Origin of the sequence: Flavobacterium jejuense (genome assembly GCF_006491595.2) — a bacterium.
Taxonomy (GTDB): domain Bacteria; phylum Bacteroidota; class Bacteroidia; order Flavobacteriales; family Flavobacteriaceae; genus Flavobacterium; species Flavobacterium jejuense.
In genome coordinates this window covers 57,672-115,342 of record NZ_VEVQ02000001.1, presented here as the reverse complement: position 1 = coordinate 115,342, position 57,671 = coordinate 57,672, and the positions used below count along the sequence as shown (strand labels likewise).

At 31.0% G+C, this 57,671-nt stretch carries 56 protein-coding genes (2 of these 56 cut by a window edge); 20 read left to right on the top strand and 36 right to left on the bottom strand.

The window, feature by feature from the left end; all coding sequences use genetic code 11:
• The 3 genes from FIA58_RS00500 to FIA58_RS00490 form a co-directional block, all read right to left on the bottom strand.
• Positions 1-566, bottom strand: the 5' end (the start) of a protein-coding gene (locus tag FIA58_RS00500) for a TonB-dependent receptor domain-containing protein (protein ID WP_140958917.1). It extends 1,435 nt beyond the left edge of the window; only the first 566 of its 2,001 coding nucleotides appear in the window; its start codon is at positions 564-566; the stop codon falls past the left edge of the window.
• Positions 567-668: 102 nt separating this feature from the next.
• Positions 669-1,514: a hypothetical protein gene (locus FIA58_RS00495; RefSeq protein ID WP_140958915.1), complete on the bottom strand. Its 846-nt coding sequence runs from the start codon at positions 1,512-1,514 to the stop codon at positions 669-671.
• 93 nt (positions 1,515-1,607) lie between these two features.
• Positions 1,608-1,976: a hypothetical protein gene (locus FIA58_RS00490; protein WP_140958913.1), complete on the bottom strand. Its 369-nt coding sequence runs from the start codon at positions 1,974-1,976 to the stop codon at positions 1,608-1,610.
• A gap of 130 nt (positions 1,977-2,106) precedes the next feature.
• Here FIA58_RS00490 and FIA58_RS00485 point away from each other — a divergent pair, with 130 nt between their 5' ends.
• From FIA58_RS00485 to FIA58_RS00455, 7 genes are all read left to right on the top strand, one after another.
• Positions 2,107-2,586, top strand: a complete 480-nt coding sequence (locus tag FIA58_RS00485; RefSeq protein ID WP_140958911.1) for a c-type cytochrome — start codon at positions 2,107-2,109, stop codon at positions 2,584-2,586.
• Between the two features lie 21 nt (positions 2,587-2,607).
• Entirely contained in the window at positions 2,608-4,584 is a 1,977-nt protein-coding gene (gene nosZ, locus FIA58_RS00480) for a Sec-dependent nitrous-oxide reductase (RefSeq protein WP_140958909.1), read from the top strand.
• A gap of 57 nt (positions 4,585-4,641) precedes the next feature.
• Positions 4,642-5,655 carry a nitrous oxide reductase accessory protein NosL gene (locus FIA58_RS00475; protein ID WP_243754617.1) on the top strand — a complete coding sequence of 338 codons (1,014 nt, stop codon included), beginning with the start codon at positions 4,642-4,644 and terminating at the stop codon, positions 5,653-5,655.
• 2 nt (positions 5,656-5,657) lie between these two features.
• Positions 5,658-6,893, top strand: a complete 1,236-nt coding sequence (nosD, locus tag FIA58_RS00470) for a nitrous oxide reductase family maturation protein NosD (RefSeq protein ID WP_140958907.1) — start codon at positions 5,658-5,660, stop codon at positions 6,891-6,893.
• 41 nt (positions 6,894-6,934) lie between these two features.
• A complete protein-coding gene (locus FIA58_RS00465; protein ID WP_317167850.1) occupies positions 6,935-7,633 on the top strand; it encodes an ABC transporter ATP-binding protein in 699 nt (232 codons plus the stop codon).
• Positions 7,630-8,397, top strand: a complete 768-nt coding sequence (locus FIA58_RS00460; protein WP_140958903.1) for an ABC transporter permease subunit — start codon at positions 7,630-7,632, stop codon at positions 8,395-8,397. Before FIA58_RS00465 ends, FIA58_RS00460 begins: the two co-directional genes overlap by 4 nt.
• A gap of 89 nt (positions 8,398-8,486) precedes the next feature.
• Positions 8,487-8,858 carry a group III truncated hemoglobin gene (locus FIA58_RS00455; protein WP_140958901.1) on the top strand — a complete coding sequence of 124 codons (372 nt, stop codon included), beginning with the start codon at positions 8,487-8,489 and terminating at the stop codon, positions 8,856-8,858.
• On the opposite strand, the gene nadB is transcribed toward FIA58_RS00455, so the two are convergent.
• From nadB to FIA58_RS00440, 3 genes are read right to left on the bottom strand one after another with little or no spacing between them, the layout of a single operon-like run.
• Complete coding sequence (gene nadB / locus FIA58_RS00450; protein ID WP_140958899.1) at positions 8,855-10,369, bottom strand: L-aspartate oxidase; 1,515 nt, start codon at positions 10,367-10,369, stop codon at positions 8,855-8,857. The two genes, FIA58_RS00455 and nadB, sit on opposite strands and share 4 nt — an antisense overlap.
• Before the next feature lie 2 nt (positions 10,370-10,371).
• The gene (nadA, locus tag FIA58_RS00445) at positions 10,372-11,304 is read right to left on the bottom strand and encodes a quinolinate synthase NadA (protein ID WP_140958897.1); all 933 of its coding nucleotides are present in this window, start codon (positions 11,302-11,304) and stop codon (positions 10,372-10,374) included.
• Positions 11,305-11,325: 21 nt separating this feature from the next.
• Positions 11,326-12,276, bottom strand: a complete 951-nt coding sequence (locus FIA58_RS00440) for a DUF438 domain-containing protein (protein WP_394352401.1) — start codon at positions 12,274-12,276, stop codon at positions 11,326-11,328.
• Positions 12,277-12,452: 176 nt separating this feature from the next.
• Here FIA58_RS00440 and ric point away from each other — a divergent pair, with 176 nt between their 5' ends.
• From ric to FIA58_RS00420, 4 genes are read left to right on the top strand one after another with little or no spacing between them, the layout of a single operon-like run.
• Positions 12,453-13,181 carry an iron-sulfur cluster repair di-iron protein gene (gene ric / locus FIA58_RS00435; RefSeq protein ID WP_140958893.1) on the top strand — a complete coding sequence of 243 codons (729 nt, stop codon included), beginning with the start codon at positions 12,453-12,455 and terminating at the stop codon, positions 13,179-13,181.
• Between the two features lie 34 nt (positions 13,182-13,215).
• Positions 13,216-15,330 (top strand): ribonucleoside triphosphate reductase, encoded by a 2,115-nt coding sequence (locus tag FIA58_RS00430; protein WP_140958891.1) that lies wholly within the window; start codon positions 13,216-13,218, stop codon positions 15,328-15,330.
• Entirely contained in the window at positions 15,314-15,475 is a 162-nt protein-coding gene (gene nrdD / locus FIA58_RS21600) for an anaerobic ribonucleoside-triphosphate reductase (protein ID WP_140958889.1), read from the top strand. Before FIA58_RS00430 ends, nrdD begins: the two co-directional genes overlap by 17 nt.
• Positions 15,472-16,149, top strand: coding sequence for an anaerobic ribonucleoside-triphosphate reductase activating protein (locus FIA58_RS00420; protein ID WP_140958887.1), 678 nt, complete (start codon positions 15,472-15,474; stop codon positions 16,147-16,149). Before nrdD ends, FIA58_RS00420 begins: the two co-directional genes overlap by 4 nt.
• A 30-nt stretch (positions 16,150-16,179) precedes the next feature.
• On the opposite strand, the gene FIA58_RS00415 is transcribed toward FIA58_RS00420, so the two are convergent.
• The 23 genes from FIA58_RS00415 to FIA58_RS00305 all read right to left on the bottom strand — a co-directional run bounded on the left by FIA58_RS00415 (position 16,180) and on the right by FIA58_RS00305 (position 38,588).
• Positions 16,180-16,425 (bottom strand): DUF6755 family protein, encoded by a 246-nt coding sequence (locus FIA58_RS00415; RefSeq protein ID WP_140958885.1) that lies wholly within the window; start codon positions 16,423-16,425, stop codon positions 16,180-16,182.
• 18 nt (positions 16,426-16,443) lie between these two features.
• Positions 16,444-16,950, bottom strand: a complete 507-nt coding sequence (locus FIA58_RS00410; protein ID WP_140958883.1) for a Rieske (2Fe-2S) protein — start codon at positions 16,948-16,950, stop codon at positions 16,444-16,446.
• Positions 16,951-16,959: 9 nt separating this feature from the next.
• On the bottom strand, positions 16,960-17,529 hold the full coding sequence (locus FIA58_RS00405) for a 4Fe-4S dicluster domain-containing protein (protein WP_140958881.1): 570 nt from the start codon (positions 17,527-17,529) through the stop codon (positions 16,960-16,962).
• Between the two features lie 18 nt (positions 17,530-17,547).
• Positions 17,548-19,764: a molybdopterin oxidoreductase family protein gene (locus FIA58_RS00400; protein ID WP_140958879.1), complete on the bottom strand. Its 2,217-nt coding sequence runs from the start codon at positions 19,762-19,764 to the stop codon at positions 17,548-17,550.
• Between the two features lie 24 nt (positions 19,765-19,788).
• Entirely contained in the window at positions 19,789-20,838 is a 1,050-nt protein-coding gene (locus tag FIA58_RS00395) for an MFS transporter (RefSeq protein WP_140958876.1), read from the bottom strand.
• Positions 20,839-20,928: 90 nt separating this feature from the next.
• Positions 20,929-22,557, bottom strand: coding sequence for an MFS transporter (locus FIA58_RS00390; RefSeq protein WP_140958873.1), 1,629 nt, complete (start codon positions 22,555-22,557; stop codon positions 20,929-20,931).
• 49 nt (positions 22,558-22,606) lie between these two features.
• Positions 22,607-24,079 carry an MFS transporter gene (locus tag FIA58_RS00385; RefSeq protein WP_140958871.1) on the bottom strand — a complete coding sequence of 491 codons (1,473 nt, stop codon included), beginning with the start codon at positions 24,077-24,079 and terminating at the stop codon, positions 22,607-22,609.
• 84 nt (positions 24,080-24,163) lie between these two features.
• Entirely contained in the window at positions 24,164-25,183 is a 1,020-nt protein-coding gene (gene moaA, locus FIA58_RS00380; protein WP_140958869.1) for a GTP 3',8-cyclase MoaA, read from the bottom strand.
• Entirely contained in the window at positions 25,161-26,075 is a 915-nt protein-coding gene (gene moaCB / locus FIA58_RS00375) for a bifunctional molybdenum cofactor biosynthesis protein MoaC/MoaB (RefSeq protein ID WP_140958867.1), read from the bottom strand. The genes moaA and moaCB overlap by 23 nt, the downstream gene beginning before the upstream one ends.
• A 2-nt stretch (positions 26,076-26,077) precedes the next feature.
• Positions 26,078-26,524: a molybdenum cofactor biosynthesis protein MoaE gene (locus FIA58_RS00370; RefSeq protein ID WP_140958865.1), complete on the bottom strand. Its 447-nt coding sequence runs from the start codon at positions 26,522-26,524 to the stop codon at positions 26,078-26,080.
• A 12-nt stretch (positions 26,525-26,536) separates the two neighbouring features.
• Positions 26,537-27,601: a HesA/MoeB/ThiF family protein gene (locus FIA58_RS00365; RefSeq protein ID WP_140958862.1), complete on the bottom strand. Its 1,065-nt coding sequence runs from the start codon at positions 27,599-27,601 to the stop codon at positions 26,537-26,539.
• A gap of 9 nt (positions 27,602-27,610) precedes the next feature.
• Positions 27,611-27,853 carry a MoaD/ThiS family protein gene (locus FIA58_RS00360; RefSeq protein WP_165928821.1) on the bottom strand — a complete coding sequence of 81 codons (243 nt, stop codon included), beginning with the start codon at positions 27,851-27,853 and terminating at the stop codon, positions 27,611-27,613.
• Positions 27,850-28,416, bottom strand: a complete 567-nt coding sequence (gene mobA, locus FIA58_RS00355) for a molybdenum cofactor guanylyltransferase (protein WP_140958858.1) — start codon at positions 28,414-28,416, stop codon at positions 27,850-27,852. Before mobA ends, FIA58_RS00360 begins: the two co-directional genes overlap by 4 nt.
• Positions 28,416-29,162 carry a sulfite exporter TauE/SafE family protein gene (locus tag FIA58_RS00350; protein ID WP_140958856.1) on the bottom strand — a complete coding sequence of 249 codons (747 nt, stop codon included), beginning with the start codon at positions 29,160-29,162 and terminating at the stop codon, positions 28,416-28,418. The genes mobA and FIA58_RS00350 overlap by 1 nt, the downstream gene beginning before the upstream one ends.
• The gene (locus FIA58_RS00345; RefSeq protein WP_243754616.1) at positions 29,156-29,488 is read right to left on the bottom strand and encodes a winged helix-turn-helix domain-containing protein; all 333 of its coding nucleotides are present in this window, start codon (positions 29,486-29,488) and stop codon (positions 29,156-29,158) included. The genes FIA58_RS00350 and FIA58_RS00345 overlap by 7 nt, the downstream gene beginning before the upstream one ends.
• A 51-nt stretch (positions 29,489-29,539) precedes the next feature.
• Positions 29,540-30,709 (bottom strand): molybdopterin molybdotransferase MoeA, encoded by a 1,170-nt coding sequence (locus FIA58_RS00340; RefSeq protein ID WP_165928820.1) that lies wholly within the window; start codon positions 30,707-30,709, stop codon positions 29,540-29,542.
• Positions 30,710-30,829: 120 nt separating this feature from the next.
• A complete protein-coding gene (locus tag FIA58_RS00335; protein WP_208022731.1) occupies positions 30,830-32,113 on the bottom strand; it encodes an alginate export family protein in 1,284 nt (427 codons plus the stop codon).
• 118 nt (positions 32,114-32,231) lie between these two features.
• A complete protein-coding gene (locus FIA58_RS00330) occupies positions 32,232-33,476 on the bottom strand; it encodes a pyridoxal phosphate-dependent decarboxylase family protein (RefSeq protein ID WP_140958850.1) in 1,245 nt (414 codons plus the stop codon).
• Position 33,477: 1 nt separating this feature from the next.
• On the bottom strand, positions 33,478-35,274 hold the full coding sequence (locus tag FIA58_RS00325) for a hypothetical protein (RefSeq protein ID WP_140958848.1): 1,797 nt from the start codon (positions 35,272-35,274) through the stop codon (positions 33,478-33,480).
• A 247-nt stretch (positions 35,275-35,521) separates the two neighbouring features.
• A complete protein-coding gene (locus FIA58_RS00320) occupies positions 35,522-35,959 on the bottom strand; it encodes an OsmC family protein (protein WP_140958846.1) in 438 nt (145 codons plus the stop codon).
• A 180-nt stretch (positions 35,960-36,139) separates the two neighbouring features.
• A complete protein-coding gene (locus tag FIA58_RS00315) occupies positions 36,140-36,697 on the bottom strand; it encodes a fasciclin domain-containing protein (RefSeq protein WP_140958844.1) in 558 nt (185 codons plus the stop codon).
• Positions 36,698-36,780: 83 nt separating this feature from the next.
• On the bottom strand, positions 36,781-37,992 hold the full coding sequence (locus tag FIA58_RS00310) for a hypothetical protein (RefSeq protein ID WP_140958842.1): 1,212 nt from the start codon (positions 37,990-37,992) through the stop codon (positions 36,781-36,783).
• On the bottom strand, positions 37,992-38,588 hold the full coding sequence (locus FIA58_RS00305) for a Crp/Fnr family transcriptional regulator (RefSeq protein WP_140958840.1): 597 nt from the start codon (positions 38,586-38,588) through the stop codon (positions 37,992-37,994). Before FIA58_RS00305 ends, FIA58_RS00310 begins: the two co-directional genes overlap by 1 nt.
• Positions 38,589-40,117: 1,529 nt before the next feature.
• Here FIA58_RS00305 and FIA58_RS00300 point away from each other — a divergent pair.
• A complete protein-coding gene (locus FIA58_RS00300) occupies positions 40,118-40,540 on the top strand; it encodes a DUF6943 family protein (protein WP_140958838.1) in 423 nt (140 codons plus the stop codon).
• Positions 40,541-40,691: 151 nt separating this feature from the next.
• Positions 40,692-42,914 (top strand): hypothetical protein, encoded by a 2,223-nt coding sequence (locus tag FIA58_RS00295; RefSeq protein ID WP_140958836.1) that lies wholly within the window; start codon positions 40,692-40,694, stop codon positions 42,912-42,914.
• Between the two features lie 99 nt (positions 42,915-43,013).
• On the opposite strand, the gene FIA58_RS00290 is transcribed toward FIA58_RS00295, so the two are convergent.
• From FIA58_RS00290 to FIA58_RS00275, 4 genes are read right to left on the bottom strand one after another with little or no spacing between them, the layout of a single operon-like run.
• Positions 43,014-43,190 carry a hypothetical protein gene (locus FIA58_RS00290; RefSeq protein ID WP_165928819.1) on the bottom strand — a complete coding sequence of 59 codons (177 nt, stop codon included), beginning with the start codon at positions 43,188-43,190 and terminating at the stop codon, positions 43,014-43,016.
• Positions 43,177-43,392, bottom strand: coding sequence for a hypothetical protein (locus tag FIA58_RS00285; protein WP_140958834.1), 216 nt, complete (start codon positions 43,390-43,392; stop codon positions 43,177-43,179). The genes FIA58_RS00290 and FIA58_RS00285 overlap by 14 nt, the downstream gene beginning before the upstream one ends.
• Positions 43,393-43,427: 35 nt before the next feature.
• A complete protein-coding gene (locus tag FIA58_RS00280; RefSeq protein ID WP_140958832.1) occupies positions 43,428-43,820 on the bottom strand; it encodes a DUF5675 family protein in 393 nt (130 codons plus the stop codon).
• Positions 43,820-44,578 carry a hypothetical protein gene (locus FIA58_RS00275; protein ID WP_140958830.1) on the bottom strand — a complete coding sequence of 253 codons (759 nt, stop codon included), beginning with the start codon at positions 44,576-44,578 and terminating at the stop codon, positions 43,820-43,822. The genes FIA58_RS00280 and FIA58_RS00275 overlap by 1 nt, the downstream gene beginning before the upstream one ends.
• A 504-nt stretch (positions 44,579-45,082) precedes the next feature.
• Between FIA58_RS00275 and FIA58_RS00270 the strand changes: the two genes are divergently transcribed.
• The 7 genes from FIA58_RS00270 to FIA58_RS00240 all read left to right on the top strand — a co-directional run bounded on the left by FIA58_RS00270 (position 45,083) and on the right by FIA58_RS00240 (position 51,667).
• Positions 45,083-47,467, top strand: a complete 2,385-nt coding sequence (locus FIA58_RS00270; protein ID WP_140958828.1) for a TonB-dependent receptor — start codon at positions 45,083-45,085, stop codon at positions 47,465-47,467.
• Between the two features lie 96 nt (positions 47,468-47,563).
• Complete coding sequence (locus FIA58_RS00265) at positions 47,564-47,986, top strand: cyclic nucleotide-binding domain-containing protein (RefSeq protein WP_140958826.1); 423 nt, start codon at positions 47,564-47,566, stop codon at positions 47,984-47,986.
• Between the two features lie 6 nt (positions 47,987-47,992).
• Positions 47,993-48,571 carry a Crp/Fnr family transcriptional regulator gene (locus FIA58_RS00260; protein ID WP_140958824.1) on the top strand — a complete coding sequence of 193 codons (579 nt, stop codon included), beginning with the start codon at positions 47,993-47,995 and terminating at the stop codon, positions 48,569-48,571.
• Between the two features lie 2 nt (positions 48,572-48,573).
• Positions 48,574-49,146, top strand: coding sequence for a Crp/Fnr family transcriptional regulator (locus tag FIA58_RS00255; protein WP_140958822.1), 573 nt, complete (start codon positions 48,574-48,576; stop codon positions 49,144-49,146).
• A 598-nt stretch (positions 49,147-49,744) separates the two neighbouring features.
• Positions 49,745-50,290 (top strand): carboxymuconolactone decarboxylase family protein, encoded by a 546-nt coding sequence (locus tag FIA58_RS00250; protein WP_140958817.1) that lies wholly within the window; start codon positions 49,745-49,747, stop codon positions 50,288-50,290.
• A gap of 64 nt (positions 50,291-50,354) precedes the next feature.
• Positions 50,355-50,777: a nuclear transport factor 2 family protein gene (locus FIA58_RS00245; RefSeq protein WP_140958815.1), complete on the top strand. Its 423-nt coding sequence runs from the start codon at positions 50,355-50,357 to the stop codon at positions 50,775-50,777.
• 11 nt (positions 50,778-50,788) lie between these two features.
• A complete protein-coding gene (locus tag FIA58_RS00240; RefSeq protein ID WP_140958814.1) occupies positions 50,789-51,667 on the top strand; it encodes a helix-turn-helix domain-containing protein in 879 nt (292 codons plus the stop codon).
• A gap of 654 nt (positions 51,668-52,321) precedes the next feature.
• On the opposite strand, the gene FIA58_RS00235 is transcribed toward FIA58_RS00240, so the two are convergent.
• The 3 genes from FIA58_RS00235 to FIA58_RS00225 form a co-directional block, all read right to left on the bottom strand.
• Positions 52,322-52,675 carry an imm11 family protein gene (locus tag FIA58_RS00235; protein WP_140958812.1) on the bottom strand — a complete coding sequence of 118 codons (354 nt, stop codon included), beginning with the start codon at positions 52,673-52,675 and terminating at the stop codon, positions 52,322-52,324.
• A 212-nt stretch (positions 52,676-52,887) separates the two neighbouring features.
• Positions 52,888-55,710 carry a beta-galactosidase GalA gene (galA, locus tag FIA58_RS00230; protein ID WP_140958810.1) on the bottom strand — a complete coding sequence of 941 codons (2,823 nt, stop codon included), beginning with the start codon at positions 55,708-55,710 and terminating at the stop codon, positions 52,888-52,890.
• Positions 55,711-56,289: 579 nt separating this feature from the next.
• Positions 56,290-57,671, bottom strand: partial view of a tetratricopeptide repeat protein gene (locus FIA58_RS00225; protein WP_140958808.1) — the 3' portion only. The gene runs 382 nt beyond the window's last position; the window shows 1,382 of its 1,764 coding nt (coding positions 383-1,764); its start codon lies beyond the right edge, outside the window — the gene reads right to left on this strand; the stop codon is at positions 56,290-56,292.

Here is a 57,671-nt window from a genome sequence, read left to right as displayed (position 1 = left end):
TCACGAAACATAATATTGTTGTCTATAAAAAACAAACTGTTCAAATAATTTAAAGCACCACCAATTATTTTTTGTTGGTTATTAAACTCATATCCAGAATTGACATATCCATTAATACCTTTTGTACCAAAGTTACTTTTACTTCTTTTTAAATCCAATGAACCACCAATAGTAGGACCATGACAACTACCACTTTGACCAGAAGAAATTTCAGCTTCCGAAAGATTTGAAACTTCTACATAAGCTGTAATTGGATCCATTTTATCAGTACAAGCACCAAAAATTCGCATACCATCAATAGTAACAACGGTTCTTTCGGTACTCATATTATTGATATTTGGTTCCCAAGCATAACCACCTCTTTTTATCATTTCGACTGTTCCGGCTTGTTGAAGGTATTCGTCAATCGTAGCTAGAGGTTTAAACTGTTTTTGTTCTAATTGCGCTTGTTTACCAATAAGAATAACTTCCGTTAAATCAATTTTTTTTAAAGAATCTACTTCTTTTTTTTGGGCAAAAAGGGAAGAAATACTAAACGATATAACAATGAAATATAAATTTTTCATTTTTTTGAGATAAAGATTTTCTACGAATCGAAAATCAATTATTGTAAGATTCGAAAAACTAAAAAGGCCAAAAATAATGTTTTGACCTTTTTAATATTTTGTTTAGAACTCTAATTCTAAATAAATACTGCTTGATGTATTAGTTTCATTGATTGTTTCACCTTTTAAAACTTCACTTAAGTCATTAACTAATTGTAAATTAATTTTCCAATAACCAGTCATTGTTAATGATAGTTTCCCTCTGTATAATTTATCAGTTGACTGTGTTAAATCTACATTATTAGGAGACCCATGATTTCCCATGCTTGGCATTCTTGGATCAATTTTAATTTTAAAATCATCTACAACAGGAAAAGACATCATGTTTTCCATTTTGTATAGTCCACATGTTACATCATTCAAAGCAACTTTAGGATTGTTAGGCTCAATCATTGCAATGATATATCTTTTGTTATCTGAACCCATAAAAGAAGTTACGCTTTGTTTTGCAGAAGCAGGAACATTTACAACAGCAGTAGCTGTATAATCACTGTCAGCAATAGTGTAATCTACTTTTAAATCCCAATATTCTGTAGCATTTTGAGCCATTTGAAAAATAATATACCCGTTGTATAATGTTTCTTTTGAAGCTGTTTTTACAATTTCCGATTTTGGACAAGAATGATTCATCATAGCCATGTGCATTACTGGCATCCAAGAAATAGTTGCGTTTTTTTCGTATTCGTTTGTGGTTTTATTTTTGATTCGAAGTGATATAGCATTGTAACCTTGCTCCAAAGCACCATTAGCACTATATAATTCAATTACGTGAGTATCATTTGTTATTTCTTGAATTTTGTTTATTCCGTCTAGCTCAGAAGCTATTGGAGTTGTTGTATTATCGTCATCTGAAGAGCAAGAAATCATTGTTCCTAATAGAAATAGGAAAGTATATTTTAAAATTTTCATTTTGAATTTTATTTATTTTTAGACATAAGTTGTTGGTATCAGTCAAAGATTAACTGATGAAATTGATAAGATTATCAATAAATAGAAAAATAATTATGCTAAAATAGGTGGATGAAAAATAGAAGTACTATTTAATCGAAAGTATATGCAATTGTATAAAGGTTGAACCTTTTTATCGATATAAACTATAGGGTTAAATATAAAAGAAGAAATGTTTTCACAATACAAAACTTCAAAAGTTATAGAATTATTTTTATGTTCATTTGAATTAGGATTCTCTTTTTTAGCTTCGTTAGCTAATTCTTTTTTCAAATGACATTTACCATTACATTTTAATTCTGGTTTTAAAGTGTTTTCGCATAATTGTGTAGAAATATAGTCATAATTAATTAGGTAATCTAAAACAGGAAATACTGGTTTAAATAGAATAAAAGTTATAACTATGAATACAATATTTTTCAACTTTACAATAGTTTGAAATTATTTATAGGACAAAATTACAAGTTGAAAAAAGTTTATAATATGATTTCAATCATATTAGAACAGGTAATTAAATTAGAAATTTGTAGTATTAATTTTAACTAAAAAAATCATGAACAGATTATTTTTATTAGCAATACTATTTGTTTTTATTATTTCTTGCGGAAAAAGTAAAACAGAACGAGGTGAAAACTTTACAGGCTCTTCTAGTGTAGAAGAATCTTCCGAAATTGATGCATCCTCTTATGATCCAAAACGAGGAGAAGGAAAACACACTAATGTAGAATTAGGTGCCACTTTAGATCAAAGTATGGCAACTAAAGGGGAAGAAGTAGCTGGAGTTAAATGTACCTCTTGTCACAAAATGACCGACGAACGTTTAGTAGGACCCGGATGGAAAGGTGTTACTGAACGTAGGACACCTGAATGGATTATGAACTTTATTACAAATCCAGATCCAATGATAGATAAAGACCCAGAATTACAAGCACAATTAGAATTGTGTTTAGTACGTATGCCAAATCAGTCATTAAGCGATACAGAAGCTCGTGAAATTGTAGAGTACATGCGTAAAAACGATGGTGTAAAATAAATAATTTAAAATCGAAAGTATATGAAAAATAGATTTTTAAAAGCAATTTTTGTTATCGCTTTAATCTTTGCCTTTTTTGCCTCTTGTAAACCAAAGAATTCTAGTAATGCAGTAAGCGGTGATGCAGCTTCAAAAGTTTATGTTGCTCCAGGGAAATATGACGAATTTTATAACTTTGTTTCGGGGGGATTTAGTGGACAAATGAGTGTTTACGGTTTGCCAAGCGGAAGAATGTTAAAAGTAATCCCTGTTTTTTCTGTTGATCCAGAAAGTGGTTGGGGTTTTAGTGAAGAAACAAAACCAATGTTGAACACTTCTCATGGGTTTATTCCTTGGGACGATGCCCACCATCCTGAAATGTCTCAAACAAATGGTGAAGTAGATGGTCGTTGGGTTTTTATCAACGGGAACAACACTCCGCGTATTGCAAGATTAGACTTAAAACGTTTTAAAACGGCAGAGATTATAGAATTACCCAATAGTGCAGGTAATCATTCCTCACCATTTATTACTGAAAATACCGAATATGTAGTTGCTGGAACACGTTTTGGTGTGCCAGGTGATTATGAAGATGGTGATGTGCCAATTAATACGTACAAAGAAAATTACAAAGCACATATTAGTTTTGTAAAAGTAGGTAAAGAGGGTGAAATGGATATTGCTTTCCAATTGCGTTTGCCAGCAGTAAATTTCGATTTATCGCATGCAGGTAAGGGTAAATCCCATGGATGGTTCTTCTTCTCTTGTTATAATTCAGAACAAGCTAACACGCTTTTAGAAGTAAACGCTTCACAAAAAGATAAAGATTTTATCATGGCTGTTAACTGGAAAAAAGCAGAAGAATATATCAAAGATGGAAAAGGGAAAAAAGAAAAAGCTAAATATGCGCATAACTATTGGGATGAAAAAACACATTCTGCAGTTTCAGAAATGAAAGAAGATGTTTTAGTTCTTGATGCAATGGAACTTAAAGATATTTGCTACATGATTCCTTGTCCAAAGTCACCGCATGGATGTGATGTTGACCCATCAGGTGAGTATATTGCAGGTAGTGGAAAATTAGCGGCTTTAATACCTGTATTTAGTTATACTAAAATGTTAGCGGCTATAGACAAAAAAACATATGAAGGAGATTATAACGGAATACCTGTTCTTAAGTATGATGCCGTTTTACATGGTGAAGTTCAAAAACCAGGTTTAGGCCCTTTACATACGGAGTTTGATGGAAAGGGAAATGCCTATACAACTATGTTTGTTTCTTCTGAAATTGTTAAATGGGATATCAAAACATTGAAGGTCTTAGATAGAGTTCCTACATATTATTCAGTAGGTCACTTAATGATTCCAGGTGGTGATAGTAAAAAACCTTTTGGTAAATACATGGTTGCATACAACAAAATAACTAAAGATAGATATTTGCCAACTGGACCTGAATTAACGCAATCAGCTCAATTATATGATATTACAGGAGATAAAATGCAGTTATTGTTAGATTTCCCAACTATTGGAGAACCGCATTATGCACAAGCAGCTCCAGCCGATTTAATCAGAAATAATGGTCAGGTTAAATTCTATAAAATTGAAGAAAACCAACACCCTTATGTTACAAAAGGTGAAAAAGAGTCTAAAGTAGTGCGAAATGGCAATCAAGTTCATGTGTATATGACATCTACACGTTCTCACTTTGCACCCGATAATATTGAAGGAATTAGAGTTGGAGATGAAGTATATTTTCATATAACCAACTTGGAGCAGGATTGGGATGTGCCTCACGGGTTCTCAGTAAAAGGAGCTAAAACGGCTGAACTACTAATCATGCCTGGAGAAACTTCTACTTTAAAATGGATTCCAGAAAAAGTTGGGACATCAGTGTTTTATTGTACCGATTTTTGTAGTGCACTTCACCAAGAAATGCAAGGCTACGTAAGAGTATCACCTAAAGGTAGTGCAACACCTCTTACTTATAGTGTTGGAACTAATATGCCTGCAGTTAAATAAATAAACTTAAAAAGGGAACAGTGTTTCTACTGTTCCCTTTATTTAAATCAAAAAGTTATGAACACTTCTAAAATATCAATTCTATCAAAAGTTATGCTTGTGATAGTAGGTGTCTTATTTTTTGCTTCATTGTTATTTCCAATGTGGCAAATTGAGTTAGAAGCACCACAATATCCAGAAGGTTTAGTTTTAAAATTACATGCTAATAAAATTGGTGGTGACGTAGAAATTATCAACGGATTAAACCACTACATCGGAATGGCAACATTACACACAGAAAACTTTATCGAATTTAAAATCTTGCCTTATATCATGATTTTCTTCGGAATGTTTTCGATAGGATTGGTATTTCTCAATAAAAAGAAAGGCGTTATTGTATTGTTTGGTCTATTTGTTTTATTTGTAATTTTAGCTGCTATCGATTTTTACAGATGGAATTACGAATACGGACATAATTTAGATCCAAATGCAGCCATAATTGTACCAGGAATGGCTTATCAACCACCACTTATAGGATACAAACAGTTATTAAATTTTGGTGCTTATTCCATTCCAGATAGTGGAGGTTTGATCTTAATCGGAGCTGGATTATTACTATTCATAATTGTATTCAAAGAATTTAACTTAAGTAGTAAATTTAAGAAAAAAAATAAAGTAGCATTAGTAGCACTTGCAAGTTTTTTAATGTTACTTTCTTGTAAGGAAAAAGAGGTAGAACCTATAAAATTAAACGTAGACCAATGCGCATTTTGTAAAATGAATATTGCCGATGGAAAATTTGGTTCAGAAATAATCACAACAAAAGGTAGAATTTATAAATTCGATGATATAAGTTGTTTAACAGGTTATGTAGATGAAAACAAAACGCAAGTAAAATCTTATTTTATTAATCAATACAATGCTGAAAATATATTAATTCCTGCCGAAACTGCTTTTTATTTAAAAGGAGGAACAATCTCAAGTCCTATGCGAGGAAATATTGCTGCATTTTCAAGTCAAGAAGAAGCTACTGCTTTTATGGATAAATTAGAAGCAACAGAAATCAATTGGAAGAATGTGATCAAAAAATAATAATGAAAACTATCAATTACATACTTTTTTTATGCTTTTTTTCATTTGTAGTGAACGGACAAAAAATAGAAGTTGGTGCTACAAAAAAAATCAAATCTATTAAAGGAGCTATTGCTTTAGCAAAACCTGGAGATACTATTTTGGTCCATAAAGGAACATACAAAGAAGGAAATATTATAATAGATAAAAAAATTATCCTTTTAGGAAAAGATTATCCAGTTTTAGACGGTCAAAAAAAGTTTGAGATCCTTTCTATTAAAGCTGATAGTGTAGTAATTAGAGGGTTAAAGTTAATTCGTTCCTCTTATGCTTCTATGGAAGATCCAGCAGCTATTAAAATTTATAGTCACAATTATATCCTTATTGAAAATAATATTTTAGATGATAATTTTTTCGGAATTTACATTCAAAATGGACAAAACTGCATCATTAAAAACAATGTTTTAAAAGCTTACGGAAAAGAAGAACAAAAACTAGGTAACGGAATACATTGCTGGAAAAGCAACGATATTCAAATCATTGGGAATAACATTCAAGGACATCGCGATGGTATTTATTTCGAATTTGTTTACGATTCGGTAATTTGGAGAAATAGTAGCCAAAATAATATTCGCTATGGATTGCATTTTATGTTTTCGCACAACGATTCTTACATTACAAATACTTTCAGAAACAATGGAGCTGGAGTTGCTGTAATGTATAGTAAAGAAGTGAAAATGATTAATAATAAATTTGATGAAAATTGGGGGCAATCTGCTTACGGAATACTATTAAAAGAACTAAACGATGGTTATATTTTAGGCAATCAGTTTATTAAAAACACAACTGCCATTTATATGGAAGGCTCCAACAGAATGAAATTTGAAAACAATTTGTTTCAAGAAAACGGTTGGGCAATGGTTGTTCAAGCTAGTTGTGATGATAATGTAATCGTAAACAATAACTTTATAGGAAATACTTTCGATATGGGAACCAACGGAAGTTTAGTCCTAAATAATTTTGATTCCAATTATTGGGATAAATATGAAGGCTACGATTTAGACAAAAACGGTTTTGGAGACGTACCTTATCACCCATTGAGTTTATTTGCGGTTTTAGCTGAAAGTAATCCATCAACCATGTTGTTGTATCGTAGTTTTATGATTACACTTTTAGATAAATCGGAGAAAGTTTTACCAAGCATTACACCCGATAATTTTATAGATAATAAGCCTTTAATGAAGTCTTTGCCAATATGATAATAATTCAAAATATAAATAAAAAATTTAGCAAGTTAGAAGTGCTAAAAAACGTTGATCTTACTTGTAATAAAGGTGAATGTATAGCCTTAATTGGACCAAATGGTTGCGGAAAAACAACCTTAATCAAAGCCGTTTTAGGTATGGTTTTGCCAGATAATGGAACAATTCATTTTAACGAAAAATCCATTTCCAACGAATATTTGTACCGCAATGATATAGGATATATGCCGCAAATAGGTCGTTATCCTGATACCATGACCATCGGACAAATTATTGAAATGATTAAAATCATTAGAAATTCTAATGAGGCTTTAGATGAAGATTTGATAAAAGCATTTGAACTAGAAAAAATGTTTGACAAACAAATGCGAACACTTTCTGGTGGAACAACACAAAAAGTAAGTGCTACAATAGCTTTTTTATTCAATCCAGAAGTTTTGATTTTAGATGAGCCAACAGCAGGTTTAGATCCATTAGCTTCGGAAATTTTAAAAGAAAAAATCATCAAGGAAAAGGAGAAAGGGAAACTAATTCTTATCACCTCACATTTGTTAAGTGAATTAGATGATTTGGTCACTGAAATTATTTTCATGCAAGATGGAGAAGTTCATTTTCATAAAAAAGTAGCTACACTATTAGAAGAAACTAATGAAAGTAAAATTTCAAAAGCCATTGCAAGTGTTTTGAAACAGAAGAAACCCGAAACTCAAAACCCGAAACTCGAAACGATATCATGAACAGAATCATAAAAATCATACTTTCTGATATTCTAAAAAACAAAATTGTATTGGCTTACACTTTAATTTTAGCCATATTATCATGGGGTTCTTTTAGTTTAGAAGACAATTCGTCCAAAGGAATTTTAACCATTTTGAATGTAATATTATTCACAGTTCCTTTAGTTTCTATACTATTTGCAACCATTTACTTATATAATAGTTCCGAATTTATTGAGCTTTTGTTAAGTCAACCCATAAAAAGAGTGAAAATTTGGATGAGTTTATTTATTGGACTTTCCTCATCTATGGTAATTTCGTTCTTCGTAGGAGCAGGAATTCCGTTACTAATATTTGCACCAACTGCAATAGGTTTAATGATGCTTTTAGTAGGAAGTTTAATAACAATCGTGTTTGTAGCATTAGCTTTTTTAAGTTCCATTATAACACGTGATAAAGCAAAAGGAATTGGAATTGCCATTATGACTTGGCTTTACTTTGCCTTACTTTTTGATGGTATTGTTTTATTTTTATTATTTCAATTTTCAGAGTATCCAATTGAAAATGCAATGGTAGGTATTACGGCATTTAGCCCTATAGATTTGGCACGCATTCAAATATTATTACAATTAGACGTGTCTGCAATGATGGGCTATACTGGAGCAATTTTTAAAGATTTTTTTGGTACTTCACTCGGATTGTTTCTATCCTTTTTGTTACTTTGCCTATGGGCTATAATACCTTACTTTATATCCCTTTGGAAATTTAAAAATAAAGACTTATAATATTCCATTATGAAATTGCTATGATTCTATAACACTAATAAAGATTTTCATGGTAATACCATATTTCCAAAATTTAAATATATCTATATATGAAAAATGATATTCAAAACAGAGACGATATAATTCTCTTGGTAAATACTTTTTACGATACTGTAATTACTGATGGCGTTATTGGTTATTTGTTTACTGATGTAGCTAAAGTAAATTGGAGTTTACACCTACCTAAAATGTATGATTTTTGGGAAAATATATTATTCAGTACAGGTAATTTTGAAGGAAACCCAATGATAAAACATAAGGAGTTGAATCAAAAAAGTAAATTAAGTGAAGAGCATTTCAATCATTGGAATAAATTATTTAATGCTACAGTTGATGCACTTTTTAAAGGAGAAAAAGCAGATGAAATTAAAAATCGTGCAATGAACATTTCGCAAATGATGATGCAAAAAGCGGTGGATTAATTTTTTATAAATCCACCTTTGTTTTCTGTTCGTTTTAAAGAATGAAAAACTATTAAAAGGGAAACATCTATCATGTTTTCTAACTCATACATTTCCTTAGTAACTTTATAGTTTAGTTTTAAACTATCAATTGATTCTTTCCATAAAATTAATTGATTTTTAGTTAGTACTAAATCTAAATTATTTCTAACAATACTCACATTTTTTTGCATAATTATTTGCAATTTTTTTCTTGTAGAAACAATACAATTTTCATCAAAATATTGATTTTTTGTGTCTTTCTCTATTGAATGAATTTCAATTGAATTTGTAATGGTGTTTTCTTTTAAATAATTAAAAATTCTATCCGAATACACAATTGCTTCGAGTAATGAATTAGATGCTAATCTATTCGCACCATGCAAACCCGTTTGCGAACATTCTCCACAAGCAAATAAATTTTCAACAGAAGTTTTACCATTTGTGTCTACCTCTACTCCACCACAAACATAATGTTGCGCAGGAATAACCGGAATCCAATCGTTTTCAATTACAATTCCAATGGCTTTACAACGATCATAAATCATTGGAAAATGCTTTTTAAATTCTATTATATCTAAATGCGTACAATCTAAATACACACATTCATTACCCGATTTTTTCAACTCTTTTTCAATGCATTGCGACACAATATCGCGTGACGCTAATTCACCACGTTTATCACAATCTAACATAAAACGTTGACCTTCTTTATTACGCAAATAAGCGCCAAAACCTCTAACTGCCTCCGAAATTAAAAAAGTAGAGCTTAAGTCGTTGCTAAATAAAGCTGTTGGATGAAATTGAATAAATTCCATGTCTTTTATAGTAGCGTTTGCTCTTTTTGCCATTGCAATTCCGTCTCCTGTGGCTATTTCTGGGTTAGTCGTATGTCCGTAAACCTGACCAATTCCTCCAGTTGCAAGTAAAGTGAAATCGGACTGAAAAAAGGTAATTTCATTTGTTTTTTCATCTAAAACAGTTGCTCCAAAACAAATATTATTTTTAGTAATTAAATCAGTAGCAAAGTGATAATCTAAAATTTCTATATTTTTTTGAAGATGTGCTTTTGCTAAAATTGCACGTTCAATTTCATAACCAGTTTGGTCTTTATGATGCATTACACGATTACTTGTATGTCCGCCTTCTCTTCCTAAATCAAAAGCACCTTCTCTGTTTTTATCAAACTGTGTTCCCCAATCTATTAATTCTTGTACTCGTTTTGGCCCTTCCGTCACAACCATTTTTACAACTTCTTCATTGCATAAACCATCTCCACAAATTAAAGTATCTTCAATATGTTTTTGAAAATTATCCTCAATTTGATTCATCACCACAGCAATACCACCTTGTGCATATTTTGTATTCGATTCTTCTTCGGTGGCTTTCGTAACTATTGTAACAAGCTTATTTGGGAAGTGTTCCGCAATTTTAATTGCAAAAGTTAGCCCAGCAACGCCAGAACCTAGAACTAAATAATTGGTTTTTCTCATGTTTACGATAATTCGAGCATTCGATTGATTGGTAATAGTGCTTTTTCTTGAATATCTAATGGTACTTTAATTTCAGGAGATTCATTCAACAAACAGTCATAAACCTTCTGTAAGGTGTTCATTTTCATAAAAGCACATTCACTGCAAGCGCACGTATTATCTTCGTGTGAAGGAGCAGGAATCAATGTTTTATGGGGTACTTGTTGTTGCATTTTGTATAAAATTCCAGCTTCGGTGGCAACAATAAACTTATTAGATGATGACTCTTTTACATAATTTATCATTCCGGCGGTTGAACCAATGTATTTTGCGGTTCTTAAAATATGTGTTTCCGATTCTGGATGCGCAATAATTTCAGCATCTGGATGTTGTTTGTATAATTCTAATAATTTATCAATCGAAAAAGCTTCGTGTACAATACAAGAACCATCCCACAACACCATTTCTCGTCCTGTTTGTTCCATAATATACTTACCTAAATTTTTATCGGGTGCAAATATTATAGGTGCATCTTTTGGAACAGAATTCACAATTTTTAATGCATTGGAAGACGTACAAACAATATCTGAAAGCGCTTTAATTTCAGCCGAACAATTCACATAGGTTATTACAATATGGTTAGGATGTTGTTCTTTAAACGCCTTGAATAAATCGGGCGGACAAGAATCGGCTAACGAGCAACCTGCTTTTAAATCGGGTAGAATTACCTTTTTATTTGGATTCAAAATCTTGGCTGTCTCCGCCATGAAATGAACTCCTGCAAACAAAATAATATCGGCATCAACATTTACAGCTTCTTGAGACAAACCCAAACTATCGCCAACATAATCTGCAATTTCTTGTATGGCTTCTTCCTGGTAATAATGGGCTAATATAACCGCATTTTTCTCCTTTTTTAATTGAAGAATCTTTTCTTTTAATAGGTTCGTACTCATTTTTCTTCTTGTATTAAAAATTTAATTCCAATCTAATAATCGTTGTTCTCCTTCTATTTTTTTAATATCGGTAATATCTTGCGACATTTCGATTACACCTCTATAGGTTTTGTCATTATCTCTAACCGCAAAATAGCGTATGTAAATCAATCGTTCTTTATAGTTTATCCAAAACGAAGCTTCATTTTTATTCCCTTTTTTAAACTCTTCTAAAATTTTCAAAACCGTATCTACACTTTTTGGTGGGTGGCAAAATTTCACTTCTCTACCAATAATTCCTGCGCTTCTTGGAAATACTCTTTCTTCTCCGCGATTATAGAAAATCACTTTATCATTTTCATCTACATAAGTAATATCTAAAGGCATAGTTCTAAAAAGCAAATTAACTTGTTCAATCGTCATATATCCTTCATCATAATGAGAAGCCTCTTTTGTAGCAAAGTCTAAATTCCGTTCTGTAAAATCTTCCGAAGGATGTACATATTGATTTTCTGGGTAATTTGGTGGTGTTTCTTTAAGCATCCAACCAATTTCTTCTTCTCCTTTTCGCATTGTAATCCAATCTTCTTCTTTTAAAAGGTTTAATGCCATCGGAAATAACATTGTTTCTTCTACTTCCATTAATCGATAAATACCATTTAAAAGATATTCTAAGTTTATTTTTAATTTTTCAAAGTTTTTTGTTGCTACATAACCTCTTAATAATCGAAATTGTTCCCTTAAAGTATCATGAAAAGACCACATGTTTTTTGAAGGTCCGCTCCAATTGTATTTTTCTAAGAAAGGAAAAAGTTGATTTTCTTTTCGAACAAAACGTTTTTCAATTGTTGCTAATTGGTTAAAAACATTAAAGAACTTTTGAAAATCATCTTCAGGGTCTGATTCTACTAGTTCATTTATTAACTTATTTATTAAATCATTCTCTTGAAAATAAATACTAACGGGGTGACCTTTTTCTAAAGTAGGAATTATTTTTTCTTCCATTTATCTATCTTTTTTAATACATCATTTTTCTTCTACAAAATAAAAGTGAATATTTAGTTCTGGTTATGACTTCAATCATAAAAACTAATATGTTTTTGATTGTAATATTGTTACAGATTATAATTTAAAAATCAAGTTACAAAAACGAATAAAACATAGAAATTATGAATATATTAGAAAAACAAACCATCGGAGAATATGTTGCAAACGATTTTAGAACAGCTTCTGTATTTTCTAAATATGGCATTGATTTTTGCTGTAAAGGCAATAGAACTATTGAAGAAGCGTGTAGTAAAAAAGGATTGGATGCTGAACTAATTGAAAAAGAAATTGATAAAATAGTAAAATCTAAAAATAGTGATTCCACAGACTTTCAATCTTGGCCAGTCGATTTTCTAATTGATTATATTAAAAAAAATCATCACCGTTATATTGAAGAAAAAACACCTACTCTATTAGCCTATTTAGATAAATTATGTAAGGTTCATGGAAACGCTCATCCAGAATTATTGCTAATCAATGAATTATTCAAAAGTAGCGCAGGTGAATTGGCACAACACATGAAAAAAGAAGAATTAATTTTATTTCCATTCATCGAGAAAATGTCGAATGCAATCCGTGGTAATTTAAATTTAGAACCTCCTCATTTTGGAAAAGTAGAAAACCCAATCGCTATGATGAAAGATGAACATGAAAATGAAGGAGATCGCTTTGTTAGAATTTCTGAATTGACTAATAATTATACACCTCCTACAGATGCTTGTAACACCTATAAAGTTACGTTTTTAATGTTACAAGAATTCGAACAAGATTTACACAAACATATTCATTTAGAAAACAATATTCTATTTATTAAAGCAATTGAAATGGAAAAAGAGCTTTTCGCATCATAAAATAGAATAACAAAAAATCTAAAGAAATATATAAATGGAAATATATGTAATTAAAAGAAATGGAAATTATAAAATATATGAAAGTTATAAAATAAAAGATGCAATCGAAAAAAGTTTTAAAAGCGTTTCCATTCCATATGATGAAACTATATATAAAACAGTAATAAACCAAATAGAACAAAAAGAAGTTTGTGCAGTCGAAGATATTCAAGATTGCATTGAAAAAGCATTGTTTGAAAAAGATTATTTCTCAGTAATGCGCTCTTTTATGTTATTTCGTCATACTAGAAAACTACAAAGAGAACATGTTGAAGGTTTAAATGATGATACTACTTATGTAGATAGCACACAAACTATTGAAGAATACATTTCGCAAACCGATTGGAGAATAAACGCAAATGCCAATACTTCCTATTCAAATGCTGGTTTAGTTAACAATACAGCAGGAAAAATAATTGCAAATTATTGGTTAGACAAAGTGTACACTAAAGAAGAAGGCTATGCACATAGAAATGGAGATATTCATATTCACGATTTAGATTGCCTTACAGGCTATTGTGCTGGTTGGAGTTTACGCGTTTTGCTAAACGAAGGTTTTAATGGTGTTCGTGGTCGTGTAGAAAGCAAAGAACCATCGCACTTTAGAGAAGCTTTAGGTCAAATGGCAAATTTCTTGGGTATTTTACAAAGTGAATGGGCTGGTGCACAAGCTTTCAGTTCGTTTGATACTTATCTAGCTCCTTATGTTTTTAAAGATGATTTATCTTTTGAAGAAGTTTTAAAAGCCATTAGAAGTTTTGTATATAATTTGAATGTTCCAGCTCGTTGGGGACAATCTCCTTTTACAAATATTACCTTAGATTGGGTGATTCCTGACGATTTAAAAGACCAAATTCCAACAAAAAACGACATTCATCTATTTAGAGGAATTGAAAAAGAACATTTAATTCAAAAAGCAAAAGAAAGAGGCGTTTCAAGATTAGAAGAAATGCGTTACGAGCATTTTCAAAAGGAAATGAACCTAATCAACAAAGCTTATTATACGGTAATGACCGAAGGGGATGCAAATGGGCAACCGTTTACTTTTCCTATTCCAACAGTAAATATTACCGAAGATTTTGATTGGGATGGAGAAAACACCGAAATTCTTTTCGAAAACACAGCAAAAATAGGCTCGTCTTATTTCCAAAACTTCATTGGAAGTCAATATACTATAGATGAAAATGGAGAAAAAGTTGAAAATGCAGATGCTTATAAACCAAATGCAGTTCGTAGTATGTGTTGCCGTTTACAACTCGATTTACGCGAGTTATTAAAGCGTGGCAACGGACTTTTTGGAAGTGCTGAAATGACTGGAAGCATTGGTGTTGTTACCCTTAATATGGCAAGACTTGGGTATTTGTATAAAAAGAATGAGGTAGGTTTATACGAACAGTTAGATAAACTTTTAGAGATTGCCAAAGCTACTTTAGAGAAAAAACGAATCTTCATTCAAGACATGTATGATAGAGGTTTGTTTCCTTATACAAAGCGTTATTTACCTCATTTTCGCAATCATTTTTCAACAATAGGTGTAAACGGAATGAATGAAATGATTCGAAACTTTACAAATGATCAGCACGATGTAACCTCAAGTTATGGAAACAATATGAGTATAGAAATTTTAGATCATATTCGTAACCGAATGAAAGAATACCAAGAAGAAACAGGAAACTTATACAACCTTGAAGCAACACCAGCCGAAGGAACAACCTATCGTTTTGCAAAAGAAGATAAAAAACGTTTTCCAGAAATATTGCAAGCAGGAATGGATGAAAATATTTACTATACAAACAGTTCACAAATACCTGTAGATTTTACCCAAGATCCATTTGAAGCTTTACTTATGCAAGACGAATTACAATGTAAATACACAGGAGGAACAGTATTGCACCTTTACATGAATGAAAGAATAAGTTCACCCGAAGCTTGTAAAAACTTCGTTAAAACAGTGCTTACAAAGTTTAAATTACCCTACATAACAGTTACACCAGTATTTAGTGTTTGTGCTGTGCATGGTTATTTAAATGGAGAATATGAATATTGCCCAAAATGCGATGAAGCAATTATTGAAAATCAAAAACAACTAGAATATGAACACAAAAACTAGCAAAATACTAGAACAGCATCAAGAATTACGAAAAAAATGTTTGGTCTACACCAGAGTAATGGGTTATCATCGACCTGTTGAAAGTTTTAATATTGGAAAAAAAGGAGAACATAGGCAACGCGTTCATTTCAAAGAAAATGCGTGATAGGAAAAGTAATTAGTAATATAACCCCTTTTACACTCTTAGATTATCCACATAAATCAGCCTGTATATTGTGGTATGCAGGCTGTAATATGAGATGTTTGTATTGTTATAATCCAGAAATTGTTTTGGGGAAAGGAACAATTTCTTTTACAGAGGTAATTTCTTTTTTAAAAAAAAGAGTAGGCTTGCTAAATGCAGTTGTTTTTAGTGGTGGTGAATGTTTGATTCATAAAAACATATTAAATCACATTAAAGCAATTAAAGAAATGGGATTCCTAGTTAAAATTGATACTAATGGAAGTAATCCAAACGTTTTAAAAGAATTAATTAATACTAATTTAATAGATTATGTAGCATTAGATTTTAAAGCGTTACCCAATAAATTCAAAACAATTACAAAATCCTCCTTGTTTGTCGAATTTGAAACCTCATTTCAACTTTTAAAAGCTTCTAAGATTCTATACGAAATACGAACAACCTACCATTCAAACCTTTGTACCAATTCAGATTTAATTGAAATGCAAAATTATCTTAATGAAAAAGGATATACGGGTAATTTCTACGTCCAAAATTTCAGTAACGGAAGTGAAACTTTAACACCTTTATCCAATTCTATAAGTTTAAAAATGGAAGTATTAAATACGAGTAAAAAACCTACAATAGTAATTAGATAAAAAATACCGAAACACTGTTTCGGTATTTTTTTAAGCACTTCTATTCCCTTTTGGTAAATAATATAACCAACTAAAGCCAATTAAAAAGATTACAAAAGAGGCTATAAATGCTGGAATTAAAATCTCCCTATTATTGTCTAACGCATTATTTAATGCAGTATAAAGTAACCAAATTTGTAAACTAACATTTAATATTAAAACAAATATTAAAGTGGAAAGTATTGTATTTAATTTATTGGGATTTGCTTTGTTTTGACTTGTTCTAAAATTACTCATAATTATACTTTTGTTTAATTAACTAAGTGTTTCTTCAAATTCTTTCACAAAAACACTATTTTCTTTAAAAAATACTTCTAATTTTGGTAATGCTCTTGGTGGTGGCCCTTCTAAAACTTGTCCTGTCATGGCATCAAAGAAGCCTTTATGACAAGGACATTCAATTTTTCCAGAACCTGGAGCATAAAATACAGAACATGATAAATGCGTACATTTTTGTTCGTAAGCTCTAAATTCTCCATTTTCTAAATGAATAAGTATATATGGAATTGTACTTCCTTCTATAACAAAACCTCTAGTTCCTCCAACAGGTACTTCGTCTTTGTCGCAAATAAAATGTTCTCCTGCTACTTTTTCTTTTGGTGATAAATAAGCTTTAGCAGCTACTAAACCACTTCCTACCATTAAACCACCAGATACTAATGTTAAAAATTTAGCAAAATCACGACGGCTAACTTGTGTGGCATCTTGTTTATGAATAGGAAAATCTTTTTTCCAATTTTCATTATTATTTTTATCAGGCATAACTTAGGTTTAATATATTATTAATTCATTACTACCTTTCGGCATCATGATATTTACTTTTGTATTGACAACTTCTTTTCCAAAAACAAATGTGTTTACTGGAGAACTGTTTGGACGCATTTCTTTAATTTCTTCTCTTGTACCATAAAACAATGCTCCACTTGGACAAACAGTAGCACACATAGGTTTTTTACCAACACTTGTTCTATCGTAACACATTGTACATTTCATCATTAAATCGTATTCTTCTACTTTTTTTGGCACTCCAAACGGACAGGCAACTACACAGTTGGAACAACCAATACATCTTTCTGTATTTGCAGTATGTACAATTCCGAATTCATCTTTAGAAATAGCATCTGCAGGACAAACACTTGCACAAACAGGATCATCACAATGCATACAAACTTGTACCGTTGTTTGGATAGTTTCTGCACGATCTACATAATTTACATGAATCAAAGATTCTTGCCCATTGGTTTCACATTCAGCACATGCCATTTCACAAGCTTTACAGCCAATGCAACGTTGCATATCTACAAAAAATTCTTCATTCTTATTAAAATTAGTATAATTCATATTTTAATTTTTTATAGATTATATGCTTGCGTAAGCTTTTGTTTCACTTGATGGCTTTGCTTGTTCTTTTAAAGGTTCTAATTTACAAGCACACACTTTAAATTCTGGAATTTTTGAAATTGGATCTAATGTTCCAGGTGTTAGTAAATTTGCTGACTTTAAACCTGACCAATGGTAAGGAATAAATACCGTGTCTTTACGAATAGTTTCTACAATATTAGCTGGAAAAGTTCCTTCACCCCTACGAGTACTTACTTTAATAAGTTCGTTTTGCTGAATATTATACTTTTTAGCCAATTCTGGATGAATTTCTAATAATGGTTCTGGATATTGATCTACTAATTTTCCAATTCTACGTGTTTGTGTTCCACTTAAATATTGAGAAACTACACGACCAGTTGTTAAAATTATTGGAAAACTTTCATCTGTAACTTCACCAGGTAATTTATATGGCGCAGGATTAAAGTGTGCTTTTCCATCTGGAGTTTTGAATTTTTTATCTTCCCAAAGCCTTGGAGTTCCCGGATGGTCTTCCGTAGGACATGGCCAAAACATTCCCATGTTGTCTTCAATTCTTTTATAGGTAATTCCGTTATAATCGGCAGTACCACCTTTAGAAGCAACTCTTAATTCATTGAAAATAGCTTCACTGTCATCATATGTAAACTTATCTTTTACGCCTAATCTTTCTGCTAATTCTAATATTATAGAAGTATCTGTTCTTGCGTCTCCAGGAGGAGTAACAGCTTGACGAATTCTAATAACTCTACCTTCAGCTGAAGTTGTTGTTCCTTCTTCTTCTTCCTGTAAAGAACCAGCTAAAACAATATCCGCATGACGAGCCGTTTCATTTAAGAAAAAGTCAATACATACATAATATTCTAATTTTTCAAGAGCTTCACGAACGTAATTACTATTTGGTAAAGAAACCAAAGGGTTAAAACAAATTGAAATTAAACCTTTTATTTCTCCTCTATGAATGGCTTCAATAATTTCATAAGCAGATAATCCTTTTCCAGGCAAATCTTTTTCATCAATTCCCCAAACGTCAGAAATATACTTTCTATGTTCTGGATTTTCAATATCTCTATTTCCAGGTAATTGGTCGCATTTATGTCCGTGTTCTCTACCACCTTGTCCATTTCCTTGTCCTGTAATAGTCCCGTAGCCACAATATGGTTTTCCAATTCTACCTGTTGCTAATACTAAATTAATACAACCTAAAACATTATCAACTCCTTTTGAATGGTGTTCAATTCCTCTTGCATGTAATAAGAAACTTGTTTTGGCTTTACCCCAAAGTTCTGCAGCTTCTTTTATTTTTTCTTTCTTTATTCCAGTTACTTCTTCAGCCCATTCTAAAGTATAATCTTTAACGGCATCAATAGTCATATCAAATCCAGAAGTATAATTGTCTATAAAGTCATGGTCTAACATATCGTTATCAACCAAGTATTTCAACATAGCACCATATAATGCAGAATCTGTTCCTGGTTTTACGTCTAAATGTACATCGGCAGTTCTTGCTAATGGAATTACTCTAGGGTCAATAACAATAAGTTTTGCACCTCTATCTCTTGCTTTCCAAATCCAATGGGTTAAAGTTGGGAAAGTTTCACTAATATTTGCTCCTGCAACTATAATTACTTCAGCATATTCTAAATCGGCATATGTATTTGAAGCTCTGTCTAATCCAAAAGCTTTTTTATTTCCAGCACCAGCACTTACCATACATAAACGACCATTATAATCTAGGTTTTTTGTTTTAAGTGCTATACGAGCAAATTTTCCTACTAAGTAACTTTTTTCATTGGTTAAAGAAACTCCAGAAAGCATAGAAAAAGCATCATTTCCGTATTTTTCTTGAATTCGTTTTATCTCTGAAACCGTTTTATCCATAGCCTCATCCCAAGAAGTAGGTTCAAAACCTTTTCCTTCTACTCTTTTCAATGGGCTTAAAATTCTGTCTGGATGATTATTTTGTAAATAACGCTGAACTCCTTTTGGACACAATCTCCCTTCGTTAAAAGGAAACTCCATCCATGGTTCAAAACCTACTACTTTATTGGTTTTTACTAATAACTTTATACCACATTGCATACCACAAAAGCAACAATGCGTTTCAACCACTTTATCTGGTTCGTCTCTTCCTTCATATCCATCTTTTGGTGAATAATTTAAATGAGGTCCAAATTCTTCTATAATTTTTTCTGCCGGAACTGGTAACTTTGCCATGCTCTATTTTTTTATAATCGTTTATTAACCAAATAATTTTCCACCTTCTTGTCTTGCTTTCAAATGCGCTTGTGCTAGACGAGATCTTTTTCCTTCAGGACTTAAATCTAAATGCGAACTTCCATCTTCTCTATCGAAATTGAAACCTAATTCTTTTGTAACAATTTTTAAATCATTAATATGAAGATTAGTCGCAAATTCATTTCCAGTATGTTCACAAATAGCCATCCCTTGTTTCATTCCTTCATTTTTATAAATATGAGCACCAATTTGTGCTGGTCTTTGAATAATATGAAAGAATTTCCCAAACGGAATCCAAATTAGAAACATAATTACAGTAACCGCATGCGTAACAGCAAGAAAGTCAAAAGCAAAACCTTTCATGAATTGATAGGAATAAGTTAATCCCAGACCCGTTACTGAGATTGCAATTAATAAAATTAAAGGAAGTAAATCACCTTCAAATGTTTGAGTTGCAATTAAACCTGGATTAGTAAGTCTTCTTCTCAAATAATAAAGAGAACCTAAAATTACCAACCAAGAAGACCAGTTTAAGGCATGAAAAGTTAAAAATGCAATAACAGAACCTAATTTAAATGACATCATGTGGAAACCAAAAAAATGGGCTTCGTAAATGTCAATTCCACCTGGAGCTAAACTAAAATGTATCCACCCAAAAGTTAAAGGAATAGTAATTAAAAATGCAGAAGTACAACCAATTGCTATCATAAAATGCGCAACCCAACGGTATTTTCCTCTAGGGTAAATAAATTTTTGAAAAGCAATATTTTCAATCGATTCTTTAGAAACAAACCAAAGATGAGAAAAAACTTTTCCTGTTACTAAATAGCTGATTCCTCTTTTGAAATAAATCCATGTTGGTGGTCTTTGTAACCAAACAGAATAGCGATATACAATACCAAAAAAAGCAAATAGTGTCCCAAACAAATAGGTAATTAATGCAGCATCGAAGTTTTGTAGATTTCTAGATCCAAAAAACACCAAAAAAATTATAAGTATAGATAAACCAGTAGCTATAAGAAGTGCTTTTGTATTAAATGTTTTGTATTTCATTGGTCTTTTTTATGTTGTATAAACTTAATTAAATTTTCAATTAGAATGAATTCAAATTACTTTTCTTTTTTTTAAAGGTATAGAATTCATTTATGGATTATCCACTTCTCTTTTTGGTCCTTGGTAATACCACCAGTTTAGAAATAAGCAAATTAAATAGTAAACTGCAAAACCGTATAATGCATATTCTGGTGTTCCTGCTGTAACTTGTTGTCCAAATACATTCGGAATAATAAAGGCTCCATAAGCAGCAATTGCAGCAGTCCAACCTAATACAGGACCTGCTTTTTCTTTACTAAAAATATAAGGAATACTTCTAAAAGTAGATCCGTTTCCAATTCCTGTTGTTAAGAATAAAACCATAAATGCACCGAAAAATGGCCACCAATACAATTCTGGAGTTTCAGAACCTCTTGCTTGTACTACGTAGTAAGCAACCGTTAATGCCGCTATAATTTGAAAAATTGTACTCCACATTGTAATTTTAGCACCACTATTCACTTTATCAGAAAGAATTCCTCCAATTGGTCTAACTAAAGCACCAAACATTGGACCTAAGAATGCCCAAAGCATAATATTAGGAGCATTAGGGTTTACCCATTCCGGGTCTAGTGGGTTTGAATACACAAATATATCTTGCGCTAATTTTGGAAACACCATTGAAAAACCAATGAAAGAACCAAAAGTCATTGTATAGATAATTGTCATTATCCAATTGTGCTTATCGCCTAGTATTGAAAATTGTTTATTTAGGTTCTCTTTTATATCAGCTGGAGTTCCGTATTTCATTAATAAAACGGTAATAACAATTACTATAGGTAGAACAATCCACATTGCAGAATCTTTCATTCCAAAAGAATCCCAAGGAATTCCAACCAACATAAACGCACCAATACCAGCAGCAACTAAACCTAACATTATCATGTATAATGTTTTTGAAACCCCTTTAGCCGTATCGGGCATACTTGGAGTTCCTGTAGATACATTATTCATTCCGAAAAATGCAGCTAAAGAAGCTAATACAATAAGTGGAACCCAAATCCATGCAGCATTTTGCATTCCTTCAAAAGGAGCACCTTTTGCAGTTGCAATTGCACCAGCAGTACCACCAAATAAAGAGAATGTTACTATAAATGGAATTGTTTTTTGCATAACTGCAACTCCTAAGTTACCAAGCCCTGCATTCATACCTAGCGCATATCCTTGTGCTTTTTTAGGGAAGAAGAACGAAATGTTACTCATTGAAGAAGAAAAATTACCACCACCAAGTCCAGAAAACAAAGCCATTGCTGCGAAAAATAGATAAGATGAATTTACATCTGACAAGGCTAAACCTGTTCCAATTGCTGGAATAAGTAATAAGGCAGTTGTTATAAAAACTACATTTCTACCACCTCCTAATGAGATTAAAAAAGAATTAGGTAATCGTAAAGTTGCACCTGCTAAACCGGCAATTGCTGGTAACGTATAATAAAGATTATTTACTTCTTTTAATGCATTTATATATTCTGTAGTTCCCGCAACTAACCCATCGGTCATTCCGAAATTGAAACCAAATTCTTTCATGTACTTTATAAGTACTCCCCACATAATCCATATAGAGAATGCTAATAACAATGCAGGAATAGAAGTCCATAGATTTCTATCTGCAATTTTTTTTCCTGTAGACTTCCAAAAACCTTCATCGTCTACGTTCCAATCTTTAATATTTACTGACATAAATTATTATTTTAAATTTAAAACTAATAAGGTAGAATTGATTGTACTATTACTTTTGTTCGATTTGTGTTGTAAATTCAGGATTATTTTTACGAATTGCTTTAATTATAGTTTTATGCATCCAAATTAGGCAAATTGTAGATATTGTGAAAATAAAAAACCAAGAACTTGTCCAAAAACCTGTAGAAGTTAACAGATACCCAAAAATAATTGGTCCGAAAAAACCACCAAGTCCACCAATAAGCCCAACCATTCCACCTACCACACCAATTTGTTTAGGAAAATATTCTGGAATATGTTTATAAACGGCAGCTTTACCTATTCCCCAAGATATTCCAATTAAAACAACTAGTACTAAATATACCCACATATTTGCTTCAAACTGAATATGTGTAACTCCTTTTGCTATTAATTCTTTCTTTTTAACAGTTTGATTTTCTGCAACAACAATTTCTTGCCAAGTAGATTTTACAGGGAAAATTGGTTTTTCGGATAATTTATTTTCTATTTTCGGAGTTATAACGTATTCTTTATCGTTTACATTTAACTTATTAGAAGAAATATTAGTTACAATACCATTATTGCCCGATAAAACACCAGGGCCTGCAGTATAAATTTCCATTTTAGGAAACATTAATAAAAAACTGATTACCATTGAAGAACCCAATACCCAATACATAACTTTTCTTGCCCCAAATTTATCCGATAAATAACCACCAAAAGCTCTAATTATTCCTGAAGGTAAACTAAAAAGTGTTGCAAATACACCTCCCATAACTAAAGTAGTATGGTAGACATTCATGAAGTTTGGTAATAACCATTGAGAATAAGCAACAAAACATCCAAATACTAAGAAATAGTACATTCCAAATCTCCAAACTCTCATTGATTTTAGAGGCTGTAGAAGTATTTTAATACTTTTAGTTTCTCCTTGAATTATTTTTTCTTTTGTTAAGAAAACAAATAAGAATCCTATAACTACAAGTACAATACCATATGTAATTGGTAAAAGTTTCCAACCATTTTCTGGGTCACTTTCTGAAAAATAATTCAATAAAGAAGGAGCTAAAAAAGTAGTTAATGCAGCACCTGCATTTCCCATTCCAAAAATCCCTAAAGCTCTTCCTTGCCATTCTTTTGGATACCAAATAGACGTATATCCAATACCAACTGCAAAACTAGCTCCAACTACTCCAAATAATAAACTTAAAATAGCAAAACCCCAAAAAGAGTTGGCTAAAGGAATCAAAAACAATGGAATAGCGCATAAAAAAAGCAACCATGTAAATACTTTTTTACCACCAAATCTATCGGTTAAAATTCCAATTGGCAACCGAGTGATTGCTCCTGACAAGATAGGAATTCCCATTAACCATCCTGCTTCAATAACAGTCCAATTAAAAATTCCTTTATCTATTAAATAGGTCACTAAAACACCATTTAGCGTCCAACAAGCAAAACATATAGTAAATGCTAAGGTGTTTATAAATAAAATTTTGTGCGATTGTTTTAAATTACTCATACCCTTAAATAATTAATTTATGTAAAATTAGTTATCTAAGGTTTTAAATTTTATGACATTTATCAGTAAACAAGAAAAAAATTATTAACCACCTATTTTTATCATGCTTCTGTTTTTAGAAAAAAGTTTTGGGTTTTGGAACTCATTATCATCTTCCATTCCAGCTCTTACAGGGAATTTAGATTTAATGTTAGCTTCAATAATAGGCAGAATACTTTCTCCCTTTCGTAAAGTATCTAAGAGCGCATTTTCGGTATTAGAAAACAAACAATTTTTTAATTTCCCATCTGCTGTTAAACGAATTCTATTACAAGTACCACAAAAAGGATTGGTAACAGAACTAATTACCGAAAAACTTCCTTTAAAGGATTCTATTTTGTGATTTCTTGCCGTGTCATTTACTTTATCTTCCATTCGAAGAATAGTATTTTCTTCAAAATGATTATCTACTTTTTCTAGAATTTCAGCATAAGTTACCAATTTCGATTTGTCCCATTGGTTTCCGTTAAAAGGCATAAATTCTATAAATCGAATTTGGATGTTTAAGGTTCTGGTAAGATTAATAAAATCTATAATTTCGGAATCATTAAAGCCTTTTATTAAAACAACATTTAGTTTTACTGTAAAATTATGTTCTAAAAGTAATTCGATATTTTTCCAAAGCGCTTCATAATGATCCCGTCGGGTAATTTGTTTGTATTTTTCCTTTTGTAAAGTATCCAAACTTATGTTTAACGAAGAAATTCCGGCTGCCTTAAAAGTATCTATATATTCATGCACTAAAAGTCCGTTTGTGGTAATGTTTAAATCGATATTTAGTTTTCCAAGACGTTCAATAATATCTTTAGCATCTTTTCGAACCAAAGGTTCTCCGCCTGTTAAACGGATCTTTTTCACTCCAAGTGATACAAATGTCTTGGTAATAGTTTCAATTTCATCAGCCGTCATTATATGTGCTTTTGGAGTTAAATTTATTCCTTCGGCAGGCATACAATAGGTACAACGAAGGTTACAATTTTCAGTAATTGAAATTCGTAAATAATCGTGCACTCGACCGTGTAAATCTTCTATTTTCAACATCTTATTTTCCGTGGTTAAAACCATTAATTATTTTGAATAAATGCAATACAGATGGGAAAATAGCGTCCATCGATTCGCTTGCTCCATTTGTAGAACCTGGTAAAGCAATTACTAAAGTAGATCCAATAAATCCAACAACACTTCGAGATAACATTGCATAAGGCGTTCTGTCTTGTCCGTACGAACGAATTGCTTCTTCAATACCTGGGATTCTTCTGTCTAGTAAAGGAATTATTGCTTCTGGAGTTACATCTCTATTCGACAAACCTGTTCCACCAGTTAAAATAACTAAGTCTGTTTTGCTTTCTTTTAATGTGTTTACTGTTTTTTGAATATCTGTAATTTCATCTGGGATGATAATATAATTGGTAACATCTAAACCTAAAGTATTCAATTTAGAAGTGATTGCTTTTCCTGCACTATCTTGTTTACTTCCTTTTGAAACACTATCGGAACAGACAATTACTGCTACATTTAGATTTAAACTTTTAGCATCATTAAAGTCAGATTTTCCACCTTTTTTATGTAGTAATTTAACTGTCGAAATTTCTACATTTTTATCAATAGGTTTCAGCATGTCGTACATAGTTAAAGCAACAATACTTGCTCCGTGCATAGCTTCCACTTCAACTCCTGTTTTATAAATAGTTTTTACAGTGATTTCAATATGAATTTCCATTTCTTGGATATCATAAGCAATTGCAGTGTATTCAATAGGCAAAGGATGGCAATCTGGAATAGCGTTTGAAGTATTTTTCACCGCAAATAAGCCAGCTGTTCTTGCAACTTCTAAAACATCTCCTTTTGGAACAGTTTTATTTTTGATTGCTTCTATAGTTTCAGCACTTCCAACTTTTACAATTGCTTGAGCCGTTGCAGTTCTTTGTGTGATGATTTTATGCGTAATATCTACCATGATTAGTTATTTTTTTTCCAAGTGTAGGTTTCGTCTTCCAATATTTCTTTACCAAAAATGGCTACTTTCTCTTTAATTTCTTCTACCAAATAGTTCAATGCTTCATATACTACTTTTCTTCTTGGAGCTGAAACAAATACAAATAGGCAAATTTCGCCTGCTTTTACATATCCTAAACTATGATAAATATGTAAACACGTTAAGTCGTACTTTTCAAAAGCAGCTTCACGTATTTCATGAAAATTTTGTTCCGCCATTTCTTCATAAGCTGAATAGTCAATTGCTGCAACTGTTTTTCCATCTATTTCATCGGCACGAACTTGACCTAGAAAAATATTATGTGCTCCAATAGAAGTTTTAGTTTGGTGTTTAGCAATAGAGTTGCCAATGAATTCTGCTGAAATTGGTCCTTGAACAAATGATTTTTTTATAGGTTTTGATGTTTCCATTTTTCTAATATTTTAAATAACTTCTAATTGTACGTTTTGAATGCCTTTTTGTAAATGTGTTATGTTTGTAAATCCGTTTTCTAAAAATAAGTCTACTGCTTTTTTACTTCGAATTCCACTCTGACAAAAAAGAATAATAGGTTGGTCTTTATTAAAATTACTAAGATGATTTTCTATTTCTAAAAACGAAATATTGATGATGTTTTTATAGTCTAATTTTGGTATTTCATGAACTTCGCGCAAATCAATAATCGTATAGTTTTCATTGGAACAAAAATCTAAAAATAATTCTTTGCTAACTTCATGATTTTGCATATTTGAACTTTCTAATTGCTTTCCTTTTTTAGTTCCAATATGAATTTGTTCTTCATTTAAACTAAATTCTAATTCGTTAAAAGAAAGATTCAAAGCGTTGTAAATAAGCAGCTTTCCTGAAAGAACTTCTCCAATTTCTAAAATGATTTTCAAGGCTTCCGTTGCTTGTAACATTCCTAAAGTATTAGGTAAAACACCTAAAACTCCTGTAGTTACACAATTTGGAACTTCATACGAATTTTTCTCAGGAAATAAACAACGATATGTTGGCCCATTTTGGTAATTAAAAACACTAATTTGCCCTTCAAATTTATGGATAGAAGCGTAAATCATTGGTTTACCCAAATGAACACTTATGTCGTTAATAAGGTATCGCGTTGCAATAGTATCCGTGCAATCTAGCAGTATTTCATAGCCTTTTACAATAGTTGCAATGTTATTTTCAGAAATAAATTCAGGATACACATTTACCTTTACATCTGAATTAATTTTGTGAATTGCATTGGCTGCAGCATCCACTTTTTTAGTACCGCAATCATCAGTCGTATAAAGTAATTGACGGTGTAAATTTGTTATATCTACAACATCACCATCCACAATTCCAAGTGTACCAACACCAGAAGCGGCTAACATTTGTAAAACAGGACAGCCTAATCCACCAGCACCAATAACCAACACTTTTGCATTTAGTATTTTTTGCTGACCAAGACTTCCAATTTCAGGAAGAGCCATTTGTCGTGCATATCGTTTTGAATGTTCCATTGTTATTTTTCAACCACCTGCAAAAGGAGGTAATAATGCTATTGTATCGTTATTTTTTAAATTTATTTCTGATGCTGTAATAGATTTATTCACAGCAATTGCAAAAGAAACATTTTGTAAACCTGTATATTTTTCATGCAATTGTTGCATCAAATCGGTTGTTGTAAAATCTGATTTTTCAAGATTAAACAATTCTTCACTTGCATTTGTAATATCGGCTATTAAGCCAAAATATTTTATTGTTATCGTCATTTTATTAAATTTTGATAGTCTTCTTTTGTGTTGATGTTTTGCAATAAAGAATGCCATTTTTCAGGAGCTTCAATAGTTTGATGTGGAATTTCTTCGACAACCATTCGTAATTTTAATTGCTCTTTTTTTAAATGTTCTTCAAATATATTTACTGCTTTTCTATTATAAACCGCAATTAGCGGACTCGTTTTGTCTAAAACTTTTACTTGTGTAATTAGATTTTCATCATCAATATTAGCAATCAACCAAGTAATAATATCTGCTGAAATTAAAGGAACGTCCACACTTAAAATGATGTTTTGTTCTGTTTTAGAATGCAATAAGGCAGTAAAAATTCCACCAACTGGACCTTTGTCAGAATATATATCTTCAATTCGATTACAGTTCAAAAAATCATAATCTGAATTAGCTGAAACAATAGTTATATTTTGAATAGCAGCTTCTTGTAAAGCTTTTACAATATGTGCAATAAAAACAGTTTCGTTTAAAAGCAACATACCTTTATCTGAACCCATTCTAGAACTTTTTCCACCTGCTATTATGTATGCTGAAATGTTTTTCATTAAATAGTGTAGAGTTTAATAATTGCTATTCCTAAAACAAAAGCCAAGACATTCCGTAATACAATATTGTTGAATTTTTTACTTCCATAATACGCTCCCAATAATCCACCAACGAAAACTATTCCGACAAGTAGAGTAGAGGAAGCTGGTATTTCGCCTCCTTTTGATAAAAATCCGAAAATACCTGAAATTGAATTTACATAAATAAATAATGCAGAAACTGCAGCAGTTTGTTTCATGTTTGCCCAACCTAATAATAGTAAAACCGGACTCAATACAATTCCTCCGCCAATACCAATTAAGCCAGATAAGAATCCGATTATTGCTCCAATTAATAATGCGTATTTTATGTTTATTTCTTTCAATTCCGCTTTTTCTTTCCCGAAGAAACCTAATAATCGAAATACAGCAAATAATAATAATGTTCCTAATATTATTTTATAGATTTTAGAATCTACAGTTAAAAATCCACCTAAAAAAGAGAACGGTATAGATGTAATAGCAAACGGATAAAATAAGTTCCATTTAAAGTTTTTCTCTCTGTAATAAAAGTAAAATGAAATTCCTGAAACTAAAATATTCAAAATTAAAGCAGTTGGTTTCATGAATGCAATTGGCAAAGCGAACAAACTCATTAAAGCCAAATAACCACTTGCTCCACCATGTCCAACACTTGCATATAAAAAGGCAACTATTGGTAATAGTAAAAGTAATAATGGTGAATTTAAGATTTCTGAGACTAACATAAAGCGTGCTTTTTTAATTGTTCGTCTAAAAACTGCCAACAATCTTTATTTATAGTTTCGTAAATAGAAATTAACGATTTTCCATAAGGAGTTAATATTGTTCCGCCACCTTTTGCGCCACCAATTTTGGTTTCGATAATAGGTTGCTTTGTAGTTTTACTTACTTCATCAATTAAACGCCAAGCTTTTTGGTACGAAATTTTTAAAGCTTTAGACGCTTTATTAAGTGAACCTGTTTCGTCAATCATTTTAAGTAATTGCACGCGACCTTCACTTAAAAGAATTCCGTTATTAGATTCTATCCAAATTTTACTTTTGATTTTCAAAATAAACTTCTTTCGTTATACTTTTACAAAGATAACGAAATGAGAATGTTTTTAAATATGATAAATGTCAACTTTTGAACCTTTTTTTAATTCGTAGTTTCCTTCCGGAAGATGAATTAAACAATTTGAAAGCGCAAAAGTATTTAACATTGAGGATTGTTGGTGTGATAAAACCGAAACATTATTATCTAAAAAATTAGCTTTTAAAAATTGACTTCTAGCATTATTCACTGCTAAATCATGTGTCATTTCTTTTTGAACAAGATTATTTTGAGGATTTAACTTCCCAGTAATACGATGCAAAATGGGTTCGACATATATATAATAACACGTTAAACTTGCAGCCGGATTTCCTGGTAAAGCAAAAACCAACTTATCCTCTACTCTACCAGCTAATAGAGGTTTTCCTGGCTTTTGATTAACTTTATAAAATAACGTTTCTACTTTTAATTCTTCCAAAGCACTTTTAACAAAATCATAATCTCCAACAGAAATTCCGCCAGAAATTAATAAAATGTCATTTTCTTGAAGTGCTGTTTCAATACTGTTTTTGGTATTCGAAAAATCATCATTTACTTCGTAAGTTGTAATCGCATCAAAATTAGCATTCAATAAAGCAGCTTGTAACATTATAGAATTACTTTCAAAAACTTTACCATGTTCTAAGGCATTCCCTGGTTTAATTAATTCATTTCCTGTTACAAGAATTCCAATGTTTGGCTTTTTAAATACCGTAACTGTTGTAATCCCTAATCCTGCTAAAAAGCCAATTGCTGCAGCATTTAAAATTGTACCTTTTGTAAGGGCAACTTCATTTTCTTTAATTTGTTCGCCAATAGGTCTAATATTAGTATGCAAAGCAACATTTCCATCTAAAAGAAGTACTTCCCTTGTACAAGTCGTTTTTTCAATTTGAATTACTGCATTTGCAGAATCTGGAACTGCAGCACCGGTAAATATCTTAATAGCTTCACCTGGTTTTAAAACCATTTTATGCGCATCACCAGCTTTAATTTCGCCAATTAAACTATACGATAACGAATCCTGTATATTTAAAGCATATCCATCCATTGCAGATTGTCTGAATGGTGGCATATTTATAGACGAATAAACATCGTTTGCCAAACAATAATTCAAAGCTTTTAGCAAAGGAAGTTCCACTTCTTTAGAATTCGGAATAGTATTATTTAGTATAGTCTTAGCTTGTTGTACGGAAATCATAATAGTGGTTTTGAATTTCAAATTTAAGATAAAATGAGGACAAAATTTAAAAAAGTTATAAATCGAAAAAAGACTATGCCTAATGAATGACATAGTCTTTTATCTCTAACAACCAATTAACTATTTTGAAGAAGTAAATATTCTTGGGTTGATATTAATCATAACAAAAGCCCAGTTGTTATCTAATCCTTTATTTCCAGCTTTTAAAACTTCTAATGTATCCGAACCAAACATTTGTGAATAACCCGCTGAAATCCCAATGTTTTTATGCAATTCGTAAGAAGCAAGTAAATCAATTTCAGTACCTAAATAACTATCCATTGTTCTCGTAACATCTGTTGGGTCGACTACATCTGCTGCCGTCATGAACATATGTGGTGTTACACTAAATTTCCATTTATCTGAAGCGTAATTCAATTTTAAGAAAATATCTTGTAATCCTACTGTATTTTTATGATTTCCAACATAGAAGTAATCCAGTAAACCATTGAATGCGTGGTTTGTTCCAAAAATAGGATTGAATGATTTGATTTTGTCATCCGTATCTGTTTGATCTTTACCGGATAATAATTCGTATCCAAGTCCTGCTTTTAACTTATCAGTAAAAGCATAATTTACGTTTAAACCAATATTATAAGCACTTACCGATGTATTGTTAGTAGCTAATCTACTTTTACCTGTTTGCGCATAAATACCTAAATCTGCATCTAATTTATTCTTTTTGTATTTTAAAAACGTACCAAAAGTTTGCAAATAATCTACTTTTAAATTAGTAGTTATAGGTTCTTCATATTGAAAACCAGTATTTAATGCTAATAAGCTCATTTGTAAATCACTAAAATTAGTATGATACCAAGCATATTGCATGTTTTTATAATTGGTAACATATAAATCTCGGTATAAACCTTCTGTATCAGCATTTAAAGCAGCACCTAAATCTAAATGATTTTTGTCTTTTTTGTATGTAACTACTACTGCATCATGACTTTGTCCTTGTTGAATCCAATCAATTTCACCAAAAATTCTTTGGTTGTCGTAAGAAATAACTTGTCTTCCTAATCGAGCACTCCATTTTTCATTAAAATTGTATTGACCCCAAGCTTCAAATAGCATTACTCCATTTGCATCATTAGTTGTAGTCGTTTTAACATCTCCCCAAGTTCTTACATTTTGAAGTGTTAGTTTTGCACTTATATTTTCTTGTTTAAAGTTAAAATTCAATCTTGTTCTTTGCGAGATAAATGATGTTGGTAATTCGCTATCTGGCATAAGACTTTTGAAACCATTTCTATATTCGTAACGAGGTCGTATTTGCAAATTAGCCTCAATTTCTTGTGCATATGTACTTACGCCCATTATTACAAATAAGGATAATGAAATCTTTTTTATATAACTTGTTTTCATATTTTAGAAATTTAATATTTTTAATACTTAGACAAAATTAAGCCTAAGAATTAAACAAAAAGATGACATTTATCAGGCATTAGTATTTATAAATTTTAACTCTTATTCCTGAAAATACTTAAATAAAATTTGTTTGTCTAATTTCTAAGCTAGTTATTAATTCATTCAAGCTATCAATTTCTACATGTTCCATTAATACAACTTTATACCATTTATTATCACTGTTATGTGATTGAGGAACCAAATCAAATTTAGATGCTATATCCTTTGAAATAAAAGCTGATTTTATAGTTACAATATTCATGAATGGTTCTCTAAAATAAGATATATTCAATTCGTCTAATCTTGTACAAAGCCAATTTGTACGCATTTCTAAGGTTTTTACCTTTTCATACCAACCATTTTTACCATACGTTTTTAAGATCATCCAAATAGCAACAGCGTTTGCTCCAGAACGGCTACCACATAAGGTTACATCCATACCTGCAACATATCCTGCTTCTCTAGTTAACACATTTTCAATCAAATTCTTTCTACATATAAAAATTCCTGTTCCATAAGGAGCTTGTAGCATTTTGTGTGCGTCAATTGTTATTGAAGAAACAAGTTTATTAGTAAAGTCTAAATGATTTTTAGGAGTCAGAAAAGGATATACAAAACCACCGTAAGCAGCATCGATATGAAGTTTAAAACGTTGATCGTATTTTTCTAAGAGATTAGTATATATATCAGGATTATCTACTGAACCAAACATGGTTGTACCCATATTTGCTACTACTATAAAATATTTTTTACCTTTTGATATTACTTCTTGTAGTAGTATTTCTAATTTCGTTTCATCAATAGTTCTGTTTTCAAAATGAACTTCAACTCGCAACCAGTCAATCATTAGTAAGTTGGCACCTTTTGCAATTGAATAATGTGTGTCTTCTGAAGCTAGAATACAGATTTCTGATAATTTTGCTTGATAAGTATTCATGAAATGATTTCTATAAACCCATAAAGCTTCGATATTTGCTTCTGTTCCACCAGTTGCTATATAGCCATCATACTCATTAGTTGTGGCATTAAATATATCTACGGCTAGAATTTCAAGGACTTCTCGTTCAATTTCTTGCGTTCCTTTAAATGCTTTTTCGGAAATACCGATAGTATGACAACCAATATTATTTGGGTTAGCAACATAAGTCATTAAAACTGGTGCGTCTTTCAAAAAAGAAGCATCATCATAAAATACTTTTCCATCTAATTTTGAAGCTGGATAACCTAAGGAAACATCTTTTGAAAAGTTTACATTTTCAGTCAACGCTTTAGTAATGCGTCCTAATTTATCGTTTTGTGTTAATTTATGCCAGTTGCTCATATTAAAAAGATATTGAGTTAATTTCTGATTTATAAAGATTTAACTGCTGATTAATTGTGTCTTGACTATTTTTCAAAAAAGAAGTATTTTGGAATAAATTTTGATAATATGTTATACCTTCATTAATGTTGTTTCTGTACAAATTCCATTTTTTTATTTGAGATGCAGTTACTTCATTAGTAAAACTAGTAACTTCATTTCTCAAATAATCTACATACATTTTTAATTCTTTGATAAACAAATTAGGTCTATCTGATTGAAGCATTATATTCTTGTTGCCGTAAATATGTTGCACCATTTCTTGTAAAGAGAATTCTTTATCAAAATAAGCTAAATTTGGACCAGGACAAATAACGACACCTTGTTGTTGTCCTTTTATAGGGATATTGTTTTCTAAATAAGAGGCATTAGCCAAACCAACACAAAGGCAAGATTTTTCAGTAATTCTTTGCTGTTTTAATTCAAATTCTACTACTGAAATTTCATTTTTTTGTTGATCTAATTTTTCTAATTCTAAATCTTGGTATCTTTTAGAAGCAGTGCAAATCCCTTGAATACCATAAGATTTATTTAAAGCTAAAAACTTTTTTGGACACGAACTTCCCGCTTTTTTATCATTTATTCTTTTTTGTTTCCAATAATCGTTTGAAACTCCTTTAATTGAATTAAAAGGAACTCCTAGTGGTGAAATAGTACTCAAATAAAAATCATTTTCTTTTGCGTTTGCCAGCAGTTTTCGAGTTTCTGTATCTACTGAAGTAGCTTCTGGAACCAAAAGAAAGGGTGAACCCCATCCTATAGAATCTAGCTGAAATTCTTCCAATAAAAAGGCATGTTCTGCTGCTGTTCCTACACCACCTTGAACGGTAATTTTCATTGGTAAAATAGTTTTAGGTAATGACATTTTTTTTAACGTTAATGCTTTTATTAATAAATCGTTTGTAGATTGAAGCAATTCGTTTCGTTTATCTTTAAATTCTTGCAAAATAGGACCTAATAGATAGCCTTCTGTTGCAAAAGCGTGTCCACCACAATTTAAACCCGATTCAATACGATATTCAGAAACCCAAAGTCCTTTTTTTGATAAAAAATTACCTTGAATTAATGCAGATCGAAAATCGCTTACTTTCAAAATTATTTTTTTACGTAAAAAACCTTCTTCATCTGGAAAAAAATCAGTGAAATTCTCAAAATAACTATATAATCTAGGATTCATTCCCGCAGATAATACTACCGAAGAATTGAGGTTGCTATTGGCAAACCCTCTTAAAGAAGCATGAGCGTCGTTAAATTCTATTGGGAGTTGATTTTTTTCATCAAAGTTATCTTTATCTAGTTTCGTCATAATGTTGACATCTATTTCACCTAACGAGATGTTTTTTTCAATAAAGTTCACTAAGTTATCTTTCATTAAAATTCCTTCATTAACAAATACTTGAAACCTTTTTTTAAGTTCCGATTTATTTGGAAGTAAAGCAATATAATTTTCTAAAGCAGATTTACTTTCTGCTAATTCACATTTGAATTTTTCAAATTTACCCTTTACAATGGTATCCATTAAATTCAAATAATGAGTAATTCTTTCAGCACGATAATCATGAAATTTTTGCGTAATTTCTTGATAGGGAATACTAAATTTTTCACTGTAGAAAGCGCGCATTTTTTCTATTAAATCATCATCTGCAATTGAAACTGTAGAAGTAATTCCATACTGAGCTACACGAATTGGGCTGTCAATGGTAAAAGCCAACCCCATAACTGGAATATGAAAAGTATGTGTGTTTTTTTTGTTAGACATATAAATTTTATTAACTATTTTTAGATTTTTTTCTTGTTTTTTGAAAGAATATTGACTTTATCTTTACCACTAAAGCTGTCAAATTCATGAATCTTTTGAGGTGGAATAGCTTTTTTTCAAAAGAGATATTATTAGCTTTTTTAGCAAATTATTTATTTCTAATTCTAAAATTAAAGGTGCTAAAAATTTGGTTTGAAAAAATGAAAATCAATACTACTAGATTAATGAGCTATTTAGATGGACAACATTAATTTTCAATATTTATAACTGTTTTTAATTCAACTTCACTTTTAATAGAATTTGAAATTAAACAAGCGGCTTCCGATTTTTCTAAAATGCGTTGCGCTTTTTCTGTTTTTTCTAAATCATCAATTGTTAATTCAGCTGAAAGAATAATTTTTGTCATTAAATATTTACCCTCTATTTTTTCTAAAACACCTTGAGCATCACATTTAAAATTAATAAATTCAAATTTTGAAAATTCAGCTATTGCTAAGAAAGTTGTCATAAAACAACTCAAAACTGAACCTGTAAACAAATGTTCTGGAGACCAAATATTAGACATTCCTTTATCAAACTCTGGAGGAGTTGCAACTTCAATTATTGTTGGTAATTCTGGAGATGACATGATTCCTTTTCTGTCATTTTCCCACTTTAAACTTAAATTATATACATGCTTTTCCATTTATATGTTATTATAATATTTAGACAAATTGAATGATTTTTTTATACTAATAATATGATTATAATCATGTTTTTATTTAGTTTAAAAAACTATTTAATTAGTAAAAAAAAAGCATAGAATATTATTCTATGCTTTTTTAACCAAAAATGGAAAATTGAATTAATAATTATCTTTTGCCTATTATTTTGGTAATAGTACATCACCTATTACATGAATAATTCCGTTTGAAGTTTCAATGGATGCAACGATTTCTGATCCATTTACAAATGTTTTTTCACCTTGTTTTGTAATCGTTACTTTTCCACCATAAACCATGTCAAACATTTGACCGTCTTGCATATATTCTGTTTTTAGATTGCCAACATACGTATGAAAACCTAAAATGTTTTCTAAATCACCTTTTTTCTCTGGTTTTAATAATCCTTCTACAGTTCCAGCTGGCAATTTGTCAAAAGCAGTATTTGTAGGTGCAAAAACAGTAAATGGCCCTGCATTGCTTAACGAAGTTACTAAACCTGCTGCTTTAACTGCTGCAACTAAAGTAGTATGATCTTTACTTCCAGAGGCTACTTGCACAATATTAGGATTTGAAACATCATCTTGAACACCTTCTTGTCCAACACTTAAATCAACTGAATTTTCTGAAGCTGAAGCTTCTTTTGGAGTTACATTATTTTCTTTGCAACTTCCTAAAAAAAATAAAGAGGCAATGGCTAAAAATGAGATTGTTTTTTTCATAATGGTTGTACTTTAATATTATACTACAAAGTACCAACATTACTAGATTAAATTTTATGAGTCAAATCATAAAATTAGTTTTTTTATCCATTATTTACATTTAAATAAAACATTCTGAACGCTCCAAAAAACAATAGTATTGCTATTCCAAAAAGCATTTCGTTTATATAAGGAATTAAAGTATAACTAAAAGAAGCAACTCCTTGAACCGCTAAAACCAATTCATTTAAAAAAATGCCAATAATAAATACAGCTAATGCTTTTTTGATGGTATTATTTTGAATTACCAATCGATTTGTAAATATGTAAACCAATAAAAACCCTGAAATTATAGCCAATAAAACCAAATGTAAATAAGCAATCACTATTGGTCTAAATCCAAATGCTAATTTTCCAATTAAAGGGACAGTAGATCCTAATTGAAGAAAAAATTTAATAGAAACACAAACTATAATACTGATGTAAATCCATTTAAAAAAAGGAGCAACAGGATAATTTTTTAAAAATGAAGAAATACTACTTTTAAGAAATTTTACCCATGCTCCAATTTGTAATAAAGAACAAAAAACGGCAATTATGTATATCCAAATAGGAAGTTTGAGCCATAAAATAGATAATAAATACGCAGGAATACAACTGATAAAAAACCATTTAAAAACAGTTTTATTTGTTTTTTCTATAGTTAAATTTGGAATTAATTGACTCACAAATAAACCCATACAAGCAAACCAAAACCAACCGTTATATTGAAAATGTAAATAAAAATAGATGGAAGATAAATAGAAGTCTTGAGTAATGTTTTTAGTTGCCATCATATAAGCTAACGCAAATGTACCAAACGATGAAATAATATTAAAAAACAAGGCAGCTTTAAACCAGTTTTTTGATAAATTATCTTTAGAAATTATCTTTAAATCTTTTAAAAAAAATGCGGCAAACCAAAACGAAACAAATAGTGATAAAGTCGAAAACAAGATAGAAATTAATCCATAGCCTTGAAAAATAAAACTGAAAAGCATTACGTAAGCACAAACTAAATTGGCAATAAAAATCTTTTTATACTTTTCAAGGTTTACAGTAACATTTTGTTTTGACAAAAAATGAATCATCAAAATAATTAAAGTTTGAGAAACCCACCCTGCAAATGCAAAGTGCGAATGTGAATGTTGAATGTTTTTTTGATTTAAAAAAGGAAACTCAAAGGCAATTTTGTAGCGCATTAAAAGCCCTAATGAGGCCACTAATAATAAATTAAATAATGAAAATTTAATCCAGTAGGAGAAGTTTAATTTCATTAATAAAATATTTTATGGTTATTTATTTCGACTTTATTGCATTTGTTCATTTGTGATAAAGTTCTAATTACAGTTTCTACACGTAAGCCTGTAAAATCAGCAATCTCTTGTCTTGTAAAGGGAATTTGAAGTTTTTCATGATCTGAAACTCCATTTATTTTTTTGTAATCCATCAAAAAAGCATTGATTCTATGTTCAGGTTTTTGATTGATAATGTGTTTGTTGGTTAATGTTTTTCTAAAAACCCTTAATGCTAAAAGTTGCATAAAACGTTTATTAATTTCAGGATATTCTTCTATTATAGTCAAAAATTTATCTTTGGATAGTTTAATAACAACGCTATCTTCTGTTGCAACAGCAGTACAAGGGTAAATTTCATCTAAAAACAATGGTGGCTCACCAAAACTGCAGCCTTTTTCAAAAATTCCTTGTGTAAATTCTTTTCCATCATCGTTTGAACAATACATTTTAACAGTACCTTCTATAATTTGGAAATAAAATAAAGCACTTTCACCTTCATCAAAAATGACATGATCCTTGTAATATTTTTTTGAAACAGCACCCCATGTAAAGAGTAAATCTAAATCTATTTGCATAATTAACATAATTAAATAAATTTTTTGTCAATACAAATATTATAATTCTTATTAAGTTAAAAAATGACATTTATCATATCTCTCCAATTAGAAACCTTTGTTTAATGAAAGTGTAAAAAGGAAACAATATGAAAATCTATATTGTTATAATTTAGTTCCTGATATAAAAGTCTTAAATTAGATATTCTAAAAGCTTATATCTGTAAAGGAAGGTTTAAATATTTAAACTTAAATAATGCTTACTCATTCCAAATTATTTGTTGTATTTAATAGTTAAATTTTGTATTTTGTAATAAATTATCTATTGACTCTAGTTTTCTACTTTTTATATGTATTGAGCTTTAAGTTCAATTCCCTCACCTTCCCACCGCACCAAAAAAATTACTGTCATGGTTTTTGTCCCACCACAAATCAAGCACTTTGCCTGTTGGCTAAAACGTTTTTGTCTACAGAGAAAAATCAATAAGCCATCAGTCAAAGAGCTCGTCCACCGCACAAAACAAAAACACGTACGCTTCGCAACTCATGCCAGTACTTTTTTCTCCCAAGCTTCTTTACATAATGTAGCATTATAATCCCTTCGGGCAAGGGGTCAAGCCCATTATAATAACATTATGTAAAAAAGCCCCGCACCCCACGCTCGCAATTTTGTGAGTGCCTTCACATTTTCTTAAAATTATCCCCCTTCTTACTGCCTCTGCAAACTGAACACTAAATAAGGCAACCACAAAATCAAAAAAGCCAGTAAGAGTATTCTTTTTTATTTACCAGAAACAGCAAACTAATTACTTTCACAATAGCTGATGCCTTAAAAATTAATACAAACCTTTATTCTGAACACTAAAAACTGAATACTGACAACTCCACATGGCATCAGCTATTCATAAAAGCAATCACAAAAATCCATTAAGCAAATAAAAAAGAATACCCTTCCCTGCGCTACTGCACCATCGCACTAGGCTAGTAATAATTGTTTTTTGTAAATGCTTTTCCCTTTCAATTCAGCACTACTAATCACTATTCACTCTTAGCTAATCACTCACAAATTGGCATTCACAAAAATCAAATCCAGTAAAGAGTGTGTAAGGGTAAAACAGGATGAACGCTATAACGATTGTTTTCAATGTTCCTTCATCCTGTTTTACCCTTACACACCCTTTAATCACCACTACCATTCATAACAAAAAAAATAACAACTTCAAAAAAAATAAGAAAAAAAAAGAAAACAAAGGTTTGTTCCAGGTATTCAAAAAAGCAAGTTCAAGCCTTCGGTTTTGGATAAAATCTCCACTCTTACATTTTCAGCAGATAACTAACCTATGTATAAATTACTCTTTATTAATCACTCCTTAGAGTAGTATTTTATCCAAAAAACTTGCTTTTTTGAAACCTTCCACTAGAAATATCGGCTTTCTTTTTTTTCCTTTTTTCTTTTGAAGAAATATTTGTGCGGAGCATCGTGAGGCACACAAAACTTCGGAGTACATCGGGAAAATCGAAACATGTTTGAATTTATTAAAACCGATAGTATGCTAAAATTTATCATTAAGACACACAGAAAAGGTACAACTTACAAAAACCCACACATTTTTATTTTAAACAAAGGATTAAACAGCGGAAAGCCAGCACAAGAACCTTTCACAAATAGCTTTGTAATCATTTTCGAAAATCAAGAAGATTTTGATAATGTCAATTTAACAGCTTATGCCCTTTGGAAAACAAAATTTTGGTTTCCCTTTTTATGCGGTTCAGTAATCCCGTTTTTACGTTTAAACGATGTTAGAAAAGAATTCTCAAACAAAGTCAACCAAGAGATAAAAGACCACGAAGAACACCTTAAGAAAGTGCAAACTTTAAAGCTTCTAGAACAAAGCGAAAAACGTTTCAACGAAAATTTAAGTCTAATTAATGACATGAGAAGAGTTATTTTGTATAGGTATTGTAACAAATAAAATAGTTAGTACTCCTAAAAAAAATATAAATTGCAAATCAAAATTTTTAAGAATAAGGTCAATTAAATAGTGAAAATGCAAAATAAAATTATTACGTTTGCTCTGTTTAATACTTGAAATAACCTATTAGGTAATCTTTAAATTTTAAGTAATGAACAAAAATGCAATAATTACAAGTATAAAGGAACTAGAGAATGCCAGTTTTTCTCAAGTTGTACCTTTTATTAAAAAAAATAGTTACTTTTCTGATTCAAGGCCAAATAGTTGTTCTGAATTATTTTGGCATTCCAATTTACCAATAAAGTGGTTCAAAGAATTAATTAATGAACCCTACTTGGAAGAGTTATTGTTTGCATATTTCTCAAGACCACAAAATGCTAACCTCGATTTTATAAAATTATTTATTAATTCAAAATATTCAGCCGAGTTAATTCGAATTATAAAACTTTCGGAAGCTTTTAAAATGGATTCTCATTGGATTACTTTTTCAGTTTTCGTAAAATCAAACGATTTAAAAGTAGTATATAAAGAACTAGACTACATTAGAGCATACCGACAATATTGGAAGAATGAAACAGTTATATTCGAAAACAAAATCAACGAAATAGACTACGAAGATATCTTAATACAAATGATTTCTTATTTCGAACATTTTAAACGTTATTCCAAGAAAACAGTAAATAATACTGGATTAATTACTAGCTATAAAGCCCATTTAATTAACATTTTAGACATTATTTTAAATATAAAAAAGCGAGGATGCGTAAAAAATAAAATTAAAAACAAGTATAGTAGCATCAACTTTAAAAAAATTGCAAAGGAACAACTTCCTCCTATTAGAGCTATCGAATCACTTAATAATCAGCAACTAGTATCAAACGAAAAAATAGATAAACAAAAGAAGACTTTTAGAGAACTAGTAGAATTTTTCTTCGCAAAAGACAACAGCGAATATCAAATTCAAAAATACTTATCTGGTTTAGCTGAATTTGAAATGATAGAGAATTTAGAAGCAGAATTGCTAACAAATACAAAGTACTGTTTATACAGAAAAACTTTAGAGAAAGGGATTTATGATGAAGTATATTTTACAAACAAAGTAATTGAAAATGAAGAACTAGTAAAACGAATTAATGAACAAAAAGAAATGCTATCAAAACAATTAGAACTTAGTATTTATACCTCCATTGAATATTTTAAGTATTTAAAAATCCCAGTCATAATTGATAAAAAAAATACTGACGAAAAAATTGATTTAGAAAAAGTATTGATTTTATTAAAATCATTTTCATTATTTCTAATGCCCCAAGGTAGAACAATTATTAATAATGAAATAGTTTTTAAAAACAAAGTACCTCAAAAATTTGAAGAAACGTTTGATATAGATTACTTAGTAAGTTTTGAGGAAAATGAATTAGTTGAGAAATGCCATCAATATTTTGAATGGTCAAAAGACGAAATACAAATAATTATAGAATACCTAACAACCGACCTCACTAGCCATAAAATTGACGTTCAAAAACGTCCTTTAATTAAAATTGGTAATCAGTATATTTGGCTTTCCAGTTTCCTAAAAGATACTAGGTGGGAAATCATTTTGCATAGAAAGATAGTAAAAGAAAATAGCTTAAATTTAAGTGAACAACCTATTGAGACTGAAAAATACATTTCAGAAATTTTTAAAAAAGCAAAATTTGGCAGTATTTCTAGTCACGTTTATAAAAATAAAAATGTACCAGGTGAAATCGACATTCTAGCATTTAAAGAAAATACGCTTTTCATTTTAGAATTAAAATCAACCTACATTGGGGAGGATATTATGAAAACTTCAAAATATGAAGTATTAAAATTCAATTCAAAAGCTTCAGAACAATTGAATTTAGCAAAAGACTATATAATAAATAATTATGATGAAATAAAAAAATGTAAGAATCTGGGGATTAATTGTGAATTGAAAGATTTAAAAATAGTTACAATCATAATTTCAAACATATACCAGTCTGATAATTTAATTTTCAGGAATGAACATCATAAAATTAGTCTTTTTGAATTAATGATTATTCTTAAAAACGATCTGTACAATATGTTAGTACAAAAAGAGTGCAAGATCCTCACGGATGAAAAAATGGATATTCCTGTAAATACGATGTTACAAATAGAGAATAAGTCGAATCTAAAATACAGTAAAACTCATAAGCAAATTAACGAGGATGAATGCTCGTTATGGAAAGAAAATAATAGTTGTTCAGCAAATGATTTAACAACGGCAATTTTGGAAAGTAAGGTTTGGAAACATCAAGCTGAGCTTAAACAATTTACAAGAGAAAGTATTAAAATTCAAAAATTTAATAAAAATCATAGATTCCTTAGTTGAATATTTAGTAATTGTGTCGATAGTAAATGCAAAAAGCCAGGTCTTGCGACTTGGCTTTCATTTTGTTTAACCCAACGGTCACCACAACTAGGGCTAAACTTATTTTTTGCGCTTCTTTTGTAGGCTTTTAAGTAGTAACGAAATCGTAAAACTAACAATTGCTCCAACAGATGCTAATATAATAGTTTTAGCAATATCATGAGAATTAATATTCGGTATCACACTTAAAAATGTACCTCCAGCGGTTCCCATTAAAGTAGGGTTATTCGCTGTCATTTGTTGTAGTCAACTGACTTGCAGCTGTCAAAACTCCTCCAGCTACAGCAACATAACCACCTATGGTGATAACAATTGCAGGCAAAACCACAGGAGCAGCCAAAATCGTTCCACCAACAGCAGCCAAAGCTAAACCAATATTTCGAAGCACTTTAAAAAACTTTGGAGTAGGAGATGTAGCTCTATTCAATATTTTTTTCATAATTTATATTTTTTCATTCCCATGAAAATGGGAATCTATTCAACAATCAATTCTACACTTTCTTTTCTGTCTAAAGCACCATAAACAAACGTTTTAAGTTTCTCAAATGCTTTTCTCGACATAAGTCCCAAACCTGGTCCAGAAAGTTTCGTCACAGGAGCAATACAACCATTCAATTCTTGCAAAGCATTATTAGCAGGATGAAATAAAATAAAACTTCTATTTTTTACATCAACAACCTCCAAATGCCACTTAAATTTAGTACTATATCGCTTTCTTATAAAATATTTCCCTTCTGGAATACAAGAAACTCGCTTTTCATTTTTCTTCCAAGGCAGCTCAATTGTATTACAAATCAATTTACCTTCACATTGAATTTTTCCGTTTGTTCCTTCAGGGAAATAAGTTCTAGTTAAAAACAAAACCATTACACACCACTATCAACTTTAGCAACTGATAATGGATTATAAGCTCCATTTTTAAGCGGATACATCTGACCATTAATTTGTTGATAAAACTCAACACCAAGCACGAAAAACAAAGGCTTCGTTGAATTAGCAGTTACCACATTCGTTTGCGTAATTAATGCAGTTGCAATGCCGTCCCATGGTAGAATTGTGGTCTCAGAAGTAGTCACAACATAAGTTTCAGCTTCAAAATCCACCTCAGCGCCTCCAGAAATGATTTTAAAATGGGTTGTACCACTTGGACCAGCAATCATATTTGAAGGAATAAAAGAAGGAATGTCAACTTTAATTTCACCAGCAACTCTGTCAATAGAAGCAACAAAAGGAGCAAATAAAGTAGTTCCTAGTTTTCCTCTAATATTGAACTCAAAACCGAATAATAGTTCTGTTTCCCCATCAATAACGTTACGCAAACCTCTATCACTGGTAATATCCGCTTGAAGCACCTTAACCATTGCTTGCGTCAAACGACTAACCATTCTACCATCAGCAGAATTCAATAACAATGGTCTAAAAGCAGTTCTCAAAAGCTTACCTGCCTTCCCTGCCCTACCAAATTCCGAACCATTCTCACGCGTTCTTTGAAACGCAGGATCGCTAGCAATTCTACTAGCATCAATCCCACCCTTCTCACGAGCCAAATGACCATCTTGCGTTTTGTAAAAAGTAATATCCCCGATAGTACCTTTTAACTTTATTATGCCTTTCTGTCTAGCCATAATTCTAAAAATTTTAATTAATAAATCAGTGAACAATTCGCTCAATCTATTTTTTGGTTGCAACACTTCCGATTGATCTGATAACAAAATTGAAAAAAAGAAAAAGGCAAAAATTAGGCAAGAATACCAAATGGCACTTTTAGAACAAAAGGACATCAAATGGCATACTTTTACACCATAAAATGTTAAATCCTCCGTAAGGTGTTGTTCACAAATAAATACAGTAGAAGTAGCTAAAACAAATAGCATGGAGTACCTCAAAACAAACAAGAAAATCAAAACAGTCTAAAGACAACCCATATATAAGAAAAAAGTACACTAGAAAAGCTACTTCAACTTGAAACTACCTTGAGGAAAGGAAATCAAAACCAAGAGATACAAAAATGGAAACCAACTAACCTAACGCCTTATTTTTCAAATACCTTCTTGTGCATTTTATTGACTTTGGTCAATTTTGATTAAAACATATTGAAATAGTTTTGTCTAAAATCAAATAACAAGAAAATGAGAAAATTAGTTATTGTAGGCTTGTCTTTATTTAGTGCAACCGCTCTGGCTCAAACCGGAGTCATCAGAGGAAGTATTGCAGACAAACAGTCCGAAAAAAGTATTACTGGTGCTACTATTGAATTAGTAAGCGATTCTAGTATAGGGGATACAACAGATGAAAAAGGAAATTTTGAATTAGGAAATGTACCATTAGGCAGACAAACAATAAGAGTAAGTTTTTTAGGTTATGAAAGTGCAACCCTTCCAGATATTGATGTAACTACTGGAAAAGAAGTTATTGTTTCAGTTGCGCTAGTAGAAAAATTCGGTTCATTGGAAGAAGTTGTACTTGTAGCCGATGGAAACAACAAGGCGAAATCCATCAATAAATTAGCTGCTGTTTCAGTGCGACAATTTTCTCCAGAAGAAGTAAATAGATATGCAGGTGGAAGGAGTGATGTGGCACGATTAGCTTCAAACTTTGCTGGTGTATCAACTGCTGATGATAGTAGAAATGATATTGTAGTACGTGGAAACTCTCCTACTGGTTTACTTTGGAGATTAGAAGGCATTCCAATTCCTAGCCCAAATCATTTTTCAACTTTAGGAACTACAGGCAGTCCTGTTTCAGCATTAAATCCAAATTTATTAGCCAACTCTGATTTTATAACTTCAGCATTTCCTGCTGAATATGGAAATGCACTTGGAGGTGTTTTTGATTTAGGGCTTAGAAAAGGCAACAACAAAGAATATGAGTATACAGTTGGTGTAGCCGCTTTTCCTGGTGCAGAAGCAATGGCAGAAGGACCATTAGGAAAAAAAGGAGGTTCTTTTCTTGTGGCCGCTCGTTATGGTATCGTAGGTTCCTTAGGATTGGCAGGAACAACTGCACAGCCAAATTACAATGACCTCTCATTTAATGTTGATTTTGGTAAAGGTAAATTTGGTGATTTTTCGGTTTTTGGAATTTTTGGTAACTCAAATATTGACTTAATTGGAAAAGAGGTGGAGTTATCCGATGATGATTTATTTGCAACAAGAGATGAAGATAGTTTTGTAACTTCTGGGTTCGGTGTTTTTGGGGTAAAACATACAATCGATATGGGGTCACAATCCTATTTAAAAACCATAATAAGTGGTTCCACATCTAGCAACGGTTTTAACCAAGACAGGTATTTTAATTTAGAAACACCGTCTGAATTCAAAGTACGATGGACAGAAGTGGACAATACAGAAAACAGAATCACATTTGCAACACTCTTCAATTCAAAAATATCTAAAAAAATTACTTTTAGAACAGGTGTATTACTGGAAAACTTTTCATTAGAAAATACAGTATCAGACCGAGACAGACAAGAGGATAACAATAGTGATGGGCAACCTGACTTTGTAAATCTCATAAATAATGAGGGTTCATACACTATTGTACAACCTTATGCTATGGGCCAATTCAGAGTAACTGAAAAGGTAACATTGAATGCGGGTTTACACGGACAATACTTTTCTTTGAACGAAGAATTTGTTTTTGAACCTAGAACAGCATTGACTTATGCCATCAACAACAAGAGCGCTATAAACATTGGCTACGGTTTACATCATCAAAATGTTGCTGCTCCATTATTATTCTTAAATGAAAATAGTGGTGGAAATCTAGTTCAGAGCAATAAAGAATTAGACTTGGTAAGAAGTGCTCATTATGTGTTAGGGTATGATATTAGATTTGCAGATAAATGGCGAGCAAAATTTGAAGTCTATTATCAAGCGATTGATAAAGCAGCAGTAGAAAAAAATCCATCTAGTTATTCTTCCCTTACTGAAGGTGCTGATTTTGGATTTTCTACCGATAAAAACGCTTTAGTAAGTAAAGGTGAAGGTTTTAATCAAGGAGTTGAATTTACACTAGAAAAATTCTTCAGTAAAGGATATAATTTACTTTTTACAACTTCTCTTTTTGAAAGCAAATATACTGGTAGCGATGGAATAGAAAGAAACACACCGTTCAATAATGGCTATGTTTTTAATGCATTAGCGGGCAAAGAATTCAAAATAGGAAAAGCTAAAAAAAATGTCTTTACCATCAATACAAAATTCACAACAGCTGGAGGTAGGTATTATACACCTGTAGATTTAGCAGCTTCTATTGCTGCTAACTATGAAATAAGAGACGATACTAATGCTTACAGCGAACAATATGACGCTTATCTAAGACTTGACTTAAAATTTGGGTTCAAATGGAATAGCAATAAAAAGAAGAGTTCGCATCAATTCTATGTAGATTTTCAAAATATAACAAACAACAGTAATGTTTTTTCAAAAGAGTACAACAGAGTAACACAGCAAGTAAATCAGATAAATCAAATCGGATTCCAACCAGATTTTGGCTATAAATTTCAATTTTAAGAATAGTTAGTTTTATTTTAATTTTAGTTAATGTAGAGTTTGTAAGCACCAAAATGCGATGCAAGCTCTAAATTTTTAATGCTTTAAACGAATATCATGCTACACAGTTTACAACAATTTACTAGAAAATATATGGAGTTTAATGCTACTGAATTAGTTACATTGGCAAGCCTATTTAAACCCATAGCATGCAATGAAAATGCTTTTGTGATTAAAAAAAGGCAACACATTTCAAATATTTATTTTTTAAACAGCGGTGTTTTAAAATCGTATAGGGAAAATAATAATAGAAAGTATAACGTGAAATTGTATTACAATCCTATCCTTTTTTCAGATTTAAATGCACTTACAAATAGAACACCGTCAACAAGAAATTTTGTAATAACAAAAAAAGCCACTGTTTTTATGGCTAATTTTGAGGACATTATACGACTAAATGCAAAATCAGAAAAACATGATTTTTTTTTCAAAATGATTTTTGAAGAGGAGTACATGTTCAATTCCAATGGTAATACATAAGAAAACATGACAGATAGTTTAAAATTATTTTTATCGAGATTTGCCACTTTAAGTGAAGAAGAAATAGCAGCTTTTACAGCCATATTTAGCCCTGTAAGTATAAAAAAATTAGACCATCTTTTTGTAGAAAATGACAAAGTTACAACTATTTTTTACATCAATGACGGTCTCATGAGAGGCTATTATAACAATGGAAACAATGAAATTACTACTAACTTTTACTTTGGTCCAACCATCATGACCGATTTAATAGCAGTGCGGGAACACAAACCTACGCAAATGAATGTGCAAGCATTGAAAGATTCAAATTGCATGGTTGCCGAATTTTCCGACCTAGATAATTTAGTAGACCAATACCCAAACCTTGAATATCTTTTTTTTAGATTTTTAGAACATTTATACCTTTTTGGAGTAATGAGACAACATTCCTTTATTTTTGATTCCCCTCAGGAGCGGTATATAAAATTATTTGGGGAACGCCCAAAAGTAATTGCAGAAATTCCACAACGGTACATCTCATCATATCTTGGCATAAAACCAGAAACATTGAGCAGAATAAAAAATCGAATATTTAAAAACTTGTAAAAATGGAAAATTTAAAGTCGTTCACGGCACATTTTGCACAACTCAATGAAAAAGATTTTATAGACCTAGAAGCTCTATTTCAGCTGGTAAGCATAAAAAAAATGGATCATATACTAACGTCAGGGAACTATGCTAAAGAATTGTTTTTTCTCAATAAAGGCACTTTTAGAATATACCACCTAAAAGAGGGCGAAGAATTTACAACTAAGTTTTTATGCAGCCCATGCATCTATGCAGAATTATTTTCTATCAGAAAACAAACGCCTACTTTTTTCAACATTCAATCATTAACCGATTGTGAATGCTATAAAGCGAATTTTGATGCAGTTGAACAACTAATGGAAACAAACCCAAACATTCGAAGATTATTTCTAAAACTGTATGAACATATTTATATAAGTGGCAAAAAAAGAGAAATCTCATTTATTTTAGATTCTCAAACCAAAAGATACCACGATTTTATTGCTGAAAATCCTCAAATAATGGAACAAATTCCATTACAATATATTGCCTCTTTTATTGGAGCAAAACCGGAAACATTGAGCCGGATAAGAAGAAAAAGCAATAAAATATAAAATACTTTTTTTTAAACATACCCTTTTTTAATAAAGTTAGCAGTCCATAATGTCATACTAAGGGAAAACAAAAGGGCTAAGTGACACTTTTAGAACAAAAGAACATCAAATGGTATTATTTTCTACCATAAAAATAAAAGTCACTGCAAACCCATTCAAAAAAAAAGTACTTTAGTGCTATAAGCTCGACTACCTCCTAACAACAAATAAGACAGAGATAAAGTATAGATGAAGCATAGATAAAGTATGAAAAGAGTATGAAAAGAGAAGTAAAAAGAATATGTGTGTATCCAAAAGACATACAACGCATTACAGGAAAAAGCTACAGACAAAGCACCCGCTTATTAAACAACCTTCGAAAAGAGGCTAACAAACCGAAAAACAGTCTTATTAGTATGCTGGAGTTCTGTGAATACACAGGACTTAAAATAGAGCATGTAGAACCCCATATTACATAAAAAACTATATCATAATTTAGTCCCTTTTTCAACTAAGGAAAATTGTCCATTCATTAACGAAATCAGTCCATTTTAAATGATGCTAGAGATACGCAATTTTGTAAGGTCAATAAGGACAAACAATTTAAAAAGTATAAAAAATGGAAAATTCAGTAAAAACACAATTTAACGTTCCTACAAGAGAAGAAGTGGCTCCAGTAAACCAAGCCATCTTTGATAATTTAAAGAAAGCCTTAGGTTTTGTACCAAATCTTTATGCGACTATCGCCTACTCTGACAATGGTTTAGAAAGATTTTTGAACTATCAAAACGCAAAAACATCATTGTCTAACAAAGAAAAAGAAGCCATAAATTTAATCGTCAGCCAAGTAAATAATTGTGTATATTGTCAAAGTGCACACTTAGTATTAGGGAAGATGAATGGCTTTACAGAAGAACAATTACTTGACATTCGCAAAGGGAAAAGTGACAATGTAAAAGTAGATGCATTGGTAAAATTAGCAGCTGACATAACTAAAAATCGTGGAAAGGCTTCTGATGAAAACGTAGAGAATTTCTTTGCACAAGGATATACAAAAGAAAATTTGGTCGACGTAATACTGCTAGTAAGTGATAAAACAGCCATGAACTACTTACACAATCTAACGCAAGTGCCAATAGATTTTCCAGCCGCACAAAGTATTTAAATAAACAACTAAAAAAGGAGAAAGTAGCAATACACATTCTCCTTTTTTATAAAATCCAACAAATATGAGTCAAGAAGAAAAAAAATTTCCATTACCTCCTTTCACCTTAGAAACTGCTCTTGAAAAGGTACAAAAAGCAGAAGAAGCTTGGAATAGTAAAAATCCCATCACAGTATCAAAAGCCTATACCATAAACTCTGAATGGAGAAATAGAACACAGTTTATCAATGGAAGAGAAGAAATTGTACAATTTTTAACTGAAAAATGGAAAAAAGAAAGAAATTACAAATTAAAAAAGGAACTTTGGGGTTTCAGAGAAAATAGAATGGCTGTTTGCTTTGAATATGAATATCAAGATGCGAATGAGCAATGGTGGAGAGCATATGGAAATGAAAACTGGGAATTTGATGAAAACGGGTTGATGCAAAAACGTTTTGTTAGCATCAATGATATAGCAATAGAAGAAAAAGATAGAAAGTTGAAATAATAGACGGATCAATGATACAAAAGAATAATTTTACATTAATCAATCCTCAAACAGGTAATTTAGCATTCAAGTTGTCTTATTTTAAAGAAAACAACCCTTTCGATCATTTACAAAGACTAAATTATTATTCCTTAATTTGGATAACCAAAGGAAATGGTAATGCAAAAGTAGATTTTTCAGAATATGAATTTACTGAAGGGACTTTATTTGCATTCACTCCTTATCAACCCTTTATGCTGAATGCATCTCATTTGGAAGGTATTATTTTGAATTTTCACCCCGATTTCTTTTGTATCCACAAACATCAACAAGAAGTAGCCTGCAACGGGGTTTTGTTTAATAACATTTACAATCCTCCTTATGTAACTATCGATGAAATATCAAAATCGACTTTTGAAATGCTTATGGACCAAATTAAAAAAGAGATGCAGAATCCAGCATTAGCACAATATGAGCTTTTGATATCGTATCTAAAAATAGTTTTAATTACAGCTTCCAGATTGAAAACCGAACAACAACCTGAAAATCAAATTGAAACTACAGAAATTAAAGAACCTTTTATCCTTCAAAATTTAAAAAATTATATAGAAACTCATTTCAAAACCAAACATGCTGCAAGTGATTATGCTGATATGTTAGCCATTTCCCCGAAAGCTTTAGCCAAAATAACAAAGTCCTATTTCAACAAAACATTGACCGACTTAATTGCTGAACGTATTATTATTGAAGCGAAAAGGGAATTGTATTTAACCAACAAAAGCATCAAAGAAATAGCATACGAATTAGGCTATAATGATGAATTTTATTTTAGTAGATTCTTCAAAAAAAACGCTGATGTTTCCCCACAATTGTACAGAGAAACAGTTGGTTTTGGAAAAGCAGATACATAAATTGAGATGTAATACTACAAACAATCGAACTCTATTTTCCGAAATAACGAATTATATTTGTATAATAATATAAATAAGTATTCCAATTTAAATTATATAAAGTTCAATTAGTAAGGATTGAGATAGTCAAACCACTACTCTATTATGGCTTTTAATACTGAAGAGTAAACGGGATTAAAATTTTGTGACAAAAGAAATACAAAAATATAGTTTTAAAGAAGGTCTCCCTCAAGAATTTGAAAATACTGGAGTTAAAGCAATTCACTACAAATTTTAAAAAGGATATTATTATACCACATCGAATTGGTTTTTATCAAATCATTTGGTTTACAAAAGGAAATGTTATTCACATGGTTGATTTTAATGCTTTAAAAATTGAACCCAACACTTTTTATTTATTAATAAAATAGTGTGCAACAGTTTGATAAAACGTGTAATTTCGAAGGTAAAATCATATTATTTACAGACACTTTTTTTTGTAAAGAAGAATCAGATAGTAAATTCTTAAAAAGCTCCATTTTATTTAACGATTTACTATCCACATCAAGCTCCTTTGTACCAAATACAGCATCTTTATTTACTACATTAATTGTTTTGTTAGCACAATTTGATGCGTAATCATTACGAATCTATCTCTGTAAAACAGCCAAAAATTTAATGATATTCTTCAACCTTATAAAAAACACAGCCAGTGATACCAGCATTAACAACAGCATCTTTTACACTATTAAAATACTTCAAATCTGATTCATTCTTATCCACACAGTCAACTAAACCAACCACATTTGCAATTTTGTAATCGGTATAAATATTATTAGTTTTAGGGTCAACAATATCGAGATCAAAATATTGAATGTTATCCACAGCAATATTTTGTAGTAAGTCACGAAGTCGTTTAGAAAAAACCAAATCACAAGCTTCATCAATACTCAAATGATCCGTCATGTTTCCCTTGCGACTATCATTATTTAAAGTGAGGACTATTTTTGGAACAAATGCATCGATCACAACCTCATCATCAAAAGATATATCATCACTTAAATTGATTATTTCCAGTTAACTCTGCTTCATTATCTTCATCAACAAATTCATTTGATAACACCCAATACATAACATCTCCTAAAATTTATGGTTGCGGTAAACCCGCTTGATTATATGATAACTCTCTGTCTTCAATTGCTGACTTGCGTAATAACCACGAGGTTAGACTAAACATGAAATCATTTTTTCAAAGTTAAACTTGTGCCTTTTAAACCTTTGGCTGTAGCCGATAAAATTACTTCACTTGCATTTTCTTCTTTTTGAATAATGACTTGTGCGTATCCGTTAAATAGCTTTCGTTTCCAAGGTTCTGACGGTGTTATTACCTGAATAATTCCAGGATCTGTATTCATAACATCCCACTCTTTTATTTTTTGCAAAGGTGGAGCAATAATCTGAATGGTGTTTATCCCTTTCTTTAAAACAGTGCTATTAAAAACATATTTTTGGTCATCTTCTACGCTTGGTGCAATTTTATTTCCGTTTACCAAAACTACTGCATTTAAACCAATTTTTTTATAAAAGAAAGTAACCGTATTTGTTTTAAGATTGTTCTTTAAATCAAATTTACCTCTATAAACATAAACTGGAGCCTGATTTTTATAATCTCTGTCTTTAAATGCTTCGTTCCAATCATTCTCAGAATCTGCCACTTTTTGATTTAAGTCAGTCGATACCAGTTTTTTCTCTTCAAAATTAGTTATAGCAACAAGTTCAATATCATCAATAAATTGATCTTTTTCTAAAGATGTTGGGTTTCCATTACCAACTCCAAGAATTTTTCCACCTTTTAACGAAAATGAGATTTCATGATCTGCAGTAGGAACATGTGCGCCTTTTTTGTCTATTGTCTCAACAGTTACTACTACAACATTGCTGTTTGTCTGGTTTTCTTTATCAACCGAAAGCTTTATATTCTCTGGATTTTCAGTTGTTTTCTGAATTTCAGAAAGTACTTTTTTTCCATTTTTATAACCAATCGCTTCAAGAGTTCCTGGTGTATATTTTACCTTCCATTCTAAATGTCCGTATTGTTCCATTTTCTTTTTGCCTAAACTTTTTTTGTTCAGGAAAAGTTCAACTTCATCGCAATTTGAATAGATCCAAACGTCGATTTCCTTTCCTTCCATTCCACTCCAGTTCCAATGTGGCATAATGTGCAAAACTGGTTCATTTCTCCACCAAGATTTCAAATAAAACACATTGTCTTTCGGGAAACCGCAAACATCCATCATCCCAAAGTAAGAAGTTACAGACGGCCAACCATAAGGCGTTGGTTCTCCACGATAATCAAATCCTGTCCAAATGAACATTCCTGCTAAATACGGACGCGCTGCATAAAATTTCCAGCCTTCTTCAATGCTGTAAAATGTCGGACGCGGTTTTTTATCATAAGCACTCTGATACTGTTTGGCATCATCTGTAAAATAAATTCCTCGTGTTGCAAATGTCGAACCTTCCTCAGTTCCCATTCCTGGTTGTTGTTTGAATTTATTTCGATGAGCATCTATATCGCCATTACCCAAATAATTGTAACCCATAATTTCTACTACAGATGATATTCCGCTTTTAAAACCACTACTAATTCCAACTGTAACAGGTCTTGTAGAATCTATGCTTTTTGTAAATCCTTGCATGACATTCGTGATACGCTCACCCACAATTCCTCCTTCAATATTCCATTCTTCATTTCCAACGGACCAGCAAAAAATACTCGGATGGTTGCGATCCCGTTCGATCATTCGCTTTAAATCATTTAAGTGATAGTCGTTAATTCCCATAAATCTGGTTTCATCAATAACCAGCATGCCTAATTCATCACAAGCTTTGAGCAATTCAGGAGTTGGTGGGTGATGCGAACAACGATACGCGTTCGACCCCATTTCTTTCAGTTTTTTGATTCTGAAATATTGCAATTCATCTGGCAAGGCAGTTCCAATTCCTGCATGATCCTGATGATTGTTCGTTCCTTTTAATTTTACTGATTTTCCATTCAGGAAGAACCCTTTTTCGGCATCAAACTTCATTGTTCTTATTCCAAAAGAAGTTTCATAATGATCAATATTCATTCCGTCTTGTTTAATCTCAGTTACTAAAAGATACAAATTCGGATTTTCAATATCCCACAATGATGGATTATTTACTTGTAATTTTGAAATGTAATTTGTTGTTTTATAAAAATCAGGAGCTGTCGCGTTTTTAGAAACAGTTGCAATTTGTTTTCCCTGAGAATCAAAAATCATTTGCACAATTTCAATGGTACCTTTATAATTGCTTTTATTTTTAATTGTAACTTCGGCTGTAACTTCAGCGTTATTCTCTTTTATTTCTGAGGTAACATAAGTTCCGTTTTCTGCAACATGAATTGGATTCGTTTTCTTTAAATAAACATGTCTGTAAATTCCTGCACCTTCATAAAACCAGCCTTCTTCCATCGAAGCATCAACACGTATAACAATTGTATTTTCTCCTCCGTAATTCACATATGCTGTAATATCATATTCAAAACTATTATAACCGCTTTCTTCTGTTCCAAGATAATGTCCATTAAAAAACACTTTTGAATTTCTAAAAACGCCATCGAATTTTAAAGAAATAATTCGTCCTTTATCTGTTTCTGGAATATTGATTTTTTTTCGATACCAACCAATACTTTTTTCTGGAAAATTTTTTCCAGCAGTTTTAAATCCGTGACTAAAGCTTGCTTTTTCACTAAAAGACTGCTCTACAGCCCAATCGTGAGGCAAATCTAACTTTCGCCATGCACGATCATCAAAACCTGAAGCCGCTGGACCATCTCCATATCCAGTTTTGGCCAAATAGGAAAAATAGCCTGTTGCATGATTAAAATCTTTTTGAGTATCATATAAATGTCCAAAAGAAAAACGCCAATTTTTATCGATTAAAATCAACTCTCTTTCGGTTTGCTTTTGTGCCGAAATATAAAAAGATATTGAAAATACTAAAAAGAAAAAAAATCGATTAAGAGCAATAGATTTCATAAATAATTGCGGTTAATTTGATAATTACATAAAAGATTATAAATATACCCTTTTTGAATTACAGGAATTAATAGTATTTTATCAAAGTCTAATGAATTTTAGTAATAATCATTAAATGGCTTTTGATACATTTTTTCTTCTGCTTCTCTGTACAAAAATACTCGCATTAATGGGTCTTGCCAATTAGACGTCAAATCGTAAAAGAATTTGTAGTCCTTAAAGAGAAATCGAACTTCTAAAAACACCAAAAGACACACCGAGACGTGATTTTTAGGAGGCTTATAAGTTAGCTAAAAGATTATGATTGGTTAAAGAATGAACTACTGACTAACCAAAACTATTTGGTTTACAAAAATTAATACTTGTTTAAAAAAAATTGCAGGAGTTTGGGAAATTGAAAAAGAACTAACTTCCAATATTGCTCAGCACACTTTTGCAACAACTGTAATACTTACAAATGGAGTACCAATTGAAATGTTTCGTCCTGAAATAACGATACATAAAAAACATAGTTCTGGAGGAAACCTCCAATTATGTAAAACGAACTCAAAAACACTATTTTATTACAAAGAAGATCCTCTAAGTCTTACTATTAGGCTCAAATTCAAGATTGACCAAATAGTTAGCTATGTCTTGTTTAGCATCTATACCTAGTTTCTGACGAAGACGATAGCGTGCCGTTTTTGCACTTTCAGGAGATATGCCTAAAATACTAGCGGTTTCTTTTGTATTAAGATTTAACCTAATTAATGAGCACAACTTAAGATCATTTACAGTTAATGACTTGTGATTCATTTTTAAATTGGAATAGAATCCTTGATGTACATCATCAAAAAATCTACTAAAATCTTCCCAGTCTCTGTCGATACTTAAATTTTTCCTTATGATTTTTTTTAAATCGGCTATTAACTTATCCTTGTTAATGGCTGATGATTCTTTAAGAGTATTTATGGTAAGTTGTAATTCCTGTACTACTTCATTTTTCTTTATAAAATTTAAAGCATAAGAAGTAAGTTCTCTATTCTTAAAATCCAATTGTTGTCTTAATTCTTGTCTTTTTAATTCTGAATTTTCCAACTCTTTTTGCGTAAGCGCTTGTTCAGATTCTAAGTACTCTTTGTTCTTTAAAGCTAATTGTTTACTTTTCCTTAAACGTTGTTGGGATACATAATAAATGATATAACCTGCAAGAGATAAAATTACAATACCTATAATTAATATAAGGTTTATAATTTCACTTGCTTTTTCATGTGCCTCAAGCTTCGAAAGCTCATTGTTTTTTTTTTCCAATTCGTTCTCAAATTCTATGTAAGCAATTTGTTTTGATTTTTCTAATGTAAAGAGTGAGTCTTTTAGTGATTCATATTTTTCATAAAAAGCTAAGGCTTCATAAGGTTTATGTTGTTGTTTCTTTAATTCTTTTAACTCCTCATAAGCAACTAATTCGAATTGTTTTAAATTATTTTCTTGTGCCAATAATAGTCCTTTTTCAACCGATTTAGTAGCTTCATCAATTCTATTACGAAGTCTTAAAATTTTTCCAGAAAGGATAAGATTATTCGTTAAACCATGAATATCATTTACTTTTTTACCTATTTCCATCGATTTTTTAATGTGGTAAGAAGCGAGTTCAATTTCATTTTTATTAAGGTACAAAATGCCTAATTTATTATGAACTTCAGCAATACCATATGTATAGTCATCATCAATATGCATTTGTAAAGCATCCGTCAAATATTTTAACGCTTCAGTATTTTTATGTTGCTCAATAAACATTGTACCCATCTTCGTAAATGTAGTTGCAATACGGCCTTTTAATGCTAAAGCAGTAAATTCATCAATAGCTAACTCATAATAATGTAAGGCTTTTTTATAATTTTTAAGATCTGCATACACCATACCTAAATTAAGTCTAGTATTGGCAATACCAGCTTTATCATTATTTTTTTTGTAGAGTTCGT

Bases quoted from the DNA above. Each gene is read 5' to 3' on its own strand.
- FIA58_RS00495 (WP_140958915.1), bottom strand. From the start codon at position 1,514: ATGAAAATTTTAAAATATACTTTCCTATTTCTATTAGGAACAATGATT.
- FIA58_RS00485 (WP_140958911.1), top strand. From the start codon at position 2,107: ATGAACAGATTATTTTTATTAGCAATACTATTTGTTTTTATTATTTCT.
- nosZ (WP_140958909.1), top strand. From the start codon at position 2,608: ATGAAAAATAGATTTTTAAAAGCAATTTTTGTTATCGCTTTAATCTTT.
- FIA58_RS00475 (WP_243754617.1), top strand. From the start codon at position 4,642: ATGAACACTTCTAAAATATCAATTCTATCAAAAGTTATGCTTGTGATA.
- nosD (WP_140958907.1), top strand. From the start codon at position 5,658: ATGAAAACTATCAATTACATACTTTTTTTATGCTTTTTTTCATTTGTA.
- FIA58_RS00460 (WP_140958903.1), top strand. From the start codon at position 7,630: ATGAACAGAATCATAAAAATCATACTTTCTGATATTCTAAAAAACAAA.
- FIA58_RS00455 (WP_140958901.1), top strand. From the start codon at position 8,487: ATGAAAAATGATATTCAAAACAGAGACGATATAATTCTCTTGGTAAAT.
- nadB (WP_140958899.1), bottom strand. From the start codon at position 10,369: ATGAGAAAAACCAATTATTTAGTTCTAGGTTCTGGCGTTGCTGGGCTA.
- nadA (WP_140958897.1), bottom strand. From the start codon at position 11,304: ATGAGTACGAACCTATTAAAAGAAAAGATTCTTCAATTAAAAAAGGAG.
- ric (WP_140958893.1), top strand. From the start codon at position 12,453: ATGAATATATTAGAAAAACAAACCATCGGAGAATATGTTGCAAACGAT.
- FIA58_RS00430 (WP_140958891.1), top strand. From the start codon at position 13,216: ATGGAAATATATGTAATTAAAAGAAATGGAAATTATAAAATATATGAA.
- nrdD (WP_140958889.1), top strand. From the start codon at position 15,314: ATGAACACAAAAACTAGCAAAATACTAGAACAGCATCAAGAATTACGA.
- FIA58_RS00415 (WP_140958885.1), bottom strand. From the start codon at position 16,425: ATGAGTAATTTTAGAACAAGTCAAAACAAAGCAAATCCCAATAAATTA.
- FIA58_RS00410 (WP_140958883.1), bottom strand. From the start codon at position 16,950: ATGCCTGATAAAAATAATAATGAAAATTGGAAAAAAGATTTTCCTATT.
- FIA58_RS00405 (WP_140958881.1), bottom strand. From the start codon at position 17,529: ATGAATTATACTAATTTTAATAAGAATGAAGAATTTTTTGTAGATATG.
- FIA58_RS00400 (WP_140958879.1), bottom strand. From the start codon at position 19,764: ATGGCAAAGTTACCAGTTCCGGCAGAAAAAATTATAGAAGAATTTGGA.
- FIA58_RS00395 (WP_140958876.1), bottom strand. From the start codon at position 20,838: ATGAAATACAAAACATTTAATACAAAAGCACTTCTTATAGCTACTGGT.
- FIA58_RS00390 (WP_140958873.1), bottom strand. From the start codon at position 22,557: ATGTCAGTAAATATTAAAGATTGGAACGTAGACGATGAAGGTTTTTGG.
- FIA58_RS00385 (WP_140958871.1), bottom strand. From the start codon at position 24,079: ATGAGTAATTTAAAACAATCGCACAAAATTTTATTTATAAACACCTTA.
- moaA (WP_140958869.1), bottom strand. From the start codon at position 25,183: ATGGTTTTAACCACGGAAAATAAGATGTTGAAAATAGAAGATTTACAC.
- moaCB (WP_140958867.1), bottom strand. From the start codon at position 26,075: ATGGTAGATATTACGCATAAAATCATCACACAAAGAACTGCAACGGCT.
- FIA58_RS00370 (WP_140958865.1), bottom strand. From the start codon at position 26,524: ATGGAAACATCAAAACCTATAAAAAAATCATTTGTTCAAGGACCAATT.
- FIA58_RS00365 (WP_140958862.1), bottom strand. From the start codon at position 27,601: ATGGAACATTCAAAACGATATGCACGACAAATGGCTCTTCCTGAAATT.
- FIA58_RS00360 (WP_165928821.1), bottom strand. From the start codon at position 27,853: ATGACGATAACAATAAAATATTTTGGCTTAATAGCCGATATTACAAAT.
- mobA (WP_140958858.1), bottom strand. From the start codon at position 28,416: ATGAAAAACATTTCAGCATACATAATAGCAGGTGGAAAAAGTTCTAGA.
- FIA58_RS00350 (WP_140958856.1), bottom strand. From the start codon at position 29,162: ATGTTAGTCTCAGAAATCTTAAATTCACCATTATTACTTTTACTATTA.
- FIA58_RS00340 (WP_165928820.1), bottom strand. From the start codon at position 30,709: ATGATTTCCGTACAACAAGCTAAGACTATACTAAATAATACTATTCCG.
- FIA58_RS00335 (WP_208022731.1), bottom strand. From the start codon at position 32,113: ATGAAAACAAGTTATATAAAAAAGATTTCATTATCCTTATTTGTAATA.
- FIA58_RS00330 (WP_140958850.1), bottom strand. From the start codon at position 33,476: ATGAGCAACTGGCATAAATTAACACAAAACGATAAATTAGGACGCATT.
- FIA58_RS00325 (WP_140958848.1), bottom strand. From the start codon at position 35,274: ATGTCTAACAAAAAAAACACACATACTTTTCATATTCCAGTTATGGGG.
- FIA58_RS00320 (WP_140958846.1), bottom strand. From the start codon at position 35,959: ATGGAAAAGCATGTATATAATTTAAGTTTAAAGTGGGAAAATGACAGA.
- FIA58_RS00315 (WP_140958844.1), bottom strand. From the start codon at position 36,697: ATGAAAAAAACAATCTCATTTTTAGCCATTGCCTCTTTATTTTTTTTA.
- FIA58_RS00310 (WP_140958842.1), bottom strand. From the start codon at position 37,992: ATGAAATTAAACTTCTCCTACTGGATTAAATTTTCATTATTTAATTTA.
- FIA58_RS00305 (WP_140958840.1), bottom strand. From the start codon at position 38,588: ATGCAAATAGATTTAGATTTACTCTTTACATGGGGTGCTGTTTCAAAA.
- FIA58_RS00300 (WP_140958838.1), top strand. From the start codon at position 40,118: ATGCTAAAATTTATCATTAAGACACACAGAAAAGGTACAACTTACAAA.
- FIA58_RS00295 (WP_140958836.1), top strand. From the start codon at position 40,692: ATGAACAAAAATGCAATAATTACAAGTATAAAGGAACTAGAGAATGCC.
- FIA58_RS00290 (WP_165928819.1), bottom strand. From the start codon at position 43,190: ATGACAGCGAATAACCCTACTTTAATGGGAACCGCTGGAGGTACATTT.
- FIA58_RS00285 (WP_140958834.1), bottom strand. From the start codon at position 43,392: ATGAAAAAAATATTGAATAGAGCTACATCTCCTACTCCAAAGTTTTTT.
- FIA58_RS00280 (WP_140958832.1), bottom strand. From the start codon at position 43,820: ATGGTTTTGTTTTTAACTAGAACTTATTTCCCTGAAGGAACAAACGGA.
- FIA58_RS00275 (WP_140958830.1), bottom strand. From the start codon at position 44,578: ATGGCTAGACAGAAAGGCATAATAAAGTTAAAAGGTACTATCGGGGAT.
- FIA58_RS00270 (WP_140958828.1), top strand. From the start codon at position 45,083: ATGAGAAAATTAGTTATTGTAGGCTTGTCTTTATTTAGTGCAACCGCT.
- FIA58_RS00265 (WP_140958826.1), top strand. From the start codon at position 47,564: ATGCTACACAGTTTACAACAATTTACTAGAAAATATATGGAGTTTAAT.
- FIA58_RS00260 (WP_140958824.1), top strand. From the start codon at position 47,993: ATGACAGATAGTTTAAAATTATTTTTATCGAGATTTGCCACTTTAAGT.
- FIA58_RS00255 (WP_140958822.1), top strand. From the start codon at position 48,574: ATGGAAAATTTAAAGTCGTTCACGGCACATTTTGCACAACTCAATGAA.
- FIA58_RS00250 (WP_140958817.1), top strand. From the start codon at position 49,745: ATGGAAAATTCAGTAAAAACACAATTTAACGTTCCTACAAGAGAAGAA.
- FIA58_RS00245 (WP_140958815.1), top strand. From the start codon at position 50,355: ATGAGTCAAGAAGAAAAAAAATTTCCATTACCTCCTTTCACCTTAGAA.
- FIA58_RS00240 (WP_140958814.1), top strand. From the start codon at position 50,789: ATGATACAAAAGAATAATTTTACATTAATCAATCCTCAAACAGGTAAT.
- galA (WP_140958810.1), bottom strand. From the start codon at position 55,710: ATGAAATCTATTGCTCTTAATCGATTTTTTTTCTTTTTAGTATTTTCA.